This is a genomic window from Burkholderia paludis, assembly GCF_000732615.1.
GTDB lineage: Bacteria > Pseudomonadota > Gammaproteobacteria > Burkholderiales > Burkholderiaceae > Burkholderia > Burkholderia paludis.
Map to the genome: position 1 here is coordinate 226,467 of NZ_JPGL01000007.1, position 49,459 is coordinate 275,925.

The window sequence follows — 49,459 nt, forward strand, 5'->3', positions numbered from 1 at the left end:
GTCGTCGGCAAGGTCGAGCCGCTGCCGCCGCTGCGCAGCGGCGCGAACGGGCGGAACGCGGAGCCGAACGCGGCGTGATGCATCGGTGCCGCGTGCGGGGCGCCGGCCATGCGTGCCGGTGCCCCGTTCGCGTGAACGGCTTTCGTTCTAGTTCGGCAGCGCGAACGCGTCTTCGGGCGGGCTGCCCAGATTCGTTGCAGCGGCGTCGATGCGCAGCGATCCGACGATGCGGGACGCATCGCGTTCGACGGCATCCCTGAGCGTCATCGGGCCCGTTACACGCACCCACAGGATGTCGGCGCCGACCAGCACGATACGCTCCACCGCGAACTACGATTTCTTCGGGTCGACAACCCGGCCGTCGATCGACGGATAGCCGAGAAACGTGCCGCGCACCGCACGCGCGTCGAGCGTGCGGTAGTCCGCTTCCAGCGACTCGAAGCAGCGCGTGGCGATTTCCGGCGCACCGTATTGCAGCCGGCTGGCGACCAGCAACGTGTCGATCCCGCCGTGGGCCAGCAGCGTCTCCGCCGATCTCGGCGCTTGCGGGCCGGGATGGGCGAACCAGAGTGTCCTGTCGCTGAACCGGCCCGGCACGCTGAGCATGAAATGGCCGTCCGTCGAGCGCGCGACGGTCCATCCGTCGGCATCCAGCTGGCCGACTCCCTTTTGCCGGAAGATGCCGCGCGTGACGTCGTCGCGCTTCGGCGACGGTGCCGGCGCGATGACGATTTCCGGCAGCGCGGCCGGCGCGCTGGCCGCCGCGGAAGCGGACGCGCCGCCGGGATGGAACGTCAGGTTCACCCAGCGCACGCGATGCTCGGGCGGCGGCGGAAACGGCAGGCTCTTGCGCACCGCCGCGATCATCGCGGCGTCGAAAATCTCCGATCCGCTCGACTGCCGGACGCTGGCTTCGACGATCTTCCCGTGCGCGTCGACCAGCAACGCCAGCCTGGCTTCGGCCGATTCAGGCAGGCTCGCCGGGCTCGTGAAAACCAGGTTGGCTCGAATCAGCGCGCCGAGCGTTGCCGCATAGGCCGTGTCGTCCGTGGGCCGGGTCGGCATGCCGGTCGCGGCCGCCCCCGGTTCCGTCAATGCAGCGACGTCGACAGGCCATGCTGCGTAGAGCGCGAGCATCGGGATGCAGACAACCCGCCAGTTCGGTTTCGACAACGGCATCAGCGTGTGGTTTTGATCGTTTTGATATCGGGACGAGCGGCGCACCGGACGGGCGTGCATGGCGCTCCCCGCGCATGCCCATCGAAAGCACTGTCCGGTCGCAAGAACCCCGCCAGCCTAATGACTGGCCGCCGCGAATGCAACTGCCTTCCGCGCACGCGCGTGTCGTTCGCCCGGCAGGGAGACGAAGGCAGGCCGACGCTGAATCCCCGCCCCATCCGATCGAGGCGACGCTATCGGCCAAGCGCTGGCCCATCGGTATCGCGCACAACGTTTGCGCGCCGCTACCGCCGCGTTCCGGATGACCGCCCGCACGGGCGCCGGCTTTCCTTTTACCCGCGTCCATCGGACAATGAGCCGCCGCGCGCCACGCGCCCCGCCCACGCCGATGAAACGCTACGAAACCCTCGCCCACACGATCGCCGAAGAAATCCGCAACGGCAACCTCGCCGTCGGCACGCGCCTGCCGTCGCTGCGGCAGCTCATCGCGCAACATGGCGTGAGCCAGTCGACGGTGTTTCGCGCGTACTACCTGCTCGAACAGTGGGGGCTGATCCGCGCGCGCGAACGCTCGGGCTACTACGTCGCGCCGGGCGCGGAGCCGGAGGCGGGCCCGGCCGCGAAACGCCGCGCGAGCCGCGCGGGCGCCAAGCGCAAGGTCGACATCAGCAGCCTCGTGTTCTCCGTGCTCGACGCGGCCACGCAACCGGGCATCGTGCCGCTCGGCTCCGCGTTCCCGTCGCCGCACCTGTTTCCGCTGCCGCGTCTCGCGAAGTCGCTCGCACAGGCCACGCGGCTCGTCAGCCCGTGGAGCACGGTCGTCGACCTGCCGCCCGGCAACGAGGCGCTGCGCCAGCAGATCGCGCGGCGCTATCTCGCGACGGGCATCTCGCAGCCGATCGACGAGATCGTCGTCACGAACGGCGCGCTCGAGGCACTGAACCTGTGCCTGATGGCCGTCACGCGGCCCGGCGACGTCGTGGCCGTCGAAGCGCCCGGCTTCTACGCGGCGCTGCAGGCGATCGAGCGGCTCGACCTGCGCGCGGTCGAGATTCCCGTCGATCCGCGCACGGGCCTCGATCTCGATGCGCTCGCGCAAGCGCTCGACCGGCACGACATTCGCGCGTGCTGGTTCATGACCAATTTCCAGAATCCGACCGGCGTGACGCTGTCCGCCGGGAAGAAGCGCGCGCTCGTCGAGATGCTCGCCGCGCGCGACGTGCCGCTGATCGAGGACGACGTCTACGGCGAACTGCATTTCGGCCCCGACTACCCGCTGCCCGCGCGCGCGTTCGACCGGCACGGCCTCGTGATGCACTGCAGCTCGTTCTCGAAGACGCTCGCGCCCGGCTACCGGATCGGCTGGGCCGCCGCCGGCCGGTACGCCGAGAAGGTGCAGCGGCTCAAGCTGATGACGACGCTGTCGGCCAGCATTCCCGCGCAGGCCGGCGTCGCAAACTATCTCGAACACGGCGGCTACGACCGGCACCTGCGCAAGTTGCGCGGCGCGTTGCAGACGCAGCTCGACCGGATGGACGACGCGCTGCGCCGCTGGCTGCCGGCCGGCGTCGAATGGGTGCGGCCCGAGGGCGGCTACTTCCTGTGGCTCGCGTTCCCCGACGCGATCGACGCAATGGAACTGCACCGCCAGGCGATCGCGCGCGGGATCAGCTTCGCGCCGGGGCCGCTGTTTTCCGCCACGCACGGTTTCGAACGCTGCGTGCGCGTGAACTTCGGCCATCCGTGGAGCCGCGACATCGAACGCGCGATCCGCGTGCTGGGCGAGCTGGTCGCGCAGCCGTCGGTCCGCAAGGGCGGTTGAAGCGCGCACGGTACACGGCGCCTGCCGCCCGCACCGCGGCCGTGCATGCGATGCGCGCGCGGGTTACAGTGCTGATCCCGCCGCTCCGCCACGATTGCCCATGAGCCCACTGCCCTACCTCGATCACGACGCGCTGTTGACACTGACCGCCGAAGCCGCGCACGTCACGCAGCCGTGCACGTGCACGAAAACGCCGCTCGCCGGATGGACGACGCTGCCGCTGTCGCTGCAGGACGCGCAACTGACCGAAGTGGCCACGCTCGCGCCGCCGGACGATCCCGAGCCGACCTACGCCGAACATCACCCGGCCGGCACGCACTACGCGTCGGACGATGCGCCGATCGCCCTGCGCCATTTCCCGTACAACCGCTGCACCGTCAGCCGCTGCCGCACGTGCGGCCGCCTGTTCCTGCGCTATCAGGAAGGCGGCGGCTACTTCATCGACCAGCGCATCCGCGCGCTCGATCCGGCGCTCGTCGTCGACGCCGACGCCTGAACCCGCCGCGCGCATGCGCGCGTGCCCGTCCCCGCGCCGGCTTCGCGCCGGCCGTCTGCTGCGCCCTTTTCGTCCCGATCTGCTGCTTGTCCCGCCGCCCGGCGTTCCCTACGCTGTCTCCGGTTGCCCGACACCCGTCGCAACGTCTCTCCCGAGCCGCACGCTTCGCGCCGCGGCGCCTCTTGCGTATCACGTCATGTATCGATATACCGTTTTCGACCGGGCGCTCGTGCACAGCCGCGCCGCCCAGTTTCGCGACCAGCTCGAACGCTGGCAGCACGGCACGCTGAGCGAGGACGCGTTCCGGCCGCTGCGCCTGCAGAACGGCTGGTACGTGCAGCGCCACGCGCCGATGCTGCGCGTCGCCGTGCCGTACGGCGAGCTGTCGAGCGCGCAGTTGCGCGTGCTCGCACGCATCGCGCGCGACTACGACGTGCCCGACGACGCCACCTACCGCGCCGCGTGCGACGCGCAGGCCGCGCTCGGCACGCTGCGCCTGCCGACCCGCAGCGCGCACTTCACGACGCGCACCAACGTGCAGTTCAACTGGATTCCGCTCGCGAAGGCAGCCGACGTGATGGACCTGCTCGCGACCGTCGACATGCACGGCATCCAGACCAGCGGCAACTGCATCCGCAACATCTCGTGCGACGAGCGCGCCGGCGTCGCGCCGGACGAGATCGCCGACCCGCGCCCGTTCGCCGAAGTGATGCGCCAGTGGACGACGCTGCATCCCGAGTTCGCGTTCCTGCCGCGCAAGTTCAAGATCGCGATCACCGGCGCGACGGAAGACCGCGCGGCCACCGACTGGCACGACGTCGGGCTGAAGCTCGTGCGCGACGCGGCCGGCGAGCTCGGCTTTCGCGTCAGCGTCGGCGGCGGGATGGGCCGCACGCCGACGATCGCGACGCTGCTGCGCGCATTCCTGCCGTGGCGCCACGTGATGAACTACATCGAGGCGATCGTCCGCGTGTACAACCGCTACGGACGCCGCGACAACAAGTACAAGGCGCGGATCAAGATCCTCGTGAAGACCGAGGGGCAGCGCTACATCGACGACGTCGAGGAGGAGTTCCGCCAGATCGTCGAACACGACGGCGGGCCGCATACGATTCCGCAGGTCGAGTTCGACCGCGTCGCCGCATCGTTCGTCCCGCCGCGCGTCGCGCCGCGCACGTCCGGCCTGCGCGACGCAAGCGCGCGCGCGTCGGCGCACGCGGCCCGCCATCCGGCGTTCGCACGCTGGCTCGCACGCAACGTCGCGGAGCACCGCGACCCGGCGCTGCGCATCGTCACGCTGTCGTTCAAGCGCCGCCTGCAGGCGCCGGGCGATGCGACGCCGGACCAGCTCGACGCGCTCGCCGATCTCGCCGAGCGCTTCTCGGCCGGCGAGGCGCGCGTCACGCACACGCAGAACGTCGTGCTGCCGTGGGTGCATGTGGACGACCTGTTCCCGCTGTGGGAAAACGCGCGCGAGATCGGGCTTGCCAGCGCGAACGTGGGACTGCTGACGGACATGATCGCGTGCCCGGGCGGCGACTTCTGCGCGCTGGCGAACGCGCGCTCGATCCCGATCGCCGATGCGATCGCCGAGCGCTTCCAGGATCTCGACATGCTGCACGACGTCGGCGACATCGACCTGCACATCAGCGGCTGCATCAACTCGTGCGGCCATCACCACAGCGGCCACCTCGGCATCCTCGGCGTCGACAAGGACGGCGCGGAGTGGTACCAGGTCACGCTCGGCGGCTCGGACGGCTCCAGCGCGAGCGGCCCCGCACGTCCCGGCAAGGTGATCGGCCCGTCGTTTTCGGCGGACGAAATCGTCGACGTCGTCGATGCGATCGTCCACACCTATCTCGACGCGCGGATCGATGCAGACGGCCGCAGCGAACCCTTCATCGACACGGTGCGCCGCATCGGCCCCGAACCCTTCAAGGCCGCCGCGAACGACGCGCGCCATCAGGTGGAGCACGCATGACGCAAACCACGGACAACGACATCGACAACGCCGGCACGCGCGCACGCATCCGGCTGCTGACGCCGGCCGAGCACGACGGCGACCCGCGGCGGCACGCCGACGCGACGCTGACGATCGGCAACGACGCGGAACTGCCGCCGCTCGCCTCGCAAATCGCGCAGGCATCGCGCATCGACCTGCAGTTTCCGTCGTTCACCGACGGCCGCGCGTACAGCCAGGCGTACCTGCTGCGCAAGCGCTACGGCTTCGCCGGCGACCTGCGCGCGACCGGCGACGTGCTGATCGACCAGTTGCTGTTGATGGAGCGCACGGGGTTTTCGAGCGCGGTGCTCGGCGACGGTACGGACCTCGCGGCCGCGCGCCGGCAGCTCGACCGGTTTCCGGGCTTCTATCAGCGCGATGCGCGCACGGAAACGCCGCTTCAGGACGCCCCGACGCAGCCCGGAAAATGAAACGGGCGGCACACTGGCCGCCCGCACGGGAAATCGCAAGCCCTCCGGCCGGCGCCCGCCGCGAAGCGGACGCCGGCGTTCAGCGCGCCGCCACCGGCTTGCCGAACCCTTCGAGAATCTTCTTCTCGAGCGCGAGGTAATCGCGGCCGAAGTGGTGATCGCCCTGCGTCTTGATCACGTCGGCGCCGGTGTTCGCGAGCGCCGGGCACATCGTGTCCTTCTCTTCCGCGCCATAGAAGCACTGCACGAGCTGCGGCGGCACCTTCGCGATTTCCGGCGCGACCTTCAGCGCCTTGTCGCTCGCGGGCATGCCGAGCCAGCCCGTCACGCGGATCTGGAAATCGGCGGCGGGCGCGAAGCCGAGCAGCGACATCACCGCGACCTTGTCGCGCAGGTCGCCCGGCAGCCGGTTGTAGGCGAACGGCATCACGTCGGCGCCGAACGAGTAGCCGACCAGCGCCACGCGGTTCGCATGCCAGCGCGCCATGTAGGTGCGCATCACGCGCGCGAGATCCCGGCTCACCTGCGCCGGCGGCTTCTCGCTCCAGAAATAGCGCAGGCTGTCGATGCCGACCACCGACACGCCGTCGCGCTGCAGCGCCTCGCCGATCGTCTTGTCGAGATCGCGCCAGCCGCCGTCGCCCGAGATCACGATCGCGAGCTGGCCGCTGCCGCCCTTGGCCGGCAGCTCGACGAGCGGCAGGTCCGACACGTCGAGCTCGTCGCCGCTGCCGCTGTCGCGCAGGTGCGACGTGACGAGCGACACGAGTTTCGCGGTGTCGCCCGAGGCGGCCGTCTCGACGAAGCCCGGCATCGCGCGGCGCACGATCGTCGGATCGGGCGCGCACGGCTTGAAGCGCGGATCGAGCTTCGCGGCAGGATCGACCGATACCGCGCCGGCGATCGTGTTCTCCGGCGCCATCGACAGGATCTGCTTCGCGATCGCACCGCCCTGGCCCACGCCCGCGACGATCGGCGTGAAATAGCGCGACGATTGCACGAGGCGTTCAAGCTGGTGGCTGACCGCCTCGGCGTCGCCGTCGAGGTGGTGGCAGGCCTCCTGCTTCTGCGCGAGATTCATCGCGTAGCGCTCCGAATCGACGCCGACCGTCATCGCGCCAGCCTTGGCGAGCGCATCGGCGGCCTGCTGGTCGGCCGCGTTCCAGCCGGCCTCGCGGGAGAACAGCACGACGAAACCGCGCAGCGGCCCGTTCGGACGCGTCACGGTCACGGGCCCGTAGCGGCCGCCCGACACGGTTTCGGCCTTCACTGCAACCGGCTGCGTGGCGCACGCGGCGCCGGCCAGCATCATTCCCGCGCAGGCGGCTGCCGCCCGCGCGATTCCCTTCTTCAACATCATGAACGCCGACCTCCAGCCAGCAATGACAGATCCGCCAGCGTGACGAACACGCCGACCGTGCCCGAGGCCGCGAGGTAACGCGGCTCCCAGTGCGGTTCGAACTTGCTCTTGAATGCGCGCAAGCCGCGGAAGTTGTAGAAGCGGCCGCCGAAGCGCCAGACCATCAGGCCGAGCCGGTGCCACGGCGACGGCATCTTGGCCGCCCCCATCCCCGAGAACGGCGCGATGCCCAGGCTCAGCTTGCGGAAGCCCGCCTCCTTCAGATGCAGCGCGAGCTGCGTGAACAGATACTCCATCGCGTACGGCGATGCGTCCGGCAGATGGCGCATCACGCCGACCGTCGCCTCGGTGTTGAGGTCGGTCGTCATGAACGTGACGAACGCGATCGGCTTGTCGGCCTGCCGCACCAGCATCACCGACTGCGTCGCGAGATAGCCGTCGTGGAATGCGGCGACCGAGAAACTCTTCTCGCGCGCGTCGCGGCTGTCGAGCCAGCCGTCCGAGATGTCGCGCAGCCCCGGCAGCGCGGCCGGCACGTCACACGGCGCGATCACCTCGACCGTCAGCGCATCCTTGTCGCCGCGGCGCAGCGCATAGCGCAGGTGCGACCGGTTCGATCCCTTCAGGTCGAACTGGTCGAGCGCGATATGCGCTTCCTCGCCCAGCTTCATCAGCGTGAGCCCGGCGTCGAGATACAGCGGCAGCGCGTTCGCGCGCACCTGGTAGAACGCCGCGCGGCCGCTGTGCGCGTGCGCGAGCGCGATGAACTTGCCGATCAGCGCCGGCCACTCCTCGCGCGGCCCGACCGGGTCGTGCAGCGCGGCCCACGTGCGGCCGTACTTCGCGTACATCAGGAAGGCCTGGCGCGATTCCGAGAACAGGAACGACTTGTCGCCCATCAGCGCGAGGCCCGCATCGCTGCATTCCTGCGCGCGAATGATCCGCTCGGCGTCGGACAGGTCCTGCGGCGCGGGCTTCACGAAGCGGCCGGGCGCCGGGCGCAGCAGTTGCCACAGCGCGAACAGCGCGACGAACACGCCGGACGCGAGCGTCGCGCGCAGCGCACGCGGCGCGCGCGCGTCGAACGAGAAATGCGACCACAGCTCGCGCGTGTACGGCACGTCGCGGAACGCGAAGAACAGCACCCACACGGCCAGGATCAGCACCATCGTCACCGACACGAACCAGCTCACCGTGAAGCGCTCGGCGAGCAGCGACGAATGACGGTTGAAGCGGCGGCGGCTCACGATCAGCAGCACCAGCAGCGTGCCGAGCACGCCGGCCTCGACGAACGCGAGGCCCTTTGCCAGCGACAGCGCGAGGCTCGCCAGCGTCAGCGCGAAGGTCATCCACCACGCGCCGTCGAGCCGGCGCAGCAGCCCGCGCGCGACGAACAGCAACGCGACGCCGAGCACGCTGCAGATCACCTGCGAGCCTTCGAGCACCCACAGCGGCACGATATGACGCAGGATCGCGATCCGGTGCCAGAACGCGGGCGTCGCGCTCGAGATCACCAGCATCCCGCCGACCGCGAACGTCACGAGGCTCAGGAACACCGGCGCGAGCTGCGACACGCGCACGGCCTGCCGCGTCACCAGCCGGCGCCGCAGCGCGCGGCCCTCGAAACCGGCCAGCAGGCCGGCCGACAGCACGAGCGGCACGCCGAAATAGATCGCGCGATACGCGATCAGCGCGGCCACCATCACGTGCGCGGGCACTTCGCGGCCGAGCGTGAAGACCATCGCGGCCTCGAACACGCCGATCCCGCCCGGCGTATGGCCGATCATCCCGAGCAGCAACGCCGCCGCGTAAACGGTGATGAAGGTCGGGAAACCGACCGGCGCGGCCGGCAGCAGCACCCACAGCGTCAGGCCCGCCGCGACGACGTCCAGCACCGCGTAGACGACCTGCGCGACGAGATCGCGCCGCGCCGGCACGTCGAACGACAGCCACTTGAAGCGGGTGACGACCGGACGCGCGGTGTTGCCGCACATCGCGACCAGCGCGGCCATTGCGACGAGCAGCGCGGCGCCGGTCCACGTCAGCACGCCCGGCACGACGTGCAGCATCTCGGCCAGGGCCTCCGGCACGCAAACCATGCCGACGGCGGTCATCAGCACCATCGCGAGCGCCAGCGTGCCGCTCGTAAACACCGTCATCCGGCCGATCTGCGCGGGCGTGACGCCCGACACGCCGTACACGCGCGCGCGGACCGCGCCGCCCGTCAGCGCACCGAAGCCGGTCGCGTTGCCGAGCGCGGACCCGGCGATCGCGCCGATCCACAGCGCGGCGCGCGGCACTTTCGCGGCAACGTAGCGCAGGCCGACGGCATCGCGGGCGACGAGCGCGAGATAGCTGAGCGCGGTCGCGGCCAGCGACGCACTCCACTCGCCGGCGGACATGTGACGCAGCTGGCGGATCACCGACCGGTAGTCGACCGATTCCGACAGATGCTGGAAAACCACGATCAGCAGCAGGCCGATGCCGAGCGCGAGCAGCGGCGACAGCACGCGTTCGTTGCGGATCAACGCCCGGGCACGGGCGATCACCGCCGCGGCGCGGCCGGGCGAACCAGAGTGGCGGGAAGACATAGATTATTCAGTGGCGATGCATAGCGTGTCGCGGCGCAAGCGGCCCAGGCGGCGACGAATCTGGTTGTTCTGCGTGGGCGGTCGGCCGGAAGAAAAGGCAGGGAACGCCTGAATCAGAACTTACAAGTATACGGGCTTTATATTACAAAATCTTTCCGATTCGCATTGTGCGGTTTTGTGGCTTCCCGGGCACGTAAACATCGCATCAAAATCGTGCGGCCGAAAACGCAAGGTGCGCATGATACAGGGAACCGGGGCGGGTTTTTCGTCGGACGAATGACGAGCCCTGCATTTAGGGGAAATTCTTCCGGCCGCGCCGAACAGGCGAGCACGAATTCGCGGGAGCGCGGTATTGGAGGCAATGGGGACAGGCGGGATGATGTGGCGCCCATTTCCGGCAGAACAGAAAAATCGACACTGCCGGGGCGCCCCGGACGGGGTCCTCCCCTGTATTGGCGCCCTTCCGGATTACGCCACCCGCGTAACCATCCAGACGCCGATCAGGATGACGAGCGCGCCAACGGCCTGCATGGGCCGCAACAGATGTTCGTGCACCGCCGTGAACGACAGCACGACGAGCATCGAAACCGCCACCATCGTCGGGTAGGCAATGCCGAGCGACGTCTTGCGCAGCGCGACCGCGTAAAGCACGAACCCGACGCCGTAAGCGCCAATGGCCGCGCCACGTACAATCCACGGCAAGACGCTCGATTCGCCGAGCGCGATTCCCTTGAGCGCAGCCACCCTGAGCAACACGCTGGCAAGCCCGCCGAACACACCACTCGCAATCACGATCAGCCAGTTCATTACGCGGCCTCCTTCGCCGTTGCAGCGTCGAATCGACGACCGGACGGGACACGAGCCCCATCCGGCACATCCGCGCCGCCGCCAAAAATCGCATTGAAGCGGTTCGCACCGTGCAGTGCGACCAATACGATCGCGGGAAAGGCGACCGAGAAGTTTCGCGCTTCGTCCCGGTAGCCGAAAAAGGAGAACAGCACCAGCACCGGCATGAACGCCGCGACGAAGTAGGCACGGTACCGGGTTGGCGTCGCCTGCCACGCCGCCCTGAAGAACACCGCAAGCGGCACGAGCATCAACGGGTTCTCGAGGCTCGGGGTATAGATGCCTTTACCGATGAGGTTGTAGAACGACAGATAGGACGCCGGATTCAGCCAGAACCGCAGGTTGTCCCACACGTGATATTCGACGAATCCGCCGGCATTGGCACCATACCCGCTCATGATGAACTGGCGGGTCGCCACGCAGATACCCAGTTGCAGCACGAGCCACATCACGCGCTTGCGCATTGCAGTGTCGCGGTCGTGCAGGAAGAACAACGCGAGCGGAACCAGGAAGAACGTCTCCTTGTTCAGGGAAAAGACGGCGATCGTCACCGTGCACGCCAGCAGCCGCTTCGTCAGCAGGAAATAGCACGCACCGAGCACGCCGAGCAGTTCGAAGAAATCGTAGTAGTAGCCGCCCTGCTGAAACGTGAGCGGATAGACGAAGCTGAATGCCGCCAGAAAGCCGACCGAATGCCCGAAGCTCAGGCCGTGCAGCCTCGCCAGCTTGTAGACCAGCAACAGCGAAAACAGCATCGACAGCACGATCGCGATGTAGGTCAGGTGATAGACGATCGCCACGACCGGCGTCCAGTATTCGCCCGGCACGCTCGTGAAATAGGTATTGCGCAGCGAATCATGCCGAGTGATCGATTTGAACAGCTTGTCCCGCGTCGCCCCGTCGAGGCGCTCGGCCATCGCTTTCGCGGCCTTCGGAAACGACGAGCGGTAGACGAACGGCTTCGGCGCGTCGCCGTTCATCATCCCGACGAGGCTGTAGGTCGTGGGGAAACTGGCCTTCTGGTCGTCACGGAACCCCCACTTCAACAGCACGCTGTTGGTGATGTTTCCTGCGCACACGAACAGCAGCACGTAGACGATGGCGAAGCGGCAGAATGCCCGCACGCGGTTTCGGTTCTTTTCCGTCATGGGATTTGTGCCGCTTACAGCGCAGGCATGAAGTGAGCGGCCAGCACCAGCGCCACCATCACGCAAAGCATGCCGAAGCTACCGCGATTTTCGAGAATATGGACGATCGGATCGTCGTGCATCGTGCCGCGGACCGTTGCGATCCACAGCCGGCCGAACAGGTAGATCAGGCCAACCTGCACGAGCCATAACAAATGCGGGACGGTGTAGCGCGCGGCCGTTTCGGGAGCATTGATGAAGAGGCCGAACACGACCACTGCGGCCAGCGACGCGCCGATCCCGAACGGCCAGAGCACCTCGAGATCCCCCACGCGGTAATCCCGGCCCGCCGATACACGCTTGTCGTTCTGGCGCAGGAACACGAGCTCGGAGCAGCGCTTCACGAGCGCAAGACTCAGGAAGGCCAGCACGGAAAATGCGAGAAGCCAGCGGCTGACCGCGATGTCCGCCGCAATGGCGCCCGCAACGATCCGGTGCGTGTACAGCAGCGACAACACGACGACATCGAGCAGCACGACCGATTTCAGGCGCCAGCTGTATGCGGTCGTCAGCAACAGATAGAGCGCGAACATGCCGGCAAACTCGACCGACACCGCGAATGCCAGCGCAAACGCCGCCGCGAGCAGCAGCGCGGCGGCGCCCAGCCCCCGGGCAATCGACAGCGTCCCGTTCGCGAACGCGCGATTGCGCTTGCGAGGATGGCGCCGGTCGTTGTCCAGATCCCAGAGATCGTTGCCGATGTAGGTTGCCGACGCGCCCAGCGACATCGCCAGAAACGCGAGCACGAGCGTCGTGACCTTGTCGGCGTCGAAGAACGCAAAAGCCGTCAGCAGCGGCACGAACAACAGCAGGTTTTTCAACCATTGATGAACGCGCAGCGCCTTGCACCAGGTCGAGAAGCAGGCACGCTCGTTCGAAAACTCCCGCTCGACGGGAATGCTGCTCCGGATGTCGGCAGCAATACCGGGCGGGACGCCGGCCAGAATGGCGCCCTTCGCACCGGCCCAGATCGGCATGTCGGCCTTGCTGTCGCCGGCATAGACGAAATCGTCGCCGACCTGCTCGCGAATGCCGGCGAGTTTGGTTTCGCTTTTCAGGTTGGTGTCGCCGCTGGTCGCGATGACGAGATCGAACAGGCCAAGATGGGCGTCTACCCGCTCGGCGATCGAGCGATGGGCGGCCGTCGCCAGCACGATCTTGCGGCCGCCTTTGCGTTCGTGAGCCAGGTAATCGACAAGCGACTCTCGGTAAGGAATCGTCTCCGCCCGGAAATCGGCCTGCTCGGCGACCTTGCCCTTGAATGCGGCGCGACCGCCGGCGAGCCAGAAAGGCAGTCGCAACAGATTCGCGGGTTGATGCTTGACGACACTTATCACGGACTCCATCAAGGTATCCGACGTCGTCAGCGTGCCGTCGAGATCGACGACAAGCGGAAGTTTTCTGGTCTCTCGCATTATTCGTGAGTCGTTTCCGTTTGACATTGACGTCAAACTGGTCAATCCATTACATGCACTACTGCTGCCGTCGCGAGGGCGACAGCAGCGTTAATTCGACGACATTCGCCCCCGACCACCGTGCGCGCTTCGCCCGATGCGCGCGGATACTACCAGAAAAACATGCCAATGAAGGCAACTATTGATCAAAATGTAGCGAGCCGGATGCGATATCACACAGGAAAAGAACCATTCCCTCAAGATGTGGCGCAAGATTTTTCGGAGGCGAAAACAAGGCAAACGTTTGTCGTTTAAAATTTCCTATTGAAATAATTTAAATTAATAGGATGACAAATTTCCGACTAATATCAGTCGATATTTATTTTTAATTTCCCCCCCATTCACTTTCCGGTCGAATTGCTGGCATTCCCGGCACCAGCCAACATTGAGAAAAACGTCCCGGTCAAAGCATGTTGAGTCCCGCGCCCTGTCAGGTCACCTGACCGATGACGGCATTATTACAAGTCAGAAACGCCGGGACTCAAGCTTCACTTCGCCCGCTCATGCTCCCCCAACCCGATCGCCTTGTAGTCGTAAGTCGGATAAAACTCCGTCCGATACGCGCCCCACGCCGTATCCTCGAGCACCCGATTGACTTCACGCAGCCGCGACGCCGGCAACCGCAGCACGACGATCTGCCCGATCCCCATCGTCACGGTCCAGCTCACCACTTCGACGCCCGGCGGCGGAAACGCCTTGTAGAAGCCCTGCTTCGCCAATTGCGCATTCAGCTCGGCAAGCGGGCGCGACTGGTCGTGCCTGAGGAAAACGGTCAGCAGTACCGCGTTGTCGGCCGTCGCCTCGGCCGAACCTGCGGGTACGGTCGACGTCTGGCCGACAGCCGGTGCGCTGCAGAGCCCAGCGGCAGCCAGCGTGGCGGCGATCATCAAGGTACGAACCGGGAAACGGGGAAATGCCGTCATGACGCGACTCCATGGTTTCGTGGATGGAGCCGCCATCATGCGCCGCCGGACAGATCGCCGCCGCCGGCCGGCGAAAGGATTACGCCACACCTGCCCCGTCGCGCTCGCGCAGCACGTCGATGAACGCGCGCAGCTTGGCCGGCACGTGCTTGCGATTCACGTAATACAGCCACATCGGCGGCAGCGTCCGGCACGCGCCCGGCAACACCTCGACGAGCGCGCCGTCGCGCAGGTCCTGCTCGATCCGTTCGCGCATGAACGCAAACGCGATCCCGACCCCGGCGCGCGCCGCGTCGATCACCGCATCGGCGTCGTTCGTCACGAATACGCCTTCCGGATCGAGATCGACGTCGCGGCGCCCGTCGTGCAGCAGCCATTTGTGCAGCCGCCCGCTCTCCGAAAACCGGAAGCGGATACACGCGTGCCCCCCGAGCGCCGCGATCGACGCAGGCGTGCCGTACCGCGCCAGATAACCGGGCGACGCGACCAGCGCACACGAGAGCGCCGGCGCGATCCGCACGCCGATGGTCCCCGGCTGCAGCCGGTCGGCAAGGCGGATCCCCGCATCGAACCCGTCCTTCGCGATATCGACCAGTTCGTTCTCATAGCGAATCTCCAGCCGCACGTCCGGATAGCGCTCACGGAATACGGCGAGCACCGGCGCGATCACGAGCGAGCGCGCCAGCGGCAGCGCGGTCACGCGCAACACGCCGCTCGGCGCGCTGCGCCCGTCCTTCAGCTCGTCGCGGGCCTGCACGACCTGCCGGTATGCCGGCTCCGTCTGCCGCCAGTAGCGCTGCCCGGCTTCCGTCAGGCTCACGCCGCGCGTGCTGCGGTTGAACAACTTCACGTTCAGTTCGCCCTCGAACTGCCCGATCGAGAGACTGACGGCGGCCGGCGTCAGGCCCAGCGCGGCGGCCGCCCGCGTGAAGTTGCCGGTCGCCGCGACCGTCATGAACACGTGCAGCCCGGCCATCGGATCGCGTCGGCTCATCATTATAAAAACTTGAAACTCTTTCGAGCGGAATGCGGATTCTCCCATATACCGCCACCGCCTACACTGGCCCTGTCGCATCACCGGAACGTCGCATGAACCCGTCCCTCCCCGCGCTGCCGCTCGCGGCCGCCCGCCGCACGATCGACGCCATACTCTCGCATGCCGCATCGTTGCAGGTCGCGGGCGTCGCCGTCGCGATCGTCGATGGTGGCGCGAACCTGCTCGCGTTCGTTCGCACCGACGACTGTTTTCTGGGGGCGATCGACCTCGCGCAGCGCAAGGCGTTGACGGCGATCCGCTTCCGCACGTCGACCGGCACGCTCGGCGCGCTGTCGGGCGACGGTCCGTTGCGCGGGATCGAGCACAGCCACGGCGGGCTCGTCACGTTCGGCGGCGGCGAACCGCTCGTCGACGGCAGCGGGCGCTGCGTGGGCGCGATCGGCGTGTCGGGCGGCAGCGTCGACGAAGACACCGCGATCGCCCGGCATGGTCGCGACCGCTTGCAGGCCATCCTCCACACCACCAGGTAAGCATATGACCCGAAAACGCATCCTCATCACCGGCGCAGGCACCGGCTTCGGCCGCGAAGTCGCGCTGCGCCTCGCCGCCGGCGGCCACGACGTGACGGCCGGCGTACGCGTCGCCGCCGAGATCGACGCACTGACGGCCGCCGCCGCGCAACGCGGCACCGCGCTGCGCGCCATCGAGCTCGACGTCACGTCGGCCCACGATCGCGCCCGCGCGGCCGAACTCGCCCCCGACGTGCTCGTGAACAACGCGGGCGTCGGCGAAGCCGGCGCGCTCGTCGACCTGCCGGTCGGGATCGTCCGCGCGCTGTTCGACGTCAACGTGTTCGGGCCGCTCGAACTCACGCAGCAAATCGCGCGCGGCATGCTTGCGCGCGGACACGGCAAGATCGTGTTCGTGTCGTCGATCGCGGGCCTGATCACGGGGCCGTTTACCGGCGCCTATTGCGCATCGAAACATGCGGTCGAATCGATCGCCGAAGCGATGCACGCGGAGCTGGCGCCGCACGGGATCCGCGTCGCGGTCGTGAACCCCGGCCCGTACAGCACGGGCTTCAACGACCGGATGATGGAAACGACGCGGCGCTGGCGCGATCCGGCCATCCACACCGTGACGCCCGAGCAGCTGACGTTCCCGCTCGAACAGCACGATCCGGAAGAGATGATCGCGAAAATGGTCGACGTGATCGAAAGCGACGGCGGCGCGTTCCGCAACCTGCTGCCGAAATCGTCGGAAGCCTTCGTCCGTGCCGAGCAGGCAAGCGCGTGGGACCGCCAGCAGTGATGCAAACCGGCGGCGGCCGGCGGTTCACGCAGGAACGCCATGCCCGCCGCCCGGACTGTCATGCGCGGCGTTCGCCGTCGACGGCCCTCCCGACGGCCCGGGCCGTCGCAGGCCCGCTCGTCGCCGAAGCCGGGCCCGCATGCCGGCGGGCCGCATCGAGCCGCGCCGCCCGCGTTCAGTACACGTCACGCATATAGCGGCGCGCCTTCGCGAGCCGCGCGACGTAGTCGTTCGCGTCGTCGTCCGACATGCGGCCATGCTCGGCGACCACGGCCTTCAGCGCCGCATCGACATCCTTCGCCATCCGCGCGGCGTCGCCGCACACGTAGAAGTGCGCGCCGTCCTCCAGCCACGCGAACAGCTCGGCGCCCTGCTCGCGCATCCGGTCCTGCACGTAGATCTTGTCGGCCTGGTCGCGCGAGAACGCGAGATCGAGCCGCGTCAGGAAGCCGCTGTCGCGCATCGCGCCCAGCTCGTCGCCGTAGTAGAAATCGGTCTGCGCGTGCTGCTCCCCGAAAAACAACCAGTTGCGCCCGCGCGCGCCGCGCGCCTGCCGCTCGTGCAGGAAGCCGCGGAACGGCGCGACGCCGGTGCCGGGGCCGACCATCACGATCGGCACGTCGCCGTTCACCGGCGGCCGAAAATGCGCGGACTTCTGCACGAACACGGGCACGCGGCCGTCGTCCGCGCGATCGGCCAGAAAGGTCGACGCGACGCCTTTGCGCGCGCGCCGGCCGTTGTGATAGCGCACCGCCGACACGGTCAGGTGGATCTCGCCCCGGTGCGCGCTGGGGCTCGACGCAATCGAATACAGGCGCGGCTGCATCCGCTTCAGCATCCCGACCAGTTCCGCGCCCGACAGCTCGACCGGAAACTCGTGCAGCACGTCGGCGAGCTGCTGCCCCCACAGCCATTGCTTCAGGTCGCCCTTGCGGTCGTCGCCGAGCAGCGACTTCAGCGCGCCGTTCGCGCTGCGCGACGCGATCAACGCGAGCGTGTCCGGATGCGGGCGGGTGATGTCGAAGTGGCGCGCGAGCGCATCGCCAAGACGCATGTCGCCGGCGCCCGCCACCGTCACCGGCGCATCGGCCTTCAGCGCGGTGACGGACAGCAGTTCGTCGACCAGCTCCGGGCAGTTGGTCGGCCACACGCCGAGCGCATCGCCGGCTTCGTATTCGAGGTTCGCGCCTTCGGTCGACAGCGACACGCAGCGCGTGTCCTTGGCCGCGCCCGGACGGTTGAGCCGCAGGTTCGCGACGAGCTTCGACGGCGCCGGATGCGCCTTCGACGGCAGCAGCCCCGCCGGGCCCGGGCCGTCTGACGGCACCGCGTGCAGCGCGGCGTCGGCCTCCTTGATCCGCGCGACGACGCGTTCGAGCCACTGGTCGGCGTCGTGCTGGAATTCGACGTCGCAATCGACGCGCGCGCAAAGACGCGCCGCGCCGAGTTCCGCGAGCCGCGCGTCGAGCCGGCGGCCGTGGCCGCAGAACCGGTCGTAGTTGCGATCGCCGAACGCAAGCACCGCGAAGTGCACGCCGTCGAGGCGCGCGGCGCTGCCGGCCTGCAGCGCTTCCCAGAATTCGCTGCCGTTGTCGGGGGCGTCGCCGTCGCCGAACGTGCTCGTCATCAGCAGCACGTATTGCGCGCCCGCGAGCGACGCCGCCGGATAGTCGGACATGCACGCGGTGCGGATCTCGAAGCCCGCGTTCATCAACTGCGTCGCGTAATCCTCGGTCAGCGATTCGATGTTGCCGGTCTGCGATGCCCACAGCAGCACGACCTTCGGGCGCGCACGCACGATCCGCACGCCGCCGGGCGCGCCGGCATCGGCCGGCGGCGCCGGCGCCGCGGCGCCCTGCGTGCCGGCGGGCAACGCGCGGCTGAACAGGCCCGCGAGCATCCCGTCGAGCCAGAACCGCACCGGCGGCGTGAGCGGCGCGCCGGCCGGCAGCACCGGCACGCCGCCGTCGCGCCGGCCGGCGCTTGCCTTCAGCCCGCTCACGAGCCCGGCCACGTACAGCCGTTCGGTGTCCGTCAGCGGCGGCGGCGCGAGGTCGGCAACGCCGAGCGCGGCCGCGAAAGTGTCGAGGTCTGCCATGTCGGATTCCTGTGAAGCAGTCGCCTGCGCCATCGCCGGCACGGGCCGCGCGTCGTCGGCGCGTGCATCGGGTTGCGCCGTCTCGTCGCCGGCGGACGCGAACGCATCCGTCTCGACGCGCCGCAGCGCGACCGCGCAGTATTTCAGTTCGGGTTGCTGCGATTCGGGATCGATCGCGTCGTTCGTCACCGCGTTGATGCACAGGTCGTCGCCGTACACGTCGTTCCAGTGCATCGGCGCGAAGCAGTTGCCGCGCAGCACGCGCTCGGTCACGACCGCCGGCAGCACCGCGCGGCCGCGCGCCGAGCGAATCTCGACGCTGTCTTTCGCGGCGATGCCGAGCGCGCGCGCGTCGTCCGGGTGCAGTTCGACGAACGGGCGCGGGTTGAGCTTGTTCAGCATCGCGACCTTGCCCGTCTTCGTCATCGTGTGCCATTGATGCTGCAGCCGTCCGGTGTTCAGCACGACCGGGAACGCGTCGTCGGGCCGCTCGGCCGGATCGGCATGCGGACGCGCGAGGAAGCGCGCCTTGCCCGACGGCGTCGGGAACGCGATGCGCGGCGCGGCGCGCCCGTCGGCCGCCGGACGCGGCGTCTGGCTCACGCCGTCGTTCAGGTAGCGGATCGGGTGCCGCTCGCGCGCGGCGCCGGGTGCGACGGGCCACTGCACCGGCCCGTCGCGCAGCGTCGCATGGCTCGCGCCGCGCAGGTCGTAACCGGTCGCCGGATTCGAGAACCGGACGATCTCGTCGAACACGTCGGCGGCCGACGCGTAATCGAATGCCTCGCCGAAGCCCATCGCGCGGGCGACTTCCGCGACGATGCGCCAGTCGGGCAGCGCGTCGCCCGGCGGCGCGACCGCCGCGCGCATCAGCGTCATGTTGCGCTCGGAGTTGACCATCACGCCGTCGCCCTCGGCCCACAGCGCGCCCGGCAGCAGGATGTCCGCGTAGCGGTTGGTCTCGGTGTCGAGGAACGCATCCTGCGCGATCACCAGCTCCGCGGCCTGCAGCCCGGCGATCACGTTCCGCCGGTTCGGCACGGTCGCGACCGGGTTCGTGCAGACGATCCAGCACGCCTTGACGTCGCCGGCCGCCATCCGCGCGAACAGGTCGACCGTGCCTTGCCCCGTCTCCTTGCGCAGCGTGCCGGCGGGCACGCGCCACAGCTGCTCGACGAAGCGCCGGTCGTCGTCGGACAGCACCGAGCGCTGGCCAGGCAGCCCCACCCCCATGTAGCCCATCTCGCGCCCGCCCATCGCGTTCGGCTGGCCGGTCAGCGAGAACGGCCCGCTGCCGGGCCGGCAGATCCGCCCGGTCGCGAGGTGCAGGTTGCAGATCGCATTGGTGTTCCACACGCCGTGCGTGCTCTGGTTGAGGCCCATCGTCCAGCAGCTCATCCATTCCGGTGCATCGCCGATCCATTGCGCGGCGGTGCGCAGGTCGGCTTCCGCGAGCCCCGTGATCGCCGCGACGCGCTCGGGCGTGTACTCGGCGAGGAACGCGGGCATCGCGTCCCAGCCTTCGGTGTACGCATCGATGAACGCGGCGTCGGTGCGGCCGTTCGCATGCAGCAGGTGCAGCAGCCCGTTCGTCAGCGCGAGGTCGGTGCCCGGCCGGATCTGCAGGAACAGGTCGGCCTTGTCGGCCGTGCCGGTACGGCGCGGATCGACGACGATCAGCTTCGCGCCGGCCTTCACGCGATCCATCATCCGCAGGAACAGGATCGGATGGCAGTCGGCCATGTTCGCGCCGATCACGAAGAACAGGTTCGCGCGATCGAAGTCCTGGTACGACCCGGGCGGGCCGTCCGCGCCGAGCGACTGCTTGTAGCCGGTGCTTGCGCTCGCCATGCAGAGGCGCGAGTTCGACTCGATGTTGTTGGTGCCGACGAAGCCCTTCGCGAGCTTGTTGACGAGGTATTGCGCCTCGATCGACATCTGCCCCGACACGTAGAACGACAGCGCGTCGGGCCCGTGCGCATCGAGCACCGCGCGCAGGCGGCGCGCGGTTTCGGCGATCGCGTCGCGCGCCGGCAGCGGCACCAGGTCGTCCTCCCGCGCGCGGCGCGCGAACGCGCGGTCGAGCCGCCCCGAGCGGCGCAGCGCGACGTGCGCCGATGCGCCCTTCGTGCACAGCCGCCCGAAGTTGGTCGGATGGTCGGCGTCGCCGGACACCTTGACGACTTCGCCGTCCTCGACGTGCAGCACCATTCCGCAGCCGACGCCGCAGTACGGGCACACGCTCTTGACGGGGGTGGCGGTCATGCGCGCTCCGGGGCGATCAGGCCGCGACCCACACGACGCCGTCCTCGACCCGCGACGGATACGCGCTCACCGACTGCCCGGGCGCCTCCAGGCATTCGCCGGTGCGCAGGTCGAAATGCTGCTTGTACAGCGGCGACGCGACGACGACGCGCTCGCCGAGGCTGCCGATCAGCCCGCGCGACAGCACGGCGGCCTGCGATACGGGATCGACGTTGCCGATCGCGAACACGCCGCCGTCTTCGGCATGCGAGACGTGAAAGACGGCGACCTGCTCGCCGTTGACGAGTGCACACACGCCGGTGTTCGGCACGATGTCGTCGAGCTGGCACACGCGGGTCCAGGACAGAGGAAGACGATCGTTCATGAGGGGCTCCTTGGAAAAGACGCTGGTGTCGGCCGGGGTCAGGCGGTGGCGGGTTCGGTCAGGACCTGCGTCGCGCCCCCGGCGGCGGCGAGCGTCGACACGGGCTTGCCGTCCGTCCGTTCGCCGGGCGTCGCGGGCCGGATCTGGCCGCGCGTCTCGACGAATTCAATGGTCGTGTCCGGCGCGTCGCTGTTCACGAAGTGGCGGAAGCGCTTGCGCGTGTCGGGATCGGTGACGGCCTTCTTCCACTCGCATTCGTAGGTGTCGACCACGTGCTGCATGTCGGCCTCGAGCTCGGCGCCGATCCCGAGCCGGTCGTGCACGACCACGTCGATCAGGTAGTCGAGCCCGCCTTCGAGGTTGTCGCGCCACACGCTCGTGCGCTGCAGCCGGTCGGCGGTGCGCACGTAGAACATCAGGAAACGGTCGACATAGCGGACCAGCGTCGCGCGATCGAGATCGGACGCGAGCAGTTCCGCGTGGCGCGGCTTCATCCCGCCGTTGCCGCACACATACAGGTTCCAGCCCTTCTCGGTCGCGATGATGCCGACGTCCTTGCCCTGCGCTTCCGCGCACTCGCGCGTGCAGCCCGACACGCCGAACTTGATCTTGTGCGGCGCACGCAGCCCCTTGTAGCGGTTCTCCAGATCGATCGCGAGGCCGACCGAATCGCCGACGCCATAACGGCACCACGTCGAGCCGACGCACGACTTCACGGTGCGCAGCGCCTTGCCGTACGCATGGCCCGATTCGAAACCGGCCGCGATCAGCTCCTCCCAGATCGACGGCAATTGCTCGACGCGCGCGCCGAACAGGTCGACGCGCTGGCCGCCGGTGATCTTCGTGTAGAGCCCGTACTTCCGCGCGACCTGGCCCACCGCGATCAGCCCTTCGGGCGTGACCTCGCCGCCCGGCATGCGCGGCACCACCGAATACGTGCCGTCGCGCTGGATGTTCGCGAGGTAGTAGTCGTTCGAATCCTGCAGCCCCGCGTGCTCCTTCTTCAGCACGAACTCGTTGAAGCACGACGCGAGAATGCCCGCGACGGCCGGCTTGCACACGTCGCAGCCGAGGCCATGGCCATGCTTCGCGAGCAGTGCGTCGAAGGTCGTGATGCGCTCGACGCGAATCAGGTGGAACAGCGCCTGGCGCGAATGCGGAAAGTGCTCGCAGATATGGTTGTCGACCGCGAGGCCCTGCTTCTTCATCTCGGCCTTCATGATCTGCGTGACGAGCGGCACGCAGCCGCCGCACGACGTGCCGGCGCCCGTGCACGACTTCAGCGCGCCGAGGCTCGTCGCGCCGTCGGAAACTGCCGCGCAGATCTGCGACTTCGACACGTTGTTGCACGAGCAGATCTGCGCAGCCGCCGGCAGCGCGTCGACGCCGATCGCCGGTTTCGCCGCCCCGTCCGACGACGGCAGGATCAGGAATTCGGGCGATTCGGGCAGCTCGATGCGGTTCAGCATCATCTGCAGCAGCGTGCCGTACTCGGCCGCGTCGCCGACCATCACCGCGCCGTGCAGGAACTTGCCGCAGTCGGACACCACGAGCTTCTTGTAGACCTGGCGGCGCTCGTCCGCGTACTGGTAGGTGCGGCTGCCGGCCGTCGCGCCGTGCGCGTCGCCGATGCTCGCGACGTCGACGCCCATCAGCTTCAGCTTGGTGCTCATGTCGGCGCCCGCGAACACGGCCGCCGCGCGGGCCGCGCCGCCCGGATCGCCGCCAAGCTGCTTCGCGACCACCCGCGCCATGTCGTAGCCGGGGGCGACGAGGCCGTACACCATGCCGTTCCAAGCCGCGCATTCGCCGATCGCGTAGATGTCGGCATCGCTCGTGCGGCAGGCGTCGTCGATCGCGACGCCGCCGCGCGGGCCGATCTCGAGCCCGCAGGCGCGGGCCAGTTCGTCGCGCGCGCGGATGCCGGCGGAAAACACGATCAGGTCGGCGTCGAGATGCGTGCCGTCGGCGAACGTCATCCGGTGCGCACCGTCTTCGCCGTCGACGATCCCGAGCGTGTTCTTGCCCGTATGCACGGTCACGCCGAGCGCCTCGATCCTCGTGCGCAGCATCTTGCCGCCGCCGTCGTCGACCTGCACGGCCATCAGCCGAGGCGCGAATTCGACGACGTGCGTGTCGAGCCCCATGTCGCGCAACGCCTTCGCGCATTCGAGGCCGAGCAGCCCGCCGCCGACCACGACGCCGCGCTTCGCGTGCGCGCCGCATGCCTGCATCGCCTCGAGATCCTCGATCGTCCGGTACACGAAGCAGCCCGCGCGATCGTGGCCCGGCATCGGCGGCACGAACGGGCGCGAGCCGGTCGCGAGCACCAGCTTGTCGTAGCCGAGCGTTTCACCCGACGCAAGCGTGACCGCATGCGCGACGCGATCGATCGACGCGACGCGCGCATTCAGGCGCAGGTCGAACCGCGGATGACGCGCGAAGAAGCCGGGTTCGACGAGCGACAGGTCGTCCGCCGACTTGCCGGCGAAGAATTCGGACAGGTGCACGCGATCGTAGGCCGGGCGCGGTTCCTCGCCGAGCACGGTCACCTGCGGCGCGCCCGCCTCGCCGGCTTCCGCCGCGACGCATTCGAGGAACTTGTGGCCGACCATGCCGTGGCCGATGACGATGAGTTTCATGATGACGATTCCTTCGCTCGATCAGTTGGCGGCGTTCGCGGCGGCGGCCAGTGCGCGGTCGCGCAGCTCGGCTTCGCGCGCCTTGTGTTCGTCGCTGAAGCGCACGGCCATCGCGCACAGCGCGGTCGCGGTGACGGCGAGGCCGAGCAGGCTCAGCGTGTACTGCACGTCGCCGACGCCCTTCAGCAGGAAGCTCGCGACGACCGCGCCGACGTTGCCGCCCGCGCCGACGATTCCCGCCACGCCGCCGAGCGCCTTGCGGTCGATGAAGGGCACCAGCGCGTAGGTCGCGCCGCAAGCCATGTGCGTGAACAGGCCGAACGCGAGCATCGCGACGAGCGCCGCGCCGACGCTTTGCGCATGCGAGAACCAGAGCAGCCCGAGCCCTTCGCCGACGATCAGCGCGCACAGCAGCGTCGCGCGCACGTCGAGGCTGCGGCGCGCGGCGATCCGGTCGGACAGCCAGCCGCCGAACGCGCGGGCGAACAGCGCGAGCAGCCCGAACATGCCGACCGCGAAACCCGCGTCCTTCAGCGACAGGCTGAAGTGATCGACGTAGTACAGCGCCGCGATGTTGTGGATGAACACCTCGACGCCGAAGCACGCGCCGTAGGTGACGAACAGCATCCACACGCGATAGTTGCCGCAGGCCGCGACGAAGCTCGCCCAGCCGCCCTTCTTGCCGCTGTCGACCGTCACCCCCTGCTTGCGCAGCGCGACGAAGTCGCCTTGCGGGCAATCCTGCGTGAAGCGCCAGTACGCCCAGGCCATCGCGAGCATCGCGACGCCCGGCACGACCAGCGCGACACGCCACGACGCATCGTCGCCGAAGCCGAGCATCAGGCCGGCCGCGACGAGCAGCGGCATCAGCGCCTGCGTCGCTCCCGCGCCGGCATTGCCCCAGCCGGCCGTCGTCGCGTTCGCGGTGCCGACCACGTTCGGCGCGAACATCACCGACGTGTGGTACTGCGTGATCACGAAGCCCGCGCCGATCGCGCCGATGCCGAGCCGGCAGATCAGGAACGACTGGTAGTCGTGCGTGAACGACACCGCGAACACGGGGATCGCGCCGAGCAGCAGCAGGCCGACGTACACGCGGCGCGGGCCGAAGCGGTCGCACAGCGGGCCGACCAGCAGCCGCACGGCGATCGTCGCGGCCACCGCCGCGATGTTGATGTTGGCGACCTGCGCCGCCGTCAGGTGAAATTCGCGTGCGATCAGCGGCATCAGCGGCGCGCATGCGAACCATGCGAAGAAGCACACGAAGAACGCCATCCACGTCAGGTGGAACGCGCGCATCGGCGCGGTGCGGAGGCTGAAGAGATCGATACGGGTAGCTTTGTCGGTCATGTCATCCGCCAAACGAAAAACGGCGTCCTGCGCACCCGGTCTCGTCGAGACCCGATGCGTAGGACGCCGTTGCCCATGAAGCCCGTTGCCGGGCGCGTCGGTAATCGGTACTGCGGACGAATCGCCGTTGATCCGTCCGAACCGGCTGACGCAAGCGCCGTGCCATGTCGGCCCGGACCGGCCCGCCAGCCGCGCCGCGCAAGGCTCGCCGGGCCGCGCGCGACGCACGGCGGCCCGTACCGCGCGATGCGTCGTGATGCAGCGAGGCACAGAGGTGGTGCACTGCAGCACCGCCGCCGTGCGACATCGCGGTGCGCGCCGGCGGGGCACGATGCATGCCGACGCGGCGCGGCGGCGGCCCGTCCGTCTCGGCCGCCTGCGCGCGGGGCGACGGGCGACGCGCCGCTCCGCACACGTCGTGCCGGCTGGCCCGGATATTGCTGAATCCGTTGCATCACACCGGCAACGGCGCCGGTGAGCAGTCCCCGCAAACCCTGCCCGCCGGCCACGGCGGGCCGATCCGGACAACGGCGTCCCCACCGTGCGCGGCACGGCCCGGCGGCAGTTGCGCTTCGAGCGCCCGCCGCCGCGCAGGCCGCGCGCTATCGACCGCCGCCACCTCGCGGGCGACACTGGAACACGACATGACGACTGGTAAAGTCACGCTGCTGGGCGCCGGGCCCGGCGACCCCGATCTCCTGACGCTGAAGGCCGCGAAGGTGCTGGCCGCCGCCGACGTGCTGCTGCTCGACGATCTCGTCGCGCCCGGCCTCGCCGAACTCGCACCGCGCGCGCGCGTGATCCGCGTCGGCAAGCGCGGCGGCTGCCGCTCCACGCCGCAGGCGTTCATCGAGAAACTGATGCGCCGCTACGCGCTGCGCGGCGCGCACGTCGTGCGCGTGAAAGGCGGCGACGCGCTGCTGTTCGGCCGCGCCGGCGAAGAACTCGCCGCCCTGCGCGCCGCCGCGATTCCGGTCGAGATCGTCAACGGCATCTCGTCGGGATTCGCGGCCGCCGCGAGCCTCGGCATTTCGCTGACGCACCGCGCGCACTGCCACGGCGTCACGTTCGTCACCGCGCACCGGCAGGATCACGGCGAACCCGACTGGGCGCGTCTCGCGGCCGCCGGCACCACGCTCGCGATCTACATGGGGATGAGCCGCGTCGACAGCCTGGCGGCCGGCCTGCTCGCCGCGCTGCCGCCGTCGACGCCGGCGGCGGCCGTGCAATGGGCCGGCACGCCGGACGAACGCCGCTGGACCGGCACGCTCGGCCTGCTTGCCCGCGGCGTCGCCGCGGCAGGGCTCGGCAGCCCGGCCGTGATCCTCGTCGGCGGCGCGATCGGCGAAGCGGCCGTGCGGCACGCGGAGACCGTGCCCGCGGCGGCGCTGTCGCGCGCGGCCTGACATGCGCGACGGCGCGCGGCGTCGGCCGCCTCTCCTTCCCGTCGCTGCCGGCCGCCCCCGCGGCCGGCTGCCCTCGTTCGCACGCAGCCTCGACGTGCCGCTGCCCCCGTTGCCCGCCTCATGAGTTCGCCCGCCCTGTCCGCCCGCCTGCGCGTGCTGCTCGTCACCGATACCGACAAGCCGATCGGCGATCTCGGCGACGCGCTCGCGCGCCTCGGCTACGAGATGCTGAACGACGTCGCGACGCCCGCGCGCCTGCCGGCGGCCGTCGAGGAGCAGCGCCCCGACGTCGTGATCATCGATACCGATTCGCCGTCGCGCGACACGCTCGAGCAACTCGCGGTGATGCACGCCACCGCGCCGCGCCCCGTGCTGATGTTCAGCCACGACGCCGACCAGACGCTGATCCGCGCGGCGGTCGGCGCGGGCGTCAGCGCGTATCTCGTCGAGGGGTTGTCGGCCGAGCGCCTCGCGCCGATCCTCGAAGTCGCGCTCGCGCGCTTCTCGCACGACGACGCGTTGCGCCGCCGCCTCGCCGACGTCGAGCGCGAGCTCGCCGAGCGCAAGCTGATCGACCGCGCGAAGCGCATGCTGATGGACCAGCGCCGGCTGTCCGAGCACGACGCGTATGCGGCGCTGCGCAAGCGCGCGATGGATCAGGGCCTGCGCATCGTCGACGTCGCGCGGCAACTGCTCGACGCGTCACCCCAGCCATGACCGCCATGAACACTCTCCCGCCCGCCGCGCCGGAACGCGCGCATCTTCGCCTCGGGTTCGTCGCGCTGAGCGACGCGGCCCCGCTGATCGTCGCGCAGCGCCTGAACCTCGGCGCGCCGCACGGCCTCACGCTCGAACTCAGCCGCCAGCCGTCGTGGGCCGCCGTGCGCGACAAGCTGCTGAGCGGCGAGCTCGACGCCGCGCATGCGCTGTACGGGCTCGTCTGCGGACTGCAGCTCGGGATCGGCGGCCCGCAGGCCGACATGGCCGCGCTGATGGTGCTGAACCGCAACGGCCAGGCGATCTCGTTGTCGCGCGGCCTCGCCGACGCGTATCGCGACAGCGGCAGCGTGCGCACGGCCCTCGCGACGCTCGGCCGCAAGCCGCTCCTCGCGCAGACCTTCCCGACCGGCACGCATGCGATGTGGCTGAACCACTGGCTCGCGTCCCACGGCGTCGATCCGCTGCGCGACGTGCGCAGCGTCGTGATCCCGCCGCCCGAGATGGTCGCCGCGCTCGCCGGCGGCGAACTGGACGGCTTCTGCGCCGGCGAGCCGTGGCACGCGGTGGCCGAGGCCTGCGGCGCGGGCCGGACCGTCGCCGTCACCAGCGAGATCTGGCCCGATCATCCGGAGAAGGTGCTCGCGGCGCGGCGCGACTTCGTCGCGCTGTATCCGGCCGCCGCGCGCGCGCTGATCCGCACGCTCGTCGATGCCTGCGCGTGGCTCGACGGCGCCGCGCACCGCCGCGAGGCGGCCGACTGGCTCGCGTCGCCCGACGCGCTCGGCGTGCCGGCCCGGCTGATCGCGCCGCGCCTGCTCGGCGACTACGGCGCGGGGCCGTTCGCCGCGCCGCCGCTGCCGATCCGTTTCCACGACGGCGGCGCGGTGAACCGGCCCGATCCGCATGAAGCCCGGTGGTTCCTGTCCCAATACCGGCGCTGGGGCATGCTCGACGGATCGCACGACGACGCGGGAATTGCCACGGCAATTGCACAGACCGCGTTGTATGATGCTGCCGTCGCCGAAGGCGGCGCGCCGGCCCCGTCACGGGCATGATGCGCGCCGCGTGACGACCGGCGGTGCGCCCCCGCGCCACGCCTGTCCGGGCCGCCAGCCGGCGGCCGGCACGCCTCACCCGGGCGGCGCCGCGCGCCCCATCCGTCCCCGATACGAATCGATGCAGAAACGAACGCACGCGCCGCTCGACGCGCTGCTCACCGAAATCCGCGCATGCCGTGCCTGCGAGGCCGCGTTGCCGCTCGGCCCGCGCCCGGTCGTGCGCGCCCGTCGCGACGCGCGGATCCTGGTCGTCGGCCAGGCGCCGGGCGCACGCGTCCACGCGAGCGGCATTCCGTGGGACGACGCGAGCGGCAAGCGCCTGCGCGGCTGGCTCGGCGTCGACGCCGACGCCTTCTACGACGAGACGCGTTTCGCGATCGTGCCGATGGGCTTCTGCTACCCGGGGCGCGGCGCGAGCGGCGACAACCCGCCGCGCCCCGAATGCGCGCCGCTGTGGCTCGACCGGCTGCTCGCCGAATTGCCGTCGATCCGGCTGACGCTGCTGATCGGCCAGTATGCCCAGCGGCATTTCCTGCGCGACACGCGCAAGGCCACGCTGACCGACACCGTGCACGCATGGCGCGACTACGGCCCCGCCGTGCTGCCGCTGCCGCATCCGTCGCCGCGCAACCAGGCGTGGTTCAAGCGCCATCCCTGGTTCGACGCGGACGTCGTGCCGGAGCTGCGCCGTCGCGTGGCACGGCTGGCCGCCGGCTGAACGGGCTGAACGAAACCGCAGGCGGCGGCGCGACGCTTCACGCCACACCCGCCATCCCCATCGACCCAGAATGAACGACACCCCTACCGAACTCGATTTTTCCTGCAATGGCTGCGGCGGATGCTGCCGCGACCTGCGCATTCCGCTGACGATCGACGAAGCGATCGCGTGGCTGCGGCGCGGCGGCCACGTGGAACTGCTGTGCGATGCGATGCCCTGGCTCGAGGAGCCCGCGCCCGACAACGCGTTCGCCGCGTACAAGCGCGCACGCTCGAGCGCCGCGCTCAGCGGCTCGCTGCCCGTCCGCGTCACCGTCATGCTCACCGCGGCCCACGCCGGGCCGTGCCCGAACCTGCAGGACGACCTGCGCTGCGCGATCTACGACGAGCGCCCGCTCGTGTGCCGGATCTATCCGGCCGAAGTGAACCCGTTCGTGCCGCTGGCGCCGGGCGGCAAGCAATGCTCGCCCGACGTGTGGCAGCAGGCGCCGTTCGTCCGTGGCGGCACGATCGTCGATGCGGCCACCCGCGACAGCATCGCGCGCTCGCGCGCGGCGAGCGAGGCGGAAACGCCGCTGCGCGCGCGACTGTGCGCGATGCTGGGGATCGACGCCGCGGCCGTCGCCAACGAAGGATTCGCGATTCATGCGCCGCCGGCCGCCACGCTGCTCGCCGCGCTGACGGCCCTGCGCGAGCCGGAGGCGGCCGGCTGCAGCGACACCGCGACGTGGACGCTGCTGACCAACCGGAGCGCGACGGCCGATGCGCTCGCCTCGGTCAGCGCGTCGCCCCGACTCACGACAAGCGATGGCGGCGATGCGCCCCAGCGCTACCTCGGCTTCCATCCCGACGCATAGGCGGCATCCGCCTGCACCGGGGGCGGCACGGGCGGCGCACCGGTTCGTGGCCGCTGCCGCCCGCCGCCGAGCGTGCCGGTTCGCGATCGCCCGTTCGCTGCCCGCCCCGTGCCGGATCGCCCGGCGATGGCCCCGCGCATTCCGGTGACGGCCGGTTCGCTGTACCATCGCGACTCGACAGCGTCACGAACAGCAGAATCCTTCATGCCCTCCACCGCCCCGCCGCGCCTGTACGGGATGCCCGAACGCAGCGACCGGCTCGATTTCTACATCCGCGACCAGGCGTCGCGTCAGGCGATCACCGAGCCGCACCGGCACGCGTATTTCCAGATCCAGTTCAACCTCGGCGGCGACACCGAGCAGCGGATCGGCGGCGTCACGCGGCCGTTTCCGCGCGGCGCGCTCGCGTTCGTGCTGCCGCACCGCGAGCACCTGATCCCGCACCCGGAAGGCGCGCACTTCATCGTGATCAACTTCAGCCAGGCGTTCCTGCGCGCCGATCTCGACGTCGATCCGCTCGATCTCGAGGACGTGCCCGCGCACCGCTTTCCCGAGCTGACGCCGTTCCGCTTCCAGGAGCACCTCGACTTCATCCTGACCGGCGACACCTACGACGAGGCGCGTCGCCTCGCGCTGTGCATGCTCGACACCGATCGCGTGCGCACCTTCGGCTCCACGACGCTGCTGCGCGGCTACCTGCTGCAGCTGATCGGGCTGGTCTGCACGCAGTACGCGGGCGCGCTCGACAAGCTCGCGCAGCGCGGCGCCCAGCGTGCGGGCCGGCGCGACGCGCTGGCGCGCGTGCTGCGGCACGTGCGGGCGAACCTGACCCGCGAGGACCTCACGCTCGCCGCGACCGCCGAGGCCGCGTTCCTGTCGCCCAACTACCTGGCGCACCTGGTGCGCAAGGAAACCGGCAGCACCTTCACCGATCTCGTGACCGAGCGCCGGATCGCGCTCGCGCAGTCGCTGCTGGCGCACACGAGCCGGCGCATCGCGGACATCGCGCGTTCGGTCGGCTTCCGCGACGAAGGGTATTTCGCGCGGCGCTTCCGCGCGCGGGTCGGCGTGTCGCCGAAGGCGTACCGCGACGCGAACGCCGCGCTGCCGGACGGCGACGATCCCCCGGCGGCGGCCGACGCGTAGTTTTGTCCCGGTAAAACGCACTTGCGTCGCATCCCGCCGGCCGCGCGTCGGGTATCGTTGCATGCATGCTGGCCCGTGCGTCGCCCGGGCGCCGGCATCCGTCTTCCCACCGAACGAGGCCATCCGATGTCCGCTTATGTCATCGACGCTGCCGAGCGTCCTTCCGTCGAGGTCGAACAGTCGTCCGCGCGCTTTCCGCTGCGCCGCGTCTTCTGCGTCGGCCGCAACTACGCCGACCACGCCCGTGAAATGGGCGCCGATCCCGACCGCGAACCGCCGTTCTTCTTCACGAAGCCGGCCGACGCGATCGTCCCCGCCGCCGGCACCGTCCCCTATCCGCCGCTGACCGGCGATCTTCATCACGAAATCGAGCTGGTCGTCGCGATCGGCAAGGACGGCCGGTCGATCGACCCGGCCGACGCGCTGTCCCACGTGTGGGGCTACGCCGTCGGCGTCGACCTCACGCGCCGCGACCTGCAGGCCGAAGCGAAGAAGCTGAGCCGTCCGTGGGACTGGGCCAAGAGCTTCGACGCGTCCGGTCCCGTGACCGCGCTGCGCGCGGCCGCCGCCACCGGCCATCCGGCCAGCGGCCGCATCTGGCTCGCGGTCAACGGCGAGACGCGCCAGCAAGGCGACCTCGCCGACATGATCTGGCCCGTGCCCGACGTCATCGCCTACGTGTCGCGCTCGGTCGAGCTGAAGGCCGGCGACCTGATCTTCACGGGCACGCCGGCCGGCGTCGGCGCGCTGCAGCCCGGCGACCGCGTCACGGGCGGCGTCGACGGCGTCGCGACCTTCGAGTTCGTCGTCGGCCCGAAGCCGTAACGGCATTCGCAAGGCGGTGGCGCGTCCGCGGCCGCCTTGCGATTTCCCGATACCGGTCGGATCGTGGCGGCGCCGGCATGCGCCGCAGTCAGGGCGGTTTCAACGCGTTCGTCGATGCGTTTTCACGTGCTTCGACCCGCGTTGCAGCCGTCCCCCGACACGATCCGCATGACGGTCCGCCCGGGCCGAACCGGCCGTCGCGACCAGGCACTCGAAACGCGTCGATCGCGCCGCGCTCGGTAGCCGCGAAGATTCCGCGAATCCCGGCATCGGAAGCGGCGGATTCGGCCTCCCGTCGCCCCCCTTTCCGCCGATCGCACCAAACGGAAATTCCTCGCACCGGCCTTCACGCCGCGGCCTCCCGCGCGTCGAACATCCGCACGCAGAGGGCCGCCGCCAGCGCGAGCGCGGCCGACAGCAACATCATCGCGAGCGGCGCATAGCCCGCGTTGCCGGCGGTCAGCACCGCCCCCGTCAACGACGACAACGCGGCGCCGCCGGCGATCGTCATCGCGCCGGCCAGCCCCGACGCGCTGCCCGCCAGCGCCGGGCGCACCGATACGGCACCGGCATGCGCGCCGGGATTCGTCAGCCCGTTGCCGATGCCGACCAGCACGCATGGCCCGAACCACGCGACCGGATGCGTCGCCCCGCCGATCGCGAACGCGAGGCCGATCGCCGGCCCCGCGCATGCGACCACGCGTCCGCACAGAATCGTCGTGGCCAGCGCGTAGCGGCGTGCGCAACGCGCGGCCAGGAAGCTGCCGCACACGAAACCGGCCGTGACGCTCCCCATGTAGATGCCGATCTCCGCCGGCGGGATGTCGAATACCGTTCGCGCGGCCAGCGGCGCACCGGCCAGGAACGCATAGAACGCACCGGTCGAAAACGCCATGCAGAGCGCATAGGCCCAGAACCGGCGCGCCCGGAGCAGCGCCGGGTACGCGCGAAGCTGCTGCACGAGGCTCGACGACCGGTTCGCATGGGTTTCGACGAGATCGACCGCGCACCAGGCGAACAGCGCGACGCCGACCGTGCCGAGCAACCAGAAGCTCGCACGCCAGCCGGCCGTCTGCGCGAGTACGCCGCCGAGCGTCGGGCCGGCCATCGGCGCGAATGCGGCCGCCATCGCCGCATAGCCGATCCGGCTCGCCGCGCCCGCACCGCCGCCGGTGTCCCGGATCGTCGCCATCGACACCGGATAGACCGACGTGATCGCCGCCTGCATCAGCCGGCCCGCCAGAAACACGCGAACGTCGGTCGCCGTCGCGCAGACGAGCGAGCCGAGCGTGAACACGGCGACGCTCGCAAGCACGATCGGCCGCCGCCCGAACCGGTCCGACAGCGGCCCCATCGCGCACTCGAGCGATGCAGCCACCGCTGCGTATCCGCCGAGCGACAGCGCGACGAGCGCATAGTCGGCGTGCAGGTCGCGTGCGATCTCCGGCAGCGACGGCAGGAACAGGCCCAGCGGCAGCACCGAGCACGCGCACAGCAGGATCAGCGTCGCCAGTCGCGGCGCCGCCGGTTCGGAAGCGGTCTGCAGGTTCGGTCGCAAGCGGATGCCCTCCGCGCACGTGCCGCACGGCCGTGCGCAATGCAAAAAAAAGCCCCCGAACCAGTCGGGGGCGCATGGGTGCCGGCGCGGTGCCGCTACCGGACCCTGCGCCTGCGTACTACTACGATGAAGCGGGCTGCTTTCATGCCGAATGGCTCCTGAACGCCGGGCTGACGGATTTCGGGCCGGCTGGGGCGATGGTAGACAGGCGGCGCCGGGCGCGTCAACACTCTAATGCGCCCGCACCGACACGAACTTGCGCGCGTTGTTGCGCTGGATCAGCACCGCGATCACGCTGCCGCTGTTCGCTTCGAGCGACTGTACGTCGTCCGGCGTCTCGAGCAGCGTGTCGTTGAGTTCCAGCACGACGTCGCCCGGCTGGATGCCCGCGTTGGCGGCCGGGCCGCGCACCGCGTCCACCATCATCCCGACCGCGAGCCCCGTCGAACGACGCTCGTCGTCGCTCAGCGCGTGCATCGTCAGCCCCAGGCGATCGCTGCCGTCGCCGGCCTCCGGCCCCGATCGTGCCGCTGCCTTCGGCGCGGCCGGGCCGGCGGCGGCCGGGCCCGGGCCGCCGGCCGCCTCGTCGGCGCCCGTGATCGTCAGCATCACCGGCGCGCGGTTGCGGATCAGCCGCAGCGGCGCCTTCTGCCCGGGCGGCAGCGCGGCGGCCAGGTCGTTCAACTCGGCCGAGCGGCCGATCGTCTTGTCGCCCAGCTTCACGATCACGTCGCCGGGCTTGACGCCGGCCGCCGCGGCCGGCGAGCCGGGCGCGACGCCGTTGACGAGCGCGCCTGCCGGGCGCGGCAGCCCGAATGCCGCGGCCAGCCCCATGCCGACATCCTGCACGTCGACACCGATCGCGTTGCCGGACGACGCGCCCGGCGCCTGGGCCTGCTGCGCCTGCATCTGCGTCTGCAGTTGCGCGCGCACCTTGGTGGCGAACGCGATCGGGATCGCGAACGTCGTGCTCGCGTAGCGATCGGCGCCCGTGTAGACCTGCACCGCGATGCCGATCACGTCGCCCGCGCGGTTGAACACCGGGCCGCCCGAGTTGTCGGGATTGGGCGCGATGTCGGTTTCGAAGAACGGAAACGCGCTGCCGTCCGGCAGCCGGTGCGACGTCGCGCTGACGATGCCGGCCGTGACCGTGTTGCCCGATCCGTCCGGCGCGCCGATCGTCATCACGGGCTCGCCCGCCCGCACCTTCGACGAATCGCCGACCCGCACGAACGGCAGCTTCGTCGCGCTGACGCGCAGCACGGCGACGTCGCTTTGCGGATCGACGGCCAGCACGGTCGCCTTGAATTCGCGGCGGTCGGTGAGCCGCACCGTCACGTCGGTCGCATCGTCGACCACGTGCGCGGATGTCAGGATCAGGCCGTCCGCGCTGACGATGAAACCCGAGCCGCTGCCCGACACCGCGCGCGGCGACGTGTCGGGCGCCGGCGGCTGCGGGCCCTGCGCGGGCGGCGGCGCGCCGTGCCGGAAGAACGCGGCGAGCGGATCGTCGGGATCGAGGATCGTGAAGGACGGGCCGCCGGCCTGCTGGTCGGGCGCGGCGGTCATGATGGTCACGACCGCCGGGCCGTAACGGTCGACGATCGCCGGAAAATCGACCGGCATCGCATACGGCATGGCGCCCGGCCGCTGCTTCATCGCGGGCGGCGTGACGGGCGGCGAGAGGGTTCCGGCAACGGCGGCCGGCGGCGGCAAGCAAGCGGCAAACACGCCCCCGATCAACGCGGTGCGAAGCACGGCGCGAGCAAGCGTATGGCGAACCACGGTGCACCTCCCCCGGGCGTCGAGGCGACGACATGCGCGAGACGCGCAGCCGCCCGACAAGCACCGGCACACGCCTCCATTTATAGTCCAAGCGGCCTGTTGGAACATACGAATCGAAACCCGCATAGCGGGCAGCGCGACGGGCGCGGAGCCGCGACGGCGGTCGTTCCGAACAAAGTGCGCGATTCGTCAATCCGAATATTCAATACCCCGAAATGCCCGAGCCCGGCCGGGGTGCAACGTGCTCGCTGCCAGCCGTTGCCGTCCAACGCACCGGTTTGTGCCACGCTCGGCACATCGCGACCTGTCGCTGCCGCCGACACTCCGGCAATCCGCAACCGCTCGCGGCAAGCGCGCTTCACCCGCCCTTCGCCGGGGCGCGCGTCAGCCCTCGCCGCCGCCCACGCGCTCCGCGATCGCCGACAGCATCCGCAACATCGGCTCGAACGCATCGGCCGACGTATTGCCGAACCCGAGCACGAGCCCGTTGCCCGCCGACGCCGCGTCGATCGAGAAGCCCGACAGCGGGAACGGCCCGATCCCGTGCGCGCGGGCCGCGTCGACGATCGCACGATCGCGGTAGCGCGCGGGCAGCCGCAGCGCGACATGGAGCCCGCACGGCCCGCCCTCGATCTGATGCGGCACGCTCAGGCCGCCGTCGAGCGCGGCGAGCAGCAAGCGCCGCCGGTCGCGGTACAGCCGGCGCATCCGCCCGAGATGGCGCCCGTATTCCCCCGTCTCGATGAAATCGGCCAGCGCGAGCTGCACGTGACGCGTCCCGCCGCGCAGCATCTCGGGCAGCACCGGTCGCACTGCCGCCAGCAGCGCCTCGGGCAGCACCAGAAAACCGATGCGCAGCGCCGGAAACATCGTCTTGCTGAACGAGCCGAGATAGACGACCGGCGAATCGGGCGCGAGCCCGTGCATCGCGCCGATCGGCTCGCCGGTGTGACGGAATTCGCTGTCGTAGTCGTCCTCGATGATCCACGCGCGATGCCGGCGCGCGGCGTCGATCAGCGCCAGGCGGCGCGAGATCGACAGCACCGCGCCGGTCGGAAACTGGTTCGACGGCGTCGTATAGACGAGGCGCGGCGTCCGCATGCGCCAGTCGTCCGCGTCCGCGCGCAGCCCTTCCGCGTCGACCGGCATCGGCACGACATCGAGGTCGGCCGCTTGCATCGCGGTGCGCGCGCCGCGATAGCCGGGCTCCTCGACCCACACCGTGTCGCCCGGATTCGTCAGCAACTGCGCGCATAGCGAGATCGCGCCCTGCGCGCCTTCCGTGATCACGATCTGCTCGGGATCGCAGCGCACGCCGCGCGTCACGGCCAGGTGCCGCGCGATCGATTCACGCAGCGCCGGCTCGCCGAGCGGATCGCCGTAGCCGAGCAGGTCGCGGCCGGCGCGGCGCAGCGCGCGGTCGATCGCATGGCGCCACGCGTCCACCGGGAACTGCGACAACGCGGGCACGCCCGGCCGAAACGCCTCGGATTCGCCGCTGCCGATGCGGCTCGGACGAATCCGGCCGAGCCGCTGCGCGACGGCCGGCGGCGCGGCACGCCGGCGCGGCGGCGCCGGCCGCGACAGCCCGACGACGCGCGTGCCGCGGCGGTCGGACTGCAGGAAGCCTTCGGCGACGAGCTGCTCGTAGACGGCGGCCGTCGTGTTGCGCGACACGCCGAGGGTCTCGGCCAGCGCGCGCGTGCCGGGCAGCCGGGCGCCGGCCGGCATCGCGCCGCCGAGAATCGCGTCGCGCACCCGGCGCAGCAACTGGCGCTGCAGCGAAGGTGCGCCCGGCGTGCGCGCCAGCGGCGCGTCGAGCGGCAGCAACGGCGCGTCGCCGGAAGGAAAGGCAGTCGTCATCGGATCGTCGCAGCGTGAAAGTGTCGTAATGTAGCGCGCGAGCGGCAGCGCGTGGCACCATAAATTTACCGTACTCTGGCGCTTCTCGTGGTACCTCGTCGCGACTACGATCGTCTGCATGCCGGCATGTCGCCGGCCGCCAACCGCAGCGAGATCCGCCTTGTCCACGCTTACCAACGCTTTCCAGCAACCCATCGGCCACCCCGTTCCCGACTGGTCCGCGCGCCAGCGCCCCGCGCGCATCGTGCTCGAAGGCCGCTACTGCCGGCTCGAACCGCTCGACGCCGAGCGCCATGCGGCCGACCTCTTCGCCGCCTATTCACAGGCGCCGGACGGCAGCGACTGGACCTATCTCGCGCACGGCCCGTACACCGACGAATCGAGCTACCGCGACTACGCGCGCGGCGCGCAGGCAAGCGCCGATCCGCTGCACTACACGGTGATCGATCTCGCCAGCGGCCGCGCGGTCGGCACGCTCGCGCTGATGCGCATCGATCCGGCCAACGGCGTGATCGAAGTCGGCTCGGTCACGTTCTCGCCGCTGCTCAAGCGCACGCCCGTATCGACCGAAGCGCAGCTCCTGCTGATGAAGTACGCGTTCGACACGCTCGGCTACCGGCGCTACGAATGGAAATGCGACGACCTGAACGCGCCGTCGCGCAAGGCCGCCGCCCGGCTCGGCTTCCGCTACGAAGGCACGTTCCGGCAGGCGATCATGTACCGGGGCCGCAATCGCGACACCGCGTGGTACTCGATCATCGACGGCGAATGGCCGGACGTTCGCGCCGCGCTCGACGCGTGGCTTGCACCGGAGAACTTCGACGCGCACGGCGCGCAGCGCCAGTCGCTCACCGCGATCCGCCATGCGCAGGCGCGCGCCCGCGATGCGGCCGGCCGCGCGCACGATGCGACGCGGGTCACGGTGCGCCCGCTCGTCGCGGCCGACGAAGCCGCGTGGCGCCCGCTGTGGCAGGGCTACCAGACGTTCTACGACACCGCGCTGAGCGACGCGGTGTTCACGACGACGTGGGCCCGCCTGATGGACCCGGCCGAGCCGATGTTCGTGCTCGGCGCGTTCGACGCATCGGGCGCGCTGGTCGGGATCGTGCATTCGATCTATCACCGCTCGTGCTGGACCGAGGGGCCCTACTGCTACCTGCAGGACCTGTACACCGCGCCCGACGCGCGCGGGCAAGGCGCGGGCGGCGCGCTGATCGAGGCCGTGTACGACCACGCCCGCGAAGCCGGCGCGAGCCGCGTGTACTGGCTGACGCACGAAACCAACACGACCGCGCGCGCGCTGTACGACAAGCTCGCGAACCACGCCGGGTTCATCCAGTACCGGCACGACCTAAAGCGCTGACACGGCGCCGCGGCCGGCCGGCGGTCATCCGGGAAGGTCGGCCGGCACGCGCCCGTCGTCGTCCCGCGGCGCGGCGTCACGCGCTGCGCCGCAGGCGCCCGGCACCGACGCCGGGCGAATCATCTCGTCGCCGTTGGCCGGCACCGGCCGCCGCACAGGCCGGAACACCGGCTCGCCCGGCTCGATCGGCCGCCCCGAAATCGCGCAGCGGCCCGGCTGCAGCGCGACGCGCAAGCGCCAGCGCTGTTCGCCGTAATGGCATCGGCCACTCTCGACCCACCGGACCAGCAATGCATCGTCGCCGGCTTCCAGCACCGTGACGAACAGCTGCGGGCGCAACGGCGACGCCAGCGCCGCCGCACACGCCGGAACCGGCGCGCGGCCGATCGTGACGAGCGGATGCGCGACGCCGCCACGCGGCGGCATCGCATCGCGTGCGCTCCACGCCGGCGCATCGCACGGCGCGTACTCTTCGAAGATCAGGCTTTCCATGGTGTCGGGCATGCTTGACGGGTTTCCGTGCAGGGTGAACGGCGCCGCGCCCGGCGCCCGCTCATCGATTCGCGCGGCAGGAACTCGCCGATCGCGGCGACGGCGAACGCAACGGCGATCGCAAGCATCGCCCCGACGCCGCTCGCCCCGCGCGACGCGGCGACGCTCGAACGCGCGGCCCGCTCGCTGCGCAGCGGCAGCATCGCGGCATCGGCCGCGACAGGCGTTCCGGCCATCTCCCACCTCCGTTGAAGCGGCCGCGTGCGACGGGACGTATACGCGGCCGCGATCGGACCGACGCACATCATACAAATTGAAGTTAACTTCAAGTAAAGAGGTAAATTGCGCGACGATCCGCTCCGGCGATCGCGGCAACGACAAGACATGAGTGCACGCGGCATCCTGTTCCAGTCTGTCGGCCTCGTCCCGACAACGTTGCGCACGCCGCATGCCTCTCCCGCTCACGACGCCCCGCTGCGGCTCGACGCGGCCCGGTCGACCTTCCCCCGCCGCAAGGCCGCCGCGCACACCGTCATCGCCGGGTACTGCGCCGCAAGCGACCGTCGCGCACGCACGTCAACGCGGCGTCCAGCGCGTGTGGCTCGTGTCGCCCGAAGCCGGCCTGCCACCCCGGCCGCGCGGCCGGTATCACGCCGCTCGCACCGGTGACGGTGGACGAAGCCGTCGCCTGAGTGCCCGTCGAGCCCGACCGTGCCGCGCCGCTCGTCTCGCGATCCGTCTCACCGTGGTGAGACGAATGTCCCGACGTCTCACCCGGCGCGCGGATGCGCTGCCGCAGCAATCTCCGCCCGCGCCCCCCCGCCGCATCGCGGCCTGTCAACGGACAGGAACCATGCCGCATCGCACACGTCCCGCCCGCCGGCGCGCCGTTCCAGACGCCGATTCACGCTGGCCCCGTTCCTGCATGCCGGTCGAGCGCGCACTCGCGCGACGGACGCACCGGCAACCCTGCCTCGCGCCCGACGACAACCTGACGGAGACAGCAACGTGAGTACACCGGCATCGAGCACCGCCCCCAGCATGAAGGCCGCCGTCTGGCACGGCCGCCACGACATCCGCGTCGAACAGGTTCCCGTACCGGAGCGCCCGCCGGCGGGCTGGGTCACGATTCGCGTGCACTGGTGCGGGATCTGCGGCTCCGACCTGCACGAATATGTCGCGGGGCCCGTCTTCATCCCGGTCGACGCACCGCACCCGCTGACCGGCCTGAAGGGCCAGTGCATCCTCGGCCACGAGTTCAGCGGCGAGATCGCCGAACTCGGCGCGGGCGTGACGGGCTTCGCGCCCGGCGATCGCGTGACGGCCGACGCATGCCAGCATTGCGGCACCTGCTGGTATTGCCGGCACGGGCTGTACAACATCTGCGAGAACCTCGCATTCACCGGGCTGATGAACAACGGCGCGTTCGCCGAATACGTGAACGTGCCGGCCGAACTGCTGTACAAGCTGCCCGACGACTTCCCCACCGAGGCCGGCGCGCTCATCGAGCCGCTCGCGGTCGGGCTGCATGCGGTCAAGAAGGCCGGCAACATCGTCGGGCAGACCGTCGTCGTGGTCGGCGCGGGCACGATCGGCCTGTGTACCATCATGTGCGCGAAGGCCGCGGGCGCCGGGCGCGTGATCGCGCTGGAAATGTCGGCCGCCCGCAAGCAGAAGGCGCTGGAAGTCGGGGCGAGCGTCGTCGTCGATCCGAAAACGGCCGACGCGATCGCGGAAGTCAAGGCGCTGACCGGCGGCTACGGCGCCGACGTGTCGTTCGAGTGCATCGGGCACACCACCACCGCGAAGCTCGCGATCGACGTGATCCGCAAGGCCGGCAAGTCGGTGATGGTCGGCATCTTCGAGGAGCCCGCCCCCTTCAATTTCTTCGACATCGTATCGACGGAGAAGGAAGTGATCGGCTCGCTCGCATACAACGGCGAATTCGCGGACGTGATCCGCTTCATCGCGGACGGCCGCATCGACGTGCAACCGCTCATCACCGGGCGCATCGCGCTCGGCGACATCGTCTCGCACGGCTTCGAGGAACTGGTCAACCACAAGGACCGGAACGTGAAGATCATCGTGCAGCCCGCCGTTTCCTGATCGCGCGCACGGCCGCGGCGGCAATACACGCCGCCGCACGCCTGCCGTCGCGCCCCTGAAGCGTCGCCCGCACACGGGCGACGCGCCTGCCCGCCACGCCCGTCCCGCGCAGCCTGCCCCGCCTCGTTGCCGTCGTCCGGTGCGGACCCGACGCCGCGCACCGGGTCGGATACGATCGCCCACCACCATTCGCAATCCGAATCATTTGTCGCCTTGCGCCGCCTGCCCGACCGGCGCTCAGGGTTTCTCCGGATCGGGCACGATCCGCCCGGTATCGACAGGCGCTTGACGCAAGGCGATCCTGTGCGAAGCGCGATCCGGCTTCCCGGTCGGGATCGCGCCCCCGTGAATGCGGCGCCGTCCCTCATGAAACCTTGCTGCGTCACGGCGCCGACAGGCCGAGAATACGGACCCGCCCGGGATAGCTTGCAAACATGGTGTGTCATGAATCGATCATTCTCGTTCAACCGGGAACACGCAGTTAACGTTCGATCGTTGACGATCCAGCAGAAGACGCATATCGGCTTCGCACTCGTCACGACGCTGCTGGCCTTGCTGTGCGGCACGATCATCTGGGGAAGTTTCCGGCAATACCGGCAGGAGAACGCCGACCTGCAGAGCTTCGAATTCGTCCGCGGCGCGATGGTCGCCGCCAACGTGATCTCGGCCGAGCGCGGCCCGACGAACGACCTGCTGGTGCGCCTGCAGGACGACGGTGCCGCCGAGGTGCGCGACCTGGTCGCCGCCCGCACCCGTTCCGACGAGGCGCTCGCCCGCTTTCGAACCTGCATCGCCCAGGCGGCCATGCTCGACGATCGCGAACGCGGCAACCTGCTGCAGGCACTCGACTCGACCCGGACGATGCTCGCCGATGCGCGTGCGGAAGTCGATGCGCTCGACGCGCGGCCGCTTTCCGCGCGCACCGTTCACGATATCCAGCACGCGCAGGCCCGCCTGTTCCGCATCGTCGATACGCTGTCGCTGCTGATCGACGGCGCGATGACCGACACGGCGATGCGCGATTCGCACACGTCGGGCGCGATCCTGCTGGCACGGCTGCTCGGCGATCTCCGCGAATACGCGGGCCGCACGGGCTCGCTGCTCATCGCGCCGATGTTCGCGCGGCAGGCGCTCGACCGGGCGCAATACGCGGACATCATGCGGCTGCGCGGCCGCATCGAGCAGTTGCGCACGCTGATCGACGGCGAGATCGGCCCGCAGCTCGACGATCCGGAGGTGGCGCGCGAATACGCGCAGCTCGACGCCGCCTTCGACGAACACATCCTGCCGCTCGTCGACGCGACCGTCGCCGGCGGCGGCCGGACCGGCGCCTACGCGATGGGCGCGGCCGACTTTTCGCGTACGATCGTGCCGCACTTCCGGCCGGCCGAACGGCTGCGCGACCGCGTGCTCGATCTCGCCCGGCGTCGCGCCGGCGGCGACCGGCACGCTGCCCGGATGAAGGTCGTGCTGTCGGCATGCGCCGCCGTGCTGTGCGTCGCGATCCTGGTGTCGCTGGCGCGCGGCACGCAGCGGCTGCTGTCGAAGCCGCTCGATGCACTCGGCCGGCGGATCGTCGCGCTCAGCGACGGCGATACGACGCAGGTCCCGATGCCGCGCGGCATCGGGCCCGAGATCGCCCGCATCCATGAAGCGCTCGAGACGCTGCGCAACGCGTATGTACGCCGCGACATGCTGGAGCGCCAGCGCAACGACATGCTGACGCTGTTCTCGCACGACATGCGCGCCCCGCTGACCTCGCTGATCATCCTGATCGACGCGCAGTCGCAACGCGCGGACGACGAGCAGACGAAGCGGCAGCTCGCGAGGATCGCCAAGCTCGCGCGGCACACGCTCGCCATGGCCGACGGCTTCGCGCAGCTCTCGCGGGCCGAGGCCAGCGAATACGAACGCGTGCCGGTCAACCTCGCCGACCTGATGAACGAGGCGCGCGACGCGGTGTGGCCGCTCGCGCACCGGAAAGCCATGTCGATCGACGACGTGCCGCGCCGCGACGACGCGATCGTGCAGGGCGACCCGGCGCTGCTGTCGCGCGCGCTGATCAACCTGCTGGACAACGCCATCAAGTACAGCGCGCCGTCGACGCGCGTCGAATGCAGGGTCGAGCCGGGCGGCGACGGACGGACCGTGCGCTGCACGATCCGCGACAGCGGCCGCGGCATCAGCGGCGCGGACCAGACGCGGCTGTTCGAGCGCTACCGGCGCTTTCGCACCGCCGGACAGCCGGAAACCAGCGGCGTCGGCCTCGGCATGGCGTTCGTCAAGGCCGTGGTCGAACGGCACGAAGGCCACATCCACGTGCACAGCGTCGTGCAGCGGGGCACCACGGTCACGATCACGCTGCCGGCGGCGGAGCACGGGTGACGGCGAGGGCGCGGCCCCGCGCGATTCTTCGATATACTGGACCGAACCCTTTTCGGGGCAACCCGGGGCAACCACGCCCTTCGCGCGTTCGCCCCAACCTGCTTGGAATGGCGCACCGTGAAACCGCGAGCCGGCCTGATACTCGAACTCTTCGTCAACCTGGTTCTGCCCTGGGTCGCCTACCGGGCCGCGCATCCGTCCTTCGGCGAAACCGGCGCGCTGTACGCGTCGGCCGTTCCGCCGATCGTCTGGTCGATCGTCGAATTCATCCGCTCGCGCCGCGTCGACGCGGTGGCCGCCATCGTGCTGCTCGGCATCGCGCTGTCGATCGTCGGCATGGCGCTCGGCGGCAGCCCGCGCACGCTGCTGATGCGCGAATCCCTCGCGTCGGGCTCGATCGGCGTCGTGTTCCTGCTGTCGCTGTTCCGCGCACGTCCGATGATCTTCTATCTCGCCCGCGCCACCGTGGCGCGCGAGATGGACGGCGGCGCCGCCCATTTCGAGGCGGTCTGGGCCGCCCAGCCGGGCGTGCGGCAGATGCTGCGGCGCATGACCTTCGTCTGGGGCGCCTTCATGACGCTGGAAATGCTGCTGCGCTGCTGGATGGTCGTGACCTGGCCGGTCGAGCGCGTGCTGGTCGTGTCGCCGATCGTCGGCTACACCGTGTTCGGCGGCCTGCTGCTGTGGACCTTCTGGTACCGGCGGCGCATGCGCGTGCGCAACCGCGCCCACATCCCGGGCCGCGACGGCATGACCGAAACCGCCGGCCGCTGATCGCCGTCCCGGCAGCCGGCCAGACCGGCTACGGTATGATGCGCGGCGTATCGTCAGACGTATGCCGCTCCTGTCATGTCCCTTTCGCTCCTTCCCTGCGCCACGATCTGGATCGCCCTGTTCGGGGCCGCCGCGTTCGCGTGGCATCGCCCGCTGCACAGCCTGAGCATCGGCCTCGCCGCGCTCGGCTATGCGGGCGCGCTGGCGTTCGGCCAGCTCGCGCCGGTCGCGCTGGCGCCGCTCGCACTGCTGGCCGCGGCCGCCTGGGGCGCGCTGCCCGGGCGCCCGTGCGCGGTGCGCGTCGCCGCCCACGTCGTCTTCGTCGCGGTCGCGATCGGCCTGAGCCTGCACCTGATCCCCGGCTTCCACAATCCGCGCGTGATCGGGCCGACCCGTTTCACGCCGGACGCCGTACCGTTCACGATGTACCTGAATTTCGACAAGCCGCTCGTCGGCCTGTGGCTGGCATGGGTGCTGCCGTGGGTCGCGCCGGACGTCCCGCCGGCGCGCGCGCTGCGCACGGGCGTGGCGGCGGCCGCGGCCACGGCCGCTGTGTGCCTGGCCGGCGCGCTCGCGCTCGGGATGGCCGGCTGGGCGCCCAAGTGGCCGCCGTCCGGCTGGCTGTGGCTCGCGAACAACCTGCTGCTCGTGACGTTTGCCGAGGAAGCGTTGTTTCGCGGCTACGTGCAGGGCGGCCTGACGCGCGCGCTCCGCGCCTTCGCATGGGGGCCGTGGGCCGCGCTCGCGATCGGCGCGGTGCTGTTCGGCGCCGCGCATGCGGCCGGCGGCTGGCCATGGATCGTGCTCGGCACGGTGGCCGGCGCCGGCTACGGCCTCGCGTGGCGGCGCGGCGGGCTGCTCGCGGCCGCGCTCGCGCACGCGGGGCTGAACGTCGTCCACTTCGGCCTGTTCACCTACCCGATGCTCGCCGCCGCGCACTGAATCCGGCACGGCGGCGCCCCTGTGCGGCCGCTCAGTTGAAGCCGGCCACCGCGTGCGGCACGTACGGGCGTTCGAGCGCGGCGATCTCGTCGTCGGTCAGTTTCAGGTCGAGCGCGGCAAGCGCGTCGTCCAGCTGGTGCGGCTTCGAAATGCCGACGATCGGCGCGGTGACGCCGCGCTTCTGCGCGACCCAGGCCAGGGCGACCTGCGCACGCGGCACGTCGCGGGCCGCCGCGATCGCGGCGACCGCCTCGACGACCGCCTTGTCCGCTTCCGCCGTCGCGTCGTAAAGCCGCTGGCCGACCGCGTCGCTCTGCTGCCGCTCGGTCGACTCGTCCCAGTTGCGCGTCAGGCGGCCACGCGCGAGCGGGCTCCACGGAATGACCGCGATCCCCTCGGCCTCGCACAGCGGCAGCATCTCCCGCTCCTCCTCGCGATAGAGCAGGTTCAGGTGGTTCTGCATGCTGGCGAAACGCGTCCAGCCGTTCAGCTTCGACGTGTACAACGCCTTCGCGAACTGCCACGCGTGCATCGACGACGCGCCGATGTAGCGCGCCTTGCCGGCCTTCACGACGTCGTGCAGCGCCTCGAGCGTTTCCTCGAGCGGCGTGCCGTAGTCCCAGCGGTGAATCTGGTAGAGATCGACGTAATCGGTACCGAGCCGCTTCAGGCTCTGGTCGATGTCGGTCATGATCGCCTTGCGCGACAGGCCGGCGCCGTTCGGCCCCGGCCGCATCCGGTAGAACACCTTGGTCGCGATCACGATCTCGTCGCGTTTCGCGAAATCGCGCAGCGCGCGGCCGACGATCTCCTCCGACGTGCCGTCCGAATACATGTTCGCGGTATCGAAGAAGTTGACGCCGGCCTCGACCGCCCGCTGGATGATCGGGCGGCTCTCCGCTTCCGGCAGCGTCCACGGATGCGAGCCGCGCGACGGCTCGCCGAACGTCATGCAACCCAGCACCAGATTCGACACCTCGAGCCCGGTCGACCCGAATTTCACATATTCCATTGCACGCCTCGCCATTGAAGTTGAGCTGACGGCAGGATGCGCACCGCGCCTCCGCCGGACCGTCGCATGTTATCCCGGGCAGCGGAATTGCGTGCGGCGCGGGCCTGCGCGAAAGGGGCGAAGGGGGCGATCGTCGGTGCGGGGTTGCGTACGGCGGGAGACGCGCCGCCGGCCGCTTACTTGGCCTGGTCGGCGATCGGTTGCAGGAACGCGGAAAAGCCGGTCAGCATGATCTGCACGCCGATGCACAGCAGCAGGAACGCCGACACGCGCTTCGCGACCTTCGTGCCTTCGCTGCCCAGGTAGCGCGACAGCAGCGCGGCGCGGCTGTAGGTCAGCCAGATCACGACCGCGACCAGCGCGGAAACGGCGACCGACACGATGCTCGACAGCATGAATTCCGACAGCTTGTGCGTGCGGTTCGCGTTCAGCGCGATCGCGGTGGCGATCGAGCCGGGGCCGACCGTCAGCGGCACGGTCAGCGGGAAGAACGCGCGCGTCATGATCGCGTTCGCGTCGATCGGCTTGACCGGCGTATCGCCGCCGCCCGGCCCGTCGGGCTCGTTCAGCATCTGCCACCCGGCCACGGCCACCGCGAACCCGCCGCCGATCCGCAGCGCTTCCATCGAGATCCCGAAGAAATGCAGCACCGGCGTGCCGGCGAAGAACGCGACCAGCAGCACGATGAACGCGTTGAACGCGACCTTCTTCGCGAGCAGGTTCCGCTCGTGCTCGGTCAGCGCCTCGGTACGTTCGAGAAACAGGAATGCGATGCCGATCGGATTGATGATGCCGATCAGGCCGGTGAAGCCGAACAGGATCTCGGAAATAAGGCGGTTGACGATCATCGGAGGGCGAATCGGTCGGAGCTGGGCCGGCGGCACGCCGGAGGTCACGCATTGTAGAGCAAGCGCCCGCCCGCGCCGCAAAATGCGCCCCGCCCGGTTCACCGGCGAGCGCCGCCGGCGGCCCTCATTCCGCGCCCGCCTCCCATGCCGGCGGCCGCTTCGCGAAGAACGCGGCGAAGCCTTCCTTCGCTTCCGGCGTCGCGCGCACGCGGGAGATGGTCTGCGCGGTGAATGCCGCGCGCTCGTCCGACGGCGGATACTCGCCGATCGCGTCGAAGAAGCGCTTGATTTCCGTCAGCGCATTCGGGCCGTTGCGGCCGAGTTCGGCGAGCGTCCTGTCGAGCGCCTCGTCCAGCGCGTCGAGCGGCACGGCCTGGTGGATCAGGCCGATCGCGACGGCCTCGGCGGCGGCGAGCTGCGTCGCGGTCAGCGCAAGCCGGCGCGCCTGGCGCTGGCCGACCGCCTCGACCAGGTACGGGCCGATCACGGCCGGCAGGATCCCGAAGCGCGCCTCGCTGACCGAGAAGCGCGCGTGATCGCTCGCGATCACGATATCGCACGCCGCGCACAGGCCGACGCCGCCGCCGAACGCGTGGCCCTGCACGCGCGCCACCGTCGGCTTCGGGCATTGCCGGATCGCGCGCATCATCGCGGCGAACCGCTCGGCGTCGCGCAGGTTCGCGGCCGCGTCGTTCGCGCTCGCGCGCTGCATCCACTGCAGGTCGGCGCCCGCGCAGAACGCGCGGCCGTCCGAGCGCAGCACGATCGCGCGCACGTCCTCGCGCCGGCCGAGCGCCGTGAACGCGTCGGTCAGCTCGGCGATCATCGTCTCGTCGAACGCGTTGAGCACGTCGCCGCGCTGCAGCGCGACGGTCGCGATGCCGCGCGCATCGACCGCGACGGCCAGGGTCTTCAATCCATCCATCGAACAGGTTCCTCGGGTAATACAAACGGCAAACGGGAGAATCAGGCGACCTGGCGGCGGTCGATCACGCGGCGGGCCTTGCCGGTCGCGGTCGCGGGAATGCCGCCGGCCGCGAGCACCGTCACGCCGGACGACACGCCGACCATCGTCTTGATCCGGTGCTGCAGCTCGCGCGCGAGCGCCGCACGGTCGCTTTCGGTGACGGTCGCGGCCACCTCGGAGCGCAGTTCGACCGCGAGGTCGAGCCGGTCCATGTGGCCGTCGCGCGTCAGCGTGATCTGGAACTGGCCCGACAACTGCGGCAACGCGACGACGATTTCCTCGATCTGGCTCGGGAACACGTTCACGCCGCGCACGATCAGCATGTCGTCGGAGCGGCCCGTGATCTTCGCGAGGCGCCGCATCGCGCGCGCGGTCGGCGGCAGCAGCGCGGTGAGGTCGCGCGTGCGGTAGCGGATCACCGGCATCGCCTCCTTCGTCAGCGACGTGAACACGAGCTCGCCCTGGCTGCCGTCGGGCAGCACCTCGCCCGTGACCGGATCGATGATCTCCGGATAGAAATGGTCCTCCCAGATCACCGGGCCGTCCTTCGTCTCGACGCATTCGCACGCGACGCCCGGGCCCATCACTTCCGACAGCCCGTAGATGTCGAGCGCGTCGATGCCCACGCGCGTCTCCACTTCCTCGCGCAGCGCCTGCGTCCACGGCTCCGCGCCGAAGATGCCGATCTTCAGCGACGACTCGGCCGGGTCCATCCCCTGCCGCACCATCTCGTCGATCAGGTTCAGCATGTACGACGGCGTGACGAGGATGATCTTCGGCTCGAAATCGCGGATCAGCTGCACCTGCTTCTCGGTCTGCCCGCCCGACATCGGCACGACCATGCAGCCGAGGCGTTCCGCGCCGTAGTGGATCCCGAGGCCGCCGGTGAAGAGCCCGTAGCCGAACGCGTTGTGCAGCGTGTCGCCCGGACGGCCGCCGGCCGCGCGGATCGAGCGCGCGGTGACGTTCGCCCACGTGTCGATGTCGCGCGCGGTGTAGCCGACCACCGTCGGCTTGCCGGTCGTGCCGCTCGACGCGTGCACGCGCACCACCTGCTCGCGCGGCACCGCGAACAGGCCGAACGGGTAGTTGTCGCGCAGGTCGTGCTTCGTCGAGAACGGGAATTTCGCGAGGTCGGCGAGCGACTTCAGGTCGTCCGGATGCACGCCGGCCGCATCGAACGTGCGGCGATAGTGCGCAACGTTGTCGTACGCGTGGCGCAGCGACCACTTGAGGCGCTCGAGCTGCAGCGCCTGCAGTTCGTCGCGGCTGGCGGTCTCGATCGGCTCGAGGGCGGCGGCGGGATGGGTCGTGTCC

The 49,459-nt window shown here is 70.0% G+C and carries 41 protein-coding genes (1 of these 41 running past the window's edge); 19 read left to right on the forward strand and 22 right to left on the reverse strand.

Annotated features, from left to right (window positions below):
• Positions 1-78, forward strand: the 3' end of a protein-coding gene (locus GQ56_RS0104960; RefSeq protein ID WP_031397595.1) for an MFS transporter. Its footprint begins 1,233 nt before the window's first position; 78 of the gene's 1,311 nt are visible here — the last part of the coding sequence; its start codon lies beyond the left edge, outside the window; it ends in the stop codon at positions 76-78.
• A 69-nt stretch (positions 79-147) separates the two neighbouring features.
• Here the strand turns inward: GQ56_RS0104960 and GQ56_RS45505 are convergent, their stop codons facing one another.
• Positions 148-312: a hypothetical protein gene (locus GQ56_RS45505; protein WP_161788543.1), complete on the reverse strand. Its 165-nt coding sequence runs from the start codon at positions 310-312 to the stop codon at positions 148-150.
• An 18-nt stretch (positions 313-330) separates the two neighbouring features.
• Positions 331-1,179, reverse strand: coding sequence for an energy transducer TonB (locus GQ56_RS0104970; RefSeq protein WP_161788544.1), 849 nt, complete (start codon positions 1,177-1,179; stop codon positions 331-333).
• A gap of 388 nt (positions 1,180-1,567) precedes the next feature.
• On the opposite strand from GQ56_RS0104970, the gene GQ56_RS0104975 reads away from it, so the two are divergent.
• The 4 genes from GQ56_RS0104975 (at position 1,568) to GQ56_RS0104990 (ending at position 5,930) form a co-directional block, all read left to right on the forward strand.
• The gene (locus GQ56_RS0104975) at positions 1,568-3,001 is read left to right on the forward strand and encodes an aminotransferase-like domain-containing protein (RefSeq protein ID WP_031397597.1); all 1,434 of its coding nucleotides are present in this window, start codon (positions 1,568-1,570) and stop codon (positions 2,999-3,001) included.
• Between the two features lie 100 nt (positions 3,002-3,101).
• Complete coding sequence (locus GQ56_RS0104980) at positions 3,102-3,497, forward strand: hypothetical protein (protein WP_031397598.1); 396 nt, start codon at positions 3,102-3,104, stop codon at positions 3,495-3,497.
• A gap of 196 nt (positions 3,498-3,693) precedes the next feature.
• Positions 3,694-5,478, forward strand: a complete 1,785-nt coding sequence (locus GQ56_RS0104985; protein WP_031397599.1) for a nitrite/sulfite reductase — start codon at positions 3,694-3,696, stop codon at positions 5,476-5,478.
• Positions 5,475-5,930 (forward strand): DUF934 domain-containing protein, encoded by a 456-nt coding sequence (locus tag GQ56_RS0104990; RefSeq protein WP_052007160.1) that lies wholly within the window; start codon positions 5,475-5,477, stop codon positions 5,928-5,930. The genes GQ56_RS0104985 and GQ56_RS0104990 overlap by 4 nt, the downstream gene beginning before the upstream one ends.
• Positions 5,931-6,009: 79 nt before the next feature.
• Here GQ56_RS0104990 and GQ56_RS0104995 read toward each other — a convergent pair whose 3' ends face one another.
• The 7 genes from GQ56_RS0104995 to GQ56_RS0105025 form a co-directional block, all read right to left on the reverse strand.
• On the reverse strand, positions 6,010-7,290 hold the full coding sequence (locus GQ56_RS0104995; protein WP_031397601.1) for a virulence factor family protein: 1,281 nt from the start codon (positions 7,288-7,290) through the stop codon (positions 6,010-6,012).
• Positions 7,287-9,881, reverse strand: a complete 2,595-nt coding sequence (gene mprF / locus GQ56_RS0105000; protein WP_031397602.1) for a bifunctional lysylphosphatidylglycerol flippase/synthetase MprF — start codon at positions 9,879-9,881, stop codon at positions 7,287-7,289. Before mprF ends, GQ56_RS0104995 begins: the two co-directional genes overlap by 4 nt.
• 468 nt (positions 9,882-10,349) lie before the next feature.
• Positions 10,350-10,688 carry a hypothetical protein gene (locus tag GQ56_RS0105005; protein ID WP_031397603.1) on the reverse strand — a complete coding sequence of 113 codons (339 nt, stop codon included), beginning with the start codon at positions 10,686-10,688 and terminating at the stop codon, positions 10,350-10,352.
• Entirely contained in the window at positions 10,688-11,875 is a 1,188-nt protein-coding gene (locus GQ56_RS0105010; RefSeq protein ID WP_031397604.1) for a membrane protein, read from the reverse strand. The genes GQ56_RS0105005 and GQ56_RS0105010 overlap by 1 nt, the downstream gene beginning before the upstream one ends.
• A gap of 14 nt (positions 11,876-11,889) precedes the next feature.
• A complete protein-coding gene (locus GQ56_RS0105015; protein WP_031397605.1) occupies positions 11,890-13,329 on the reverse strand; it encodes a UbiA family prenyltransferase in 1,440 nt (479 codons plus the stop codon).
• 527 nt (positions 13,330-13,856) lie between these two features.
• A complete protein-coding gene (locus tag GQ56_RS0105020; protein ID WP_031397606.1) occupies positions 13,857-14,291 on the reverse strand; it encodes a hypothetical protein in 435 nt (144 codons plus the stop codon).
• 79 nt (positions 14,292-14,370) lie between these two features.
• Positions 14,371-15,285 (reverse strand): LysR family transcriptional regulator, encoded by a 915-nt coding sequence (locus tag GQ56_RS0105025; protein WP_031397607.1) that lies wholly within the window; start codon positions 15,283-15,285, stop codon positions 14,371-14,373.
• 95 nt (positions 15,286-15,380) lie between these two features.
• Between GQ56_RS0105025 and GQ56_RS0105030 the strand changes: the two genes are divergently transcribed.
• Positions 15,381-15,818, forward strand: a complete 438-nt coding sequence (locus GQ56_RS0105030) for a GlcG/HbpS family heme-binding protein (protein WP_031397608.1) — start codon at positions 15,381-15,383, stop codon at positions 15,816-15,818.
• 4 nt (positions 15,819-15,822) lie between these two features.
• Positions 15,823-16,599, forward strand: coding sequence for an SDR family oxidoreductase (locus tag GQ56_RS0105035; protein WP_031397609.1), 777 nt, complete (start codon positions 15,823-15,825; stop codon positions 16,597-16,599).
• A 175-nt stretch (positions 16,600-16,774) separates the two neighbouring features.
• Here GQ56_RS0105035 and GQ56_RS0105040 read toward each other — a convergent pair whose 3' ends face one another.
• Genes GQ56_RS0105040 through GQ56_RS0105055 form a run of 4 tightly spaced genes read right to left on the reverse strand, consistent with a single transcriptional unit; the run spans position 16,775 to position 25,318 of the window.
• Positions 16,775-20,962 (reverse strand): bifunctional nitrate reductase/sulfite reductase flavoprotein subunit alpha, encoded by a 4,188-nt coding sequence (locus tag GQ56_RS0105040; RefSeq protein WP_031397610.1) that lies wholly within the window; start codon positions 20,960-20,962, stop codon positions 16,775-16,777.
• 16 nt (positions 20,963-20,978) lie between these two features.
• Positions 20,979-21,326, reverse strand: coding sequence for a nitrite reductase small subunit NirD (gene nirD / locus GQ56_RS0105045; protein WP_031397611.1), 348 nt, complete (start codon positions 21,324-21,326; stop codon positions 20,979-20,981).
• A 38-nt stretch (positions 21,327-21,364) separates the two neighbouring features.
• On the reverse strand, positions 21,365-23,968 hold the full coding sequence (gene nirB, locus GQ56_RS0105050; RefSeq protein WP_031397612.1) for a nitrite reductase large subunit NirB: 2,604 nt from the start codon (positions 23,966-23,968) through the stop codon (positions 21,365-21,367).
• A gap of 21 nt (positions 23,969-23,989) precedes the next feature.
• Complete coding sequence (locus GQ56_RS0105055; RefSeq protein WP_031397613.1) at positions 23,990-25,318, reverse strand: MFS transporter; 1,329 nt, start codon at positions 25,316-25,318, stop codon at positions 23,990-23,992.
• Between the two features lie 644 nt (positions 25,319-25,962).
• Here GQ56_RS0105055 and cobA point away from each other — a divergent pair.
• The 7 genes from cobA to GQ56_RS0105090 all read left to right on the forward strand — a co-directional run bounded on the left by cobA (position 25,963) and on the right by GQ56_RS0105090 (position 32,047).
• Positions 25,963-26,724 carry a uroporphyrinogen-III C-methyltransferase gene (gene cobA / locus GQ56_RS0105060; protein ID WP_031397614.1) on the forward strand — a complete coding sequence of 254 codons (762 nt, stop codon included), beginning with the start codon at positions 25,963-25,965 and terminating at the stop codon, positions 26,722-26,724.
• 120 nt (positions 26,725-26,844) lie between these two features.
• A complete protein-coding gene (locus GQ56_RS0105065) occupies positions 26,845-27,441 on the forward strand; it encodes an ANTAR domain-containing response regulator (RefSeq protein ID WP_031397615.1) in 597 nt (198 codons plus the stop codon).
• Positions 27,442-27,446: 5 nt separating this feature from the next.
• Positions 27,447-28,499: a CmpA/NrtA family ABC transporter substrate-binding protein gene (locus GQ56_RS0105070; RefSeq protein WP_031397616.1), complete on the forward strand. Its 1,053-nt coding sequence runs from the start codon at positions 27,447-27,449 to the stop codon at positions 28,497-28,499.
• A gap of 121 nt (positions 28,500-28,620) precedes the next feature.
• Entirely contained in the window at positions 28,621-29,220 is a 600-nt protein-coding gene (locus GQ56_RS0105075) for a uracil-DNA glycosylase family protein (RefSeq protein ID WP_031397617.1), read from the forward strand.
• 70 nt (positions 29,221-29,290) lie between these two features.
• The gene (locus tag GQ56_RS0105080; protein ID WP_031397618.1) at positions 29,291-30,076 is read left to right on the forward strand and encodes a YkgJ family cysteine cluster protein; all 786 of its coding nucleotides are present in this window, start codon (positions 29,291-29,293) and stop codon (positions 30,074-30,076) included.
• Positions 30,077-30,280: 204 nt separating this feature from the next.
• Positions 30,281-31,222, forward strand: coding sequence for a helix-turn-helix transcriptional regulator (locus GQ56_RS0105085; RefSeq protein ID WP_031397619.1), 942 nt, complete (start codon positions 30,281-30,283; stop codon positions 31,220-31,222).
• A 126-nt stretch (positions 31,223-31,348) separates the two neighbouring features.
• Entirely contained in the window at positions 31,349-32,047 is a 699-nt protein-coding gene (locus tag GQ56_RS0105090; protein WP_031397620.1) for a fumarylacetoacetate hydrolase family protein, read from the forward strand.
• A 346-nt stretch (positions 32,048-32,393) separates the two neighbouring features.
• On the opposite strand, the gene GQ56_RS0105095 is transcribed toward GQ56_RS0105090, so the two are convergent.
• From GQ56_RS0105095 to pdxR, 3 genes are all read right to left on the reverse strand, one after another.
• Positions 32,394-33,605 (reverse strand): MFS transporter, encoded by a 1,212-nt coding sequence (locus GQ56_RS0105095; protein WP_031397621.1) that lies wholly within the window; start codon positions 33,603-33,605, stop codon positions 32,394-32,396.
• Between the two features lie 231 nt (positions 33,606-33,836).
• On the reverse strand, positions 33,837-35,390 hold the full coding sequence (locus GQ56_RS0105100) for a trypsin-like peptidase domain-containing protein (protein ID WP_031397622.1): 1,554 nt from the start codon (positions 35,388-35,390) through the stop codon (positions 33,837-33,839).
• Positions 35,391-35,774: 384 nt separating this feature from the next.
• Positions 35,775-37,253: a MocR-like pyridoxine biosynthesis transcription factor PdxR gene (pdxR, locus tag GQ56_RS0105105; RefSeq protein ID WP_031397623.1), complete on the reverse strand. Its 1,479-nt coding sequence runs from the start codon at positions 37,251-37,253 to the stop codon at positions 35,775-35,777.
• A gap of 160 nt (positions 37,254-37,413) precedes the next feature.
• Here pdxR and GQ56_RS0105110 point away from each other — a divergent pair, with 160 nt between their 5' ends.
• Positions 37,414-38,616 carry a GNAT family N-acetyltransferase gene (locus GQ56_RS0105110; RefSeq protein ID WP_031397624.1) on the forward strand — a complete coding sequence of 401 codons (1,203 nt, stop codon included), beginning with the start codon at positions 37,414-37,416 and terminating at the stop codon, positions 38,614-38,616.
• A 24-nt stretch (positions 38,617-38,640) separates the two neighbouring features.
• On the opposite strand, the gene GQ56_RS0105115 is transcribed toward GQ56_RS0105110, so the two are convergent.
• Together GQ56_RS0105115 and GQ56_RS43905 are read right to left on the reverse strand one after the other, a co-directional pair.
• Positions 38,641-39,120 carry a DUF3331 domain-containing protein gene (locus tag GQ56_RS0105115; RefSeq protein ID WP_031397625.1) on the reverse strand — a complete coding sequence of 160 codons (480 nt, stop codon included), beginning with the start codon at positions 39,118-39,120 and terminating at the stop codon, positions 38,641-38,643.
• Positions 39,096-39,311: a hypothetical protein gene (locus GQ56_RS43905; protein ID WP_152601636.1), complete on the reverse strand. Its 216-nt coding sequence runs from the start codon at positions 39,309-39,311 to the stop codon at positions 39,096-39,098. The genes GQ56_RS0105115 and GQ56_RS43905 overlap by 25 nt, the downstream gene beginning before the upstream one ends.
• A gap of 838 nt (positions 39,312-40,149) precedes the next feature.
• On the opposite strand from GQ56_RS43905, the gene GQ56_RS0105125 reads away from it, so the two are divergent.
• The 4 genes from GQ56_RS0105125 (at position 40,150) to GQ56_RS0105140 (ending at position 45,315) form a co-directional block, all read left to right on the forward strand.
• On the forward strand, positions 40,150-41,214 hold the full coding sequence (locus GQ56_RS0105125) for a 2,3-butanediol dehydrogenase (RefSeq protein ID WP_031397627.1): 1,065 nt from the start codon (positions 40,150-40,152) through the stop codon (positions 41,212-41,214).
• A gap of 444 nt (positions 41,215-41,658) precedes the next feature.
• Complete coding sequence (locus GQ56_RS0105130; protein ID WP_031397628.1) at positions 41,659-43,599, forward strand: sensor histidine kinase; 1,941 nt, start codon at positions 41,659-41,661, stop codon at positions 43,597-43,599.
• A 117-nt stretch (positions 43,600-43,716) separates the two neighbouring features.
• Positions 43,717-44,373 carry a VC0807 family protein gene (locus GQ56_RS0105135; protein WP_031397629.1) on the forward strand — a complete coding sequence of 219 codons (657 nt, stop codon included), beginning with the start codon at positions 43,717-43,719 and terminating at the stop codon, positions 44,371-44,373.
• 75 nt (positions 44,374-44,448) lie between these two features.
• The gene (locus tag GQ56_RS0105140) at positions 44,449-45,315 is read left to right on the forward strand and encodes a CPBP family intramembrane glutamic endopeptidase (protein ID WP_031397630.1); all 867 of its coding nucleotides are present in this window, start codon (positions 44,449-44,451) and stop codon (positions 45,313-45,315) included.
• Between the two features lie 31 nt (positions 45,316-45,346).
• Here the strand turns inward: GQ56_RS0105140 and GQ56_RS0105145 are convergent, their stop codons facing one another.
• The 4 genes from GQ56_RS0105145 to paaK form a co-directional block, all read right to left on the reverse strand.
• A complete protein-coding gene (locus GQ56_RS0105145; protein WP_031397631.1) occupies positions 45,347-46,327 on the reverse strand; it encodes an aldo/keto reductase in 981 nt (326 codons plus the stop codon).
• A 176-nt stretch (positions 46,328-46,503) separates the two neighbouring features.
• Positions 46,504-47,175 (reverse strand): MarC family protein, encoded by a 672-nt coding sequence (locus tag GQ56_RS0105150; RefSeq protein WP_031397632.1) that lies wholly within the window; start codon positions 47,173-47,175, stop codon positions 46,504-46,506.
• A 124-nt stretch (positions 47,176-47,299) separates the two neighbouring features.
• On the reverse strand, positions 47,300-48,100 hold the full coding sequence (locus tag GQ56_RS0105155) for an enoyl-CoA hydratase-related protein (protein WP_031397633.1): 801 nt from the start codon (positions 48,098-48,100) through the stop codon (positions 47,300-47,302).
• A 41-nt stretch (positions 48,101-48,141) separates the two neighbouring features.
• A partial coding sequence (gene paaK, locus GQ56_RS0105160) for a phenylacetate--CoA ligase PaaK (RefSeq protein ID WP_031397634.1) occupies positions 48,142-49,459 on the reverse strand: 1,318 nt, incomplete at its 5' end.

Coding starts and splice junctions, on each gene's coding strand:
- GQ56_RS0104970 (WP_161788544.1), bottom strand. CDS start 1,179: ATGCCGTTGTCGAAACCGAACTGGCGGGTTGTCTGCATCCCGATGCTC.
- GQ56_RS0104975 (WP_031397597.1), top strand. CDS start 1,568: ATGAAACGCTACGAAACCCTCGCCCACACGATCGCCGAAGAAATCCGC.
- GQ56_RS0104980 (WP_031397598.1), top strand. CDS start 3,102: ATGAGCCCACTGCCCTACCTCGATCACGACGCGCTGTTGACACTGACC.
- GQ56_RS0104985 (WP_031397599.1), top strand. CDS start 3,694: ATGTATCGATATACCGTTTTCGACCGGGCGCTCGTGCACAGCCGCGCC.
- GQ56_RS0104990 (WP_052007160.1), top strand. CDS start 5,475: ATGACGCAAACCACGGACAACGACATCGACAACGCCGGCACGCGCGCA.
- GQ56_RS0104995 (WP_031397601.1), bottom strand. CDS start 7,290: ATGATGTTGAAGAAGGGAATCGCGCGGGCGGCAGCCGCCTGCGCGGGA.
- mprF (WP_031397602.1), bottom strand. CDS start 9,881: ATGTCTTCCCGCCACTCTGGTTCGCCCGGCCGCGCCGCGGCGGTGATC.
- GQ56_RS0105005 (WP_031397603.1), bottom strand. CDS start 10,688: ATGAACTGGCTGATCGTGATTGCGAGTGGTGTGTTCGGCGGGCTTGCC.
- GQ56_RS0105010 (WP_031397604.1), bottom strand. CDS start 11,875: ATGACGGAAAAGAACCGAAACCGCGTGCGGGCATTCTGCCGCTTCGCC.
- GQ56_RS0105015 (WP_031397605.1), bottom strand. CDS start 13,329: ATGCGAGAGACCAGAAAACTTCCGCTTGTCGTCGATCTCGACGGCACG.
- GQ56_RS0105020 (WP_031397606.1), bottom strand. CDS start 14,291: ATGACGGCATTTCCCCGTTTCCCGGTTCGTACCTTGATGATCGCCGCC.
- GQ56_RS0105025 (WP_031397607.1), bottom strand. CDS start 15,285: ATGAGCCGACGCGATCCGATGGCCGGGCTGCACGTGTTCATGACGGTC.
- GQ56_RS0105030 (WP_031397608.1), top strand. CDS start 15,381: ATGAACCCGTCCCTCCCCGCGCTGCCGCTCGCGGCCGCCCGCCGCACG.
- GQ56_RS0105035 (WP_031397609.1), top strand. CDS start 15,823: ATGACCCGAAAACGCATCCTCATCACCGGCGCAGGCACCGGCTTCGGC.
- GQ56_RS0105040 (WP_031397610.1), bottom strand. CDS start 20,962: ATGACCGCCACCCCCGTCAAGAGCGTGTGCCCGTACTGCGGCGTCGGC.
- nirD (WP_031397611.1), bottom strand. CDS start 21,326: ATGAACGATCGTCTTCCTCTGTCCTGGACCCGCGTGTGCCAGCTCGAC.
- nirB (WP_031397612.1), bottom strand. CDS start 23,968: ATGAAACTCATCGTCATCGGCCACGGCATGGTCGGCCACAAGTTCCTC.
- GQ56_RS0105055 (WP_031397613.1), bottom strand. CDS start 25,318: ATGACCGACAAAGCTACCCGTATCGATCTCTTCAGCCTCCGCACCGCG.
- cobA (WP_031397614.1), top strand. CDS start 25,963: ATGACGACTGGTAAAGTCACGCTGCTGGGCGCCGGGCCCGGCGACCCC.
- GQ56_RS0105065 (WP_031397615.1), top strand. CDS start 26,845: ATGAGTTCGCCCGCCCTGTCCGCCCGCCTGCGCGTGCTGCTCGTCACC.
- GQ56_RS0105070 (WP_031397616.1), top strand. CDS start 27,447: ATGAACACTCTCCCGCCCGCCGCGCCGGAACGCGCGCATCTTCGCCTC.
- GQ56_RS0105075 (WP_031397617.1), top strand. CDS start 28,621: ATGCAGAAACGAACGCACGCGCCGCTCGACGCGCTGCTCACCGAAATC.
- GQ56_RS0105080 (WP_031397618.1), top strand. CDS start 29,291: ATGAACGACACCCCTACCGAACTCGATTTTTCCTGCAATGGCTGCGGC.
- GQ56_RS0105085 (WP_031397619.1), top strand. CDS start 30,281: ATGCCCTCCACCGCCCCGCCGCGCCTGTACGGGATGCCCGAACGCAGC.
- GQ56_RS0105090 (WP_031397620.1), top strand. CDS start 31,349: ATGTCCGCTTATGTCATCGACGCTGCCGAGCGTCCTTCCGTCGAGGTC.
- pdxR (WP_031397623.1), bottom strand. CDS start 37,253: ATGACGACTGCCTTTCCTTCCGGCGACGCGCCGTTGCTGCCGCTCGAC.
- GQ56_RS0105115 (WP_031397625.1), bottom strand. CDS start 39,120: ATGCCCGACACCATGGAAAGCCTGATCTTCGAAGAGTACGCGCCGTGC.
- GQ56_RS43905 (WP_152601636.1), bottom strand. CDS start 39,311: ATGCTGCCGCTGCGCAGCGAGCGGGCCGCGCGTTCGAGCGTCGCCGCG.
- GQ56_RS0105125 (WP_031397627.1), top strand. CDS start 40,150: ATGAAGGCCGCCGTCTGGCACGGCCGCCACGACATCCGCGTCGAACAG.
- GQ56_RS0105130 (WP_031397628.1), top strand. CDS start 41,659: ATGAATCGATCATTCTCGTTCAACCGGGAACACGCAGTTAACGTTCGA.
- GQ56_RS0105140 (WP_031397630.1), top strand. CDS start 44,449: ATGTCCCTTTCGCTCCTTCCCTGCGCCACGATCTGGATCGCCCTGTTC.
- GQ56_RS0105145 (WP_031397631.1), bottom strand. CDS start 46,327: ATGGAATATGTGAAATTCGGGTCGACCGGGCTCGAGGTGTCGAATCTG.
- GQ56_RS0105150 (WP_031397632.1), bottom strand. CDS start 47,175: ATGATCGTCAACCGCCTTATTTCCGAGATCCTGTTCGGCTTCACCGGC.
- GQ56_RS0105155 (WP_031397633.1), bottom strand. CDS start 48,100: ATGGATGGATTGAAGACCCTGGCCGTCGCGGTCGATGCGCGCGGCATC.